The organism is Pseudomonas sp. Sample_11, from assembly GCF_004307505.1.
Lineage (GTDB): Bacteria > Pseudomonadota > Gammaproteobacteria > Pseudomonadales > Pseudomonadaceae > Aquipseudomonas > Aquipseudomonas atacamensis.
This window is the reverse complement of the sequence record NZ_RCOD01000046.1, coordinates 14912-58398: the sequence shown is the minus strand read 5'-3', so window position 1 is coordinate 58398 and position 43487 is coordinate 14912. Positions and strand designations below refer to the sequence as shown.

Below are 43487 nucleotides of genomic sequence, written 5' to 3'. Positions count from 1 at the left end.
CGCTGGTCAACTCCATCGTTGCCCTGCACGCCACCGGCGGCTCGACCAACCACACTCTGCACATGCCGGCCATCGCCATGGCCGCTGGCATTCAACTGACCTGGCAGGACATGGCCGACCTCTCCGAAGTCGTCCCGACCCTGAGCCACGTCTACCCGAACGGCAAAGCCGACATCAACCACTTCCAGGCAGCGGGCGGCATGTCGTTCCTGATCCGCGAACTGCTCGGCGCAGGCCTGCTGCATGAAGACGTCAACACCGTGCTCGGCCATGGCCTGAGCCAGTACACCAAGGAGCCGTTCCTCGATAACGGTGAGTTGGTCTGGCGCGAAGGGCCGACCGACAGCCTCGACGAAAACATCCTGCGTCCGGTGTCCCGTGCGTTCTCGCAGGAGGGCGGCTTGCGGGTGATGGAAGGCAACCTCGGTCGCGGCGTGATGAAGGTTTCCGCCGTTGCGCTGGAAAACCAGATCGTCGAAGCGCCGGCGATGGTGTTCCAGGATCAACAGGATCTGGCCGATGCGTTCAAGGCCGGTCTGCTGGAGAAGGATTTTGTTGCCGTGATGCGCTTCCAGGGCCCGCGCTCCAACGGCATGCCGGAGCTGCACAAGATGACGCCATTCCTCGGCGTATTGCAGGATCGCGGCTTCAAAGTGGCATTGGTGACTGACGGGCGCATGTCCGGCGCGTCGGGGAAAATCCCCGCAGCGATTCACGTCAGCCCGGAAGCTTATGTCGGTGGCGCTTTGGCACGCGTGCAAGAGGGCGATATCATCCGCGTCGATGGCGTCAAAGGCACCTTGGAACTGAAGGTCGACGCCGCCGAATTTGCAGCGCGCGAACCTGCCAAAGGCCTGTTGGGCAACAACATCGGCAGCGGCCGCGAGCTGTTTGGCTTCATGCGCATGGCCTTCAGCTCGGCGGAGCAGGGCGCCAGCGCCTTCACTTCTGCCCTGGAGACGCTTAATTGAAACTGGCTTTGGTCGGTGACATCGGAGGCACCAACGCGCGGTTCGCGTTGTGGCAAAACCAGCAACTGCAATCGGTTCAGGTGCTGGCCACGGCCGACTTTGCCAGCCCGGAAGAGGCAATCGCTCTGTACCTGAGCGGGCTCGGCCTGGCGCCGGGTTCGATCGGCTCAGTGTGCCTGTCGGTGGCAGGTCCGGTGAGTGGCGATGAATTCAAGTTCACCAACAACCACTGGCGGCTCAGCCGCAGCGCGTTTTGCAAGACCTTGCAGGTCGAGCAGTTGTTGCTGACCAACGACTTCTCGGCGATGGCGCTGGGCATGACCCGCTTGCAGCCGGGCGAATTCCGCGTGGTCTGCGAAGGCACGCCGGAGCCGTTGCGCCCGGCGGTGGTGATCGGCCCCGGCACTGGCCTGGGTGTCGGCACCTTGCTCGATCTCGGCGAAGGGCGCTTTGCCGCGTTGCCGGGCGAGGGCGGCCACGTCGACCTGCCGCTGAGCAGTCCACGCGAAACGCAACTGTGGCAACACATCTACAACGAAATCGGCCATGTCAGCGCGGAAACCGCGTTGAGCGGCGGCGGCCTGCCTCGACTGTACCGGGCGATCTGCGCGGTGGATGGTCATGAGCCTACGCTTGAAACGCCGGAAGCGATCACCGCCGCTGGCCTTGCCGGTGACCCGATCGCTTTGGAAGTGCTCGAGCAATTCTGCTGCTGGCTCGGCCGCGTTGCCGGCAACAACGTGCTCACCACCGGCGCGCGCGGCGGGGTGTTTATCGTTGGCGGGGTGATTCCACGCTTCGCCGATTTCTTCCTCGCCAGCGGCTTCGCCCGCTGCTTCGCCGACAAAGGCTGCATGAGCGATTACTTCAAAGGCATCCCGGTGTGGCTGGTGACCGCGCCGTATTCCGGCCTGGTCGGCGCCGGCGTGGCGCTGGATCAAGCAACACCTGTATAGAGATCGTTCCCACGCTCCGCGTGGGAATGCCTCAAGGGACGCTCCGCGTCCAGTGACGCGGAGCGTCACGGGCTGCATTCCCACGCAGAGCATGGGAACGATCAACAGGCGACAAATTTTCCAGGTTCATCAGGCATAATCCGCCCCAACTCCAACAACAAGGATGCCTTCGAAGTGAGCTCAGTCAACAAGTCGATATTGTTGGTCGATGACGACCAGGAAATACGCGAGTTGCTGGAAACCTACCTGACCCGCGCCGGGTTTCAGGTGAGGGCCACCGCCGATGGTGCCGGTTTTCGTCAGGCGCTCAACGAGGCGCCGAGCGATCTGGTGATCCTCGATGTCATGCTGCCCGACGAAGACGGTTTCAGCCTGTGCCGCTGGGTGCGCCAGCATCCGCGTCAGGCGCAGGTGCCGATCATCATGCTGACCGCCAGTTCCGACGAAGCCGACCGGGTGATCGGTCTGGAACTTGGCGCTGATGACTACCTCGGCAAACCGTTCAGCCCGCGCGAACTGCAAGCGCGGATCAAGGCCCTGCTGCGTCGCGCACAATTCGCCCACGAACGCAGCGGCAGCGAAGTGCTGGTCTTCGACGACTGGCGCCTGGACACGGTCAGTCATCGGCTGTTTCACACCGACGGCGAGGAAGTGATCCTCTCCGGTGCCGATTTCGCCCTGCTGAAACTGTTCCTCGACCACCCGCAGCAAATCCTCGACCGCGACACCATCGGCAACGCCACCCGTGGCCGCGATCTGATGCCGCTCGATCGCATCGTCGACATGGCCGTCAGCCGTTTGCGCCAACGCCTGCGCGACACCGAAAAACCGCCACGGCTGATCCGCACCGTACGTGGCAGCGGTTATCAGTTGGCAGCCAATGTGGTTGCCGGCAATGCTCACTGAGGCGCTGGGCAAATTCGCCAGTCGCATACCGGTGCCGCGCTCACTGCTCGGGCGGATGCTGCTGCTGACTCTGCTGGCGGTGCTGTTCGCGCAAACGCTGTCGAGCGTGATCTGGGTATCGCAGTTGCGCGCCACTCAACTCGAAGGCCTCGTCACCAGTGCCCGCAGCCTGGCGCATTCGATGACCGCCAGCGTCAGCTATTTCCGTTCCCTGCCGGTGGCCTACCGACCGCTGGTGCTCGATCAGTTGCGCAGCATGGGCGGCACCCGATTTGTCGTGACCCTCAACGACAAGCCGCTGGGCATGGACGTGCTGCCGGTGACGCCGCGCAAGGCTGCGGTGATGCAAGCGGTGGACGAAGTGCTGCGCCAGTCTCTGGGCCATGACACGGATATTTCCGTGACCTTCGTCAGCCCCGAAGACCTGCGGATTTTCAACGCCGGACTGAAACTTGATGAATTGCCGCGCTCCTGGGCGCATTACGCCCTGACCCTGGAGCCGGTGAATCCACCGGTGCTGGTCACGCAGATTCAAATGGCTCCGGGGGAGTGGCTGTACATCGCCTCGTTGCTGCCCGAGCCGTACACCAGTCTCGAAGAGCAAGGCCTGCCGGCGCAGCAGGTGTGGTTTATCGTCCTCACCAGCGGCTTTTTGCTGTTGTTCATCGGCCTGCTGGTGCACTGGCAGAGCCGGCCGCTCAAGCGTCTGGCGCGGGCAGCGCGGGATCTGTCGCTGGGTGCCGACGTCGAGCCGGTGGCGGAGGGCGGTGGCAGTGAAGTGGTCGAAGTCGGTCGCGCGTTCAACACCATGCGCGAACGCATCAGCCGCTACCTGACCGAACGCAGCCAGTTGTTCAGCGCGATTTCCCACGACCTGCGCACGCCAATCACCCGCCTGCGCTTGCGCGTCGAATTGCTCGAAGACGAACAGCTGCAAGCCAAATTCGGCCGCGATCTGGATGAGCTGGAGCTGCTGGTCAAAGGCGCACTGCAATGCGTGAAAGACACCGACATCCACGAGAACATCGAGCCGGTGGATCTCAATCATGTGCTCGATTGTCTGGTCGAGCCGTATCTGGCGCCGAACGGCAATGGCCGCGTCACCCAGCATGGCCGTGCGCTGTCGGCGTATCCAGGCAAGCCGCTGGCGCTCAAGCGCTGCATCGGCAATCTGATCGACAACGCCTTGAAGTATGGACAGAACGCGCATCTGCACATCGATGACGATGACAGCGCCTTTGTTCTGCATGTCGACGACGAAGGGCCGGGTGTGCCGCAGCAGCGGCTGGAGCAAGTGTTCGAACCGCACTTCCGTTTGGCGGGACAGCAGCAGGGCTACGGATTGGGACTGGGCATTGCGCGCAACATTGCTCATAGCCATGGCGGCGAGGTGACGTTGCAGAACCTGCGTGAGGGTGGGTTGCGGGTGACGTTGCAGTTGCCGCGGTCTGTGGATTGAGTCAAAGCTTTCCCTCACCCTAACCCTCTCCCGGGGGGAGAGGGGACTGATCGGGGGATGCTGCAGAGATAGGCCGACCTGACCGTACAACGCCGAATCCATAATCGACTCGGTATTTCAGGTCGGCGGAAAGCTCATTACAACTCGGTCAGCCCCCTCTCCCTCCGGGAGAGGGTTGGGGTGAGGGCTGCTCTTTGTCACGGACTGGTGACAAACCCCGTCCCCTTCGTTACAAGCCCGCCCCGGCCCGTTGTTTAGACTGCCCGCAGTCCTAACAACAAAAAAGGGTCACGCCATGGACACCTTTCACCCAGACTTCAGCAGTTGGCTGAACGCCCCTGCCCACCAGCAATGGCTAGCCGCCGAAGGCCTGCGTCTGCTGGACTTCGCCAAGGCTGCGAAGCTGCCCGAAGGTTTCGGCAACCTCGATGAGCGCGGCCGTTTGCCGGCGAACGCACGAGCCGAAACCATGAACACCGCGCGCATGACCCACAGCTTCGCCATGGCCCACATTCAGGGCCTGCCGGGGTTTGCCGAGCTGGTCGACCACGGTATCGCCGCGTTGCGCGGGCCACTGCGTGATGCGTTGCACGGCGGCTGGTTTGCGGTTGCCGGACACCGCGACGACAACACCGGCAAGAACGCCTATCTGCATGCCTTTGTCGCCCTCGCCGCCAGCTCCGCCGTGGTCGCACAACGGCCCGGTGCCCAGGCTTTGCTCGATGACGCGATCGACATCATCGACACTTATTTCTGGAGCGAAGAAGAGGGCGCCATGCGCGAATTCTTCAATCGCGACTGGAGCGAAGAAGAAGCCTATCGCGGCGCCAACAGCAACATGCACGCGACCGAAGCATTCCTCGCGCTGGCCGATGTCACCGAAGATCCGCGCTGGCTGGTACGCGCCCAGCGCATCGTCGAACGAGTGATCCATGGCCACGCTGCAGCCAACGATTACCTGGTCATCGAGCACTTCGATCGCGACTGGCAACCGCTGCGCGAATACAACCACGACAACCCCGCCGACGGTTTCCGTCCTTACGGCACCACGCCGGGCCACGGTTTCGAGTGGGCGCGCTTGCTCCTGCACCTTGAAGCCGCACGGGTACAGGCCGGCATGCTTACGCCGGGCTGGCTGGCGACTGATGCGCAAAAACTCTTCGAAAACAATTGCCGCCACGGCTGGAATGTCGATGGCGCGCCGGGCATCGTCTACACCCTCGACTGGAATAACCAGGCTGTCGTTCGCCATCGTCTGCACTGGACGCACGCCGAAGCCAGCGCCGCCGCCAGCGCCTTGCTCAAGCGCACCGGCGACGGGCAATACGAAACCTGGTACCGGCTGTTCTGGGAGTTCTGCGAGACGAATTTCATCGACCGCTGCAACGGCAGTTGGCACCACGAACTCAATCCTCAGAATGTGCCAAGTGCCGATATCTGGCCGGGCAAGCCCGATCTGTATCACGCCTGGCAGGCTGTGCTGATTCCGCGATTGCCGCTGGCGCCGAGCATGGCCACGGCTTTGGCGCAGCTATCCCGGCCTGTGCCTGTGTAACCATGTCGTGACATTTACGCGTCCCTTCGTTACCTGCGAAGCGAAACGCTCTGTTTAAACTCCGTGCAGCGCAAGCACCAGACTTGCAATGCATAACAACAAGAAAGGTACATCTCGAATGAATGCGATTTCTCGCCTCGCTACTGTCATTTCTGTCGCCTCCCTGTTCCCGCTCGCAATCCTGCCGCTCAGTGTCTCCGCTGCCGATTCCAAAGGTTCGGTGGAAGTCGTGCACTGGTGGACTTCCGGTGGCGAAAAAGCCGCTGTCGATGTGCTCAAGGCCCAAGTCGAAAAAGACGGTTTCACCTGGAAAGACGGCGCTGTCGCCGGTGGTGGCGGTGCGACTGCCATGACCGTGCTGAAAAGCCGTGCCGTCGCCGGCAACCCGCCAGGCGTAGCGCAGATCAAAGGCCCGGACATCCAGGAATGGGCGTCGACCGGCCTGCTCGACACCGACGTTTTGAAAGACGTCGCCAAGTCGGAAAAATGGGACAGCCTGCTCGACAAGAAAGTCTCCGATACCGTGAAGTACGACGGTGATTACGTGGCCGTGCCGGTGAACATTCACCGCGTGAACTGGCTGTGGATCAACCCGGAAGTCTTCAAGAAAGCCGGCATCACCAAGAATCCAACCACCCTCGAAGAGTTCTACGCAGCCGGCGACAAGCTGAAAGCGGCGGGCTTCATTCCGCTCGCCCACGGCGGTCAGCCTTGGCAGGACAGCACCGTGTTCGAAGCCGTGGTGCTCTCGGTCATGGGCGTGGATGGCTACAAGAAAGCCCTGGTCGATCTCGACAACAAAGCGCTGACCGGCCCGGAAATGGTCAAGGCGCTCACCGAGCTGAAGAAAGTCGCGACCTACATGGACGCGGACGGCAAAGGCCAGGACTGGAACCTGGAAGCGGCCAAGGTCATCAACGGCAAGGCCGGCATGCAGATCATGGGTGATTGGGCCAAGTCCGAATGGACCGCCGCCAAGAAAGTCGCCGGCAAGGACTACGAGTGCGTAGCGTTCCCGGGCACCGACAAGGCGTTCACCTACAACATCGACTCGCTGGCCGTGTTCAAGCAGAAGGACGCCGGCACTGCGGCCGGTCAGCAGGACATCGCCAAAGTCGTGCTGGGTGAGAACTTCCAGAAAGTCTTCAGCATCAACAAAGGCTCGATCCCGGTACGCAACGACATGTTGAACAACATGGACAAGCTCGGCTTCGACTCCTGCGCACAGACAGCTGCCAAAGACTTCCTCGCGGACGCCAAGTCCGGCGGCCTGCAACCAAGCATGGCGCACAACATGGCGACCACGCTGGCGGTGCAGGGCGCGTTCTTTGATGTCGTGACCAACTACATCAACGACCCGAAAGCCGACCCGGCCGATGCGGCGAAGAAACTCGGCGCGGCGGTTCAGTCGGCCAAATAGGCGCCTTGACGGCGAGCTGCAAGCTTCAAGCTTCAAGCTGCAAGTTAAAGGCTTGCGCGCTGCTGGTCTTGTAGCTTGCAGCTTGCAGCTGTTCTTCTCTTTCTTTTCTGGATTTGCTCATGAGTTCTGTTGCTGTGTTCAGCAAGGCCTCGCCGTTCGATGCATTGCAGCGCTGGCTACCGAAACTGGTGCTGGCGCCGAGCATGTTCATCGTGCTGGTGGGCTTCTATGGCTACATCCTGTGGACGTTCATTCTGTCGTTCACCACCTCGACCTTCCTGCCCAACTACAAGTGGGCCGGTCTGGCGCAATACGCGCGGTTGTTCGACAACGACCGCTGGTGGGTGGCGAGCAAGAACCTCGCCGTGTTCGGCGGCATGTTCATCGGCATTACCCTGGTGATCGGCGTGTTGCTGGCGGTGTTCCTCGACCAGCGCATCCGTCGCGAAGGCTTTATCCGCACCATTTACCTGTACCCGATGGCGCTCTCGATGATCGTCACTGGTACCGCGTGGAAATGGCTGCTCAACCCGGGCATGGGCCTGGACAAATTGTTGCGTGACTGGGGCTGGGAAGGTTTCCGTCTGGACTGGCTGATCGACCCTGATCGCGTGGTCTACTGCCTGGTGATCGCCGCTGTTTGGCAAGCCTCGGGCTTCATCATGGCGATGTTCCTCGCCGGCCTGCGTGGCGTCGATCAATCGATCATCCGTGCCGCGCAGATCGACGGCGCGAGCATGCCGCGCATCTACTGGAAAGTCGTGCTGCCAAGCCTGCGTCCGGTGTTCTTCAGTGCGGTGATGATCCTCGCGCACATCGCGATCAAGAGCTTCGACCTCGTTGCGGCAATGACCGCCGGCGGCCCGGGTTATTCCTCCGACCTGCCAGCGATGTTCATGTATTCCTTCACCTTCAGTCGCGGCCAGATGGGCATGGGCTCGGCCAGTGCGATTCTGATGCTCGGTGCGATCCTCGCGATCATCGTGCCTTACCTGTATTCCGAGCTGAGGACCAAGCGTCATGACTAGTCTTGCTGCCAAACCCGCTATCAGCTTGAGCCGCATCGCGATCTACGCGGTGCTGATCCTCGCAGTGTTCCTCTATCTGGTGCCGCTGGTAGTCATGTTGCTGACCAGCTTCAAGACCCCGGAAGACATCAGCACCGGCAACCTGTTGAGCTGGCCGACCGTGGTCAGCGGCATCGGCTGGGTCAAGGCCTGGGCCACGGTTGACGGCTACTTCTGGAACTCGATCAAGATCACCGTACCGGCGGTAATCATCTCGACCGCCATCGGTGCGTTGAACGGTTACGTGCTGTCGATGTGGCGCTTCCGTGGTTCGCAGTTGTTCTTCGGTCTGCTGCTGTTCGGCTGCTTCCTGCCGTTCCAGACCGTGCTGCTGCCGGCCTCGTTCACCCTCGGCAAGATGGGCCTGGCGAGCACCACCACCGGCCTGGTGTTCGTGCACGTGGTCTACGGTCTGGCGTTCACCACGCTGTTCTTCCGCAATTACTACGTGAGCATTCCCGATGCGCTGGTCAAGGCTGCGCGTCTGGATGGCGCGGGTTTCTTCACGATTTTCCGCCGCATCATTCTGCCGATGTCGACGCCGATCATCATGGTCTGCCTGATCTGGCAGTTCACCCAGATCTGGAACGACTTCCTGTTCGGGGTGGTGTTCTCCAGCGGTGATTCGCAACCCATCACCGTGGCGCTGAACAACCTGGTCAACACCAGCACCGGCGCCAAGGAATACAACGTGGATATGGCAGCGGCGATGATCGCCGGCCTGCCGACCCTGCTGGTCTATGTGGTCGCAGGCAAGTATTTCGTGCGCGGGCTGACGGCCGGCGCGGTCAAGGGGTAATCATGGCTACGCTTGAACTTCGCAACGTAAACAAGACCTACGGGGCCGGCCTGCCGGACACCCTGAAGAACATCGAACTGTCGATCAAGGACGGTGAATTCCTGATCCTCGTCGGCCCGTCGGGCTGCGGCAAATCGACCTTGATGAACTGCATCGCCGGCCTGGAAACCATCACCGGCGGCGCGATCATGATCGGTGATCAGGACGTCAGCGGCATGAGCCCCAAGGATCGCGACATCGCCATGGTGTTTCAGTCCTATGCGCTGTACCCGACCATGAGCGTGCGCGAGAACATCGAGTTCGGCCTGAAAATCCGCAAGATGCCGCAGGCAGCGATCGACGAAGAAGTCGCCCGCGTGGCCAAGCTGTTGCAGATCGAACACCTGCTCAATCGCAAGCCGGGCCAGCTCTCCGGTGGTCAGCAACAGCGTGTGGCGATGGGCCGTGCTCTGGCGCGGCGGCCGAAGATCTACCTGTTCGACGAACCGCTGTCGAACCTCGACGCCAAGCTGCGCGTCGAGATGCGCACCGAAATGAAACTGATGCACCAGCGCCTGAAAACTACCACCGTTTACGTGACCCACGACCAGATCGAAGCGATGACTCTGGGCGACAAGGTCGCGGTGATGAAGGACGGCATCATTCAGCAGTTCGGTACGCCGAAAGACATCTACAACAACCCGGCCAACCTGTTCGTGGCGAGCTTCATCGGTTCGCCGCCGATGAACTTCATTCCCCTGCGTTTGCAGCGCAAGGACGGTCGTCTGCTGGCGCTGCTCGACAGCGGCCAGGCGCGTTGCGAATTGCCGATGAGCATGCAGGACGCCGGGCTTGAAGACCGCGAAGTGATCCTCGGCCTGCGCCCGGAGCAGATCGTGCTGGCGAACGGCGAGGGCAATGGTCTGCCGAGCATCCGCGCCGAAGTGCAGGTCACCGAACCGACCGGTCCGGACACCTTGGTGTTCGTCAACTTGAACGACACCAAGGTCTGCTGCCGACTGGCGCCGGACGTGGCACCGCAGGTAGGCGAAAGCCTGACGCTGCAGTTCGATCCATCGAAAGTGTTGTTGTTCGATGCCAATACCGGTGAGCGTCTGGGCGTTGCGGGCCAGGTGCAGACAGAAACCCGGTCGGCGAATGTGGCGCAGTTCAAAGGCCGCTGAAAAACAATGCTGGAATGCGGTCCTGTGGGAGCTGGCTTGCCAGCGATGGCATCAAACCGGTTTGGCGACAGACCGAGTCGCTCGCATCGCTGGCAAGCCAGCTCCCACAAGGGCCGGTTCCACAAAAAGGAGCACGCGGTGAATGGCCTGTCATTCGTCGCAATTTATGTAACCCGCGTTAGATAAAAACAGTTAATAACAATAAAGACGAGGATGTAGGGATGAAAAAGAAACACGTCAATGCCCGGTTGATCTGCCAGGTTTCTGCGGCAGCTGCACTGGTGCTGGCCGGTAATGCAATGGCGGCGGATGCGTTCAGCTCCGACTCCAAGTGGATGACCGGCGACTGGGGCGGCGAGCGCACCAAGCTGATCGAGCAGGGTATCGACATCAAGGCCGACTACGTTGGTGAGATGGGCGCCAACCTGAACGGTGGCTACAACGACGACAAGACTGCGCGTTACGCCGACCAGTTCGGTCTGGGCGTGGCCCTCGACCTGCAGAAACTGTGGGGCTGGGACAACACCCAAGCGAAGATCCAGCTGACCAATCGTAACGGCTACAACATCTCCAACGACCGCGTTGGCGATCCGCGTGCCGGCACCCTCAGCTCCTCGCAGGAAGTCTACGGCCGTGGCCACATGGTCCGTCTGACCCAGTTGTGGATCCAGCACCAGTTCTTCGACAACAAGCTCGACGTCAAGGCCGGTTACTTCGGCGAAGGCGAAGACTTCAACACCTTCCCGTGCGACTTCCAGAACCTGGCGTTCTGCGGTTCGCAAGTGGGTAACTGGGCGACCAACATCTGGTACAACTGGCCCGTCAGCCAGGCCGCGATCCGTGTGAAGTACAACATCAACGACGAGCTCTACGCGCAAATCGGTGCGTACAACCAGAACCCGTCGCAGCTGGAACACGGCAACGGCTTCAAGCTCAGCGGCAGCGGCACCAAAGGTACCGTGCTGCCCGTTGAATTGGTCTGGTCGCCGAAGGTCAACAGCCTGCCGGGCGAATACCGCGTCGGTTACTACAAGAGCACGGCGGACGCCGACGACGTTCGCGAAGACGTCAACGGTTTCGACGCGGCAACTACCGGTGACGACTACAAGTCGCACAACAGCAAAAGCGGTTACTGGTTCGTTGCGCAACAGCAACTCACCAGCCACAACGGTGATGCCACTCGCGGTCTGAACATCGCTGCCAACGCGACTTTCCACGACAAGGACACCAACTTCATCGACAACTACCAGTCGGTGATGTTTGTCTACAAAGGCCCGTTCGACGCGCGTCCGAAGGATGACATCGGTATCGGCGCGGCGCGTATCCACGTCAACAAGGACGTCAAGCGCAACGCTGAACTGCTGAACGCCGCCAACGGTGTGTCCGACTACGACAACGCCGCGTTCTCGCCGATTCGTGAGACCGAGTACAACTACGAACTCAACTACGGCATCCATGTCACCAACTGGCTGACCGTGCGCCCCAACCTGCAATACATCACCCATCCGGGCGGTGTGGATGAAGTCGATAACGCTTTGGTCGCTGGCCTGAAAATTCAGTCAACGTTCTGACGCGTCTGCGATAAGCTCCTCTCTATGTGCGCATTTTGCGGACAGCCAAGGCTGTCCGCTTTTTTTTGCGAGACAGGTCTGACGTGTTGCTTGATGATTTTTTGTGGCTGGAGAATTTTTTGTGGCGAGGGGATTCATCCCCGCTGGGCTGCGAAGCGGCCCCAAATCCTATAAGCACAATCTGGCTGATACACCTCGGTGAATGGTTTTCAGGGCCGCTTCGCGACCCAGCGGGGATGAATCCCCTCGCCACAAAGTGCTATGCAAGGCTTTTGGATTGATAAGTACCCCATGATTTTCAGGACCGTAGCCAATGCATGAGCATCCGCTGCAACGCTTCTTCAAATCCCTGCGCGAGCGACCGGTGTTCGCCTGGGAACGCTATCAGATGCGCGACGTGTTGGTGATCGATCATCCGCTGTGTCAGGCGGTGTTCAGTCGTCAGGGCGCGCAGCTGCTGCACTTTCAACCGCGCGGGCAGAAGCCGTGGTTGTGGTGCGCGGCGAAGTGGCCGCATGTCGGCGCGATTCGCGGTGGCGTGCCGGTGTGCTGGCCGTGGTATGGCCGTCATCCGAGCGAAAACGCGTGGCCGTCCCATGGTTGGGCGCGACTGCTCGACTGGAAACTGCTCGACAGCAGCAGCGCCGAAGACGGCGTGCGCCTGCACTGGCAATTGCAGCTGTGCGACTGGCAGGTCGACCTGCACGCGCATCTGGGCGAGCGCATGGAATTACGCCTGAGCACCGAGCATCAGGACGACATGCCGTGCCAGTTGAGCCAGGCTTTGCACGCTTACTGGCGTATTGGTGATGTCGGTGAGATAGCGCTGTCTGGGCTCGAAGGCGCGCAAGGTTATGACCAGTTGAATCGCCAGGTTTGCCAGCAAGAAGGTGAGTTGCGCGTCGATGGCGGCTGTCAGCGGGTGTTCCAGCATGACGGCGAATTGCAGCTCAAGGATCACGCCTGGCAGCGCGAGTTGTGCATCGATACCGGTGACAGCGGCGACACCGTCGTCTGGCATCCCGGCGCGCGGCCGTTGCTGGGGGTGAGCTGGGACGAGGTATCGGAATTCGTTTGCGTAGAAGCAGCAGCGGGCGGCACCGACAGCCTGCATCTGGCGCCGGGGGAGAAGGCGCATTTGAGTTTGCAGGCGTGGGCGGCGGCCTGATCGTTCCCACGCTCTGCGTGGGAATGCAGCCCGGGACGCTCTGCGTCCCTTTCGGAACTGGAACGCGGAGCGTCCCTTGAGGCATTCCCACGCAGAGCGTGGGAACGATCAGCCTTCAGAGATCAATTGAACTCGTCACCCACCGGATACCGGCTGGCATTCAAGCTCTCTTTGATCTTGCGCAGATGCGGCTGGAAATCCACGCCACGGCGCAAGGTCATCCCCGTCGCCAGCACATCCAGCACGGTCAACTGAATGATCCGCGACGTCATCGGCATATAAATGTCGGTGTCTTCCGGCAACGGAATATTCAGGCTCAGGGTACTGGCCTTGGCCAGCGGTGAGTTCTCCGCCGTCAGGCCCAACACCGAAGCACCGTTCTCCCGGGCAATCCGCGCCACTTCCACCAGCTCACGGGTACGCCCGGTGTAGGAAATGATCACGAACAGCTCACCGGTGTGCGCCACCGAAGCAATCATTCGCTGCATCAACACATCGGCATGCGCGGTGACCGCAAGGTTGAAGCGGAAGAACTTGTGCTGCGCATCCAGCGCCACCGGGGCAGAGGCGCCGAGGCCGAAGAAATGGATCTGCCGGGCCTGGATCAACAGGTCGACGGCGCGGCTGATCAGGTTCGGGTCGAGCGCCTGACAAGCGCTGTCCAGGGAGGCGATGGCGCTGCCGAAAATCTTCTGCGTGTACGCCTCGGGATTGTCGTCGGCCTCGACCGCGCGGCTGACATACGCCGCGCCACTGGCCAGGCTCTGCGCCAATTGCAGCTTGAGCTCGGGATAGCCGCTGACACCGAACGAGCGGCAGAAGCGGTTGACCGTCGGTTCGCTCACCGAGGCGGCCTGGGCGAGGGCGGCGATGCTGAAGCGGGTGGCCTGCTGCGGGTTGAGCAGGATCACCTCGGCGACCTTACGTTCGGCCTTGTTCAGCTCTTCAAGGCGACTCTGGATCTGTTCCAGTAAATTTCGCACGCGGTCCATATGGAATTCCTGATTCACCGACGCAGAGTTGCGTCGGGCTATGCAAATTGGGCCTTTGATATGGCCCGTGACGGTGGCCTATCCTACTGATGCGTCCGGGCGACCACCACTCGGATTGAGTATTCTGCGAAAATGTTGTGGTTATTACTACATTTTCCCTTGAGTGATGCCTTGAAAAAAGGTATTTGTAGCTTAACTTGATAAAAGAACAAACATCATGCCTTCCATTACGGTTGAACCGTGCACCTTTGCCTTGTTCGGCGCGCTTGGCGATCTGGCCCTGCGCAAGCTGTTTCCTGCCCTGTATCACCTAGACGGTGCCGACCTGCTGCACGAGGACACGCGCATCATCGCGCTGGCCCGTGAGCCCGGCAGCGAGCAGCAGCACATGGCGTTCATCGCCGCCGAATTGCGCCGTTACGTCGGTAAAGAGCTGAACGAAACCGTAGCCGAGCGCTTTCTCGCGCGCCTGACCTACCTGCATGTCGACTTCCTCAAGGCTGAGGATTACGTGGCGCTGGCGGAACTGGCCGGCAGCAGCCAGCGCATGATTGCCTACTTCGCTACTCCGGCGGCGGTGTACGGCGCGATCTGCGAGAACCTCGAGAAAGTCGGTCTGGCCGAAAACACCCGTGTAGTGCTGGAAAAACCGATCGGCTCTGACCTGGAGTCGTCGCGCAAGGTCAACGACGCCGTCGCGCAGTTTTTCCCGGAAGACCGCACCTACCGCATCGACCACTACCTGGGCAAAGAGACCGTTCAGAACCTGATCGCCCTGCGTTTCGCCAACAGCCTGTTCGAAACCCAGTGGAACCAGAATTACATCTCCCACGTGGAAATCACCGTGGCCGAGAAGGTCGGCATCGAAGGCCGTTGGGGCTATTTCGACAAAGCCGGCCAGCTGCGCGACATGATCCAGAATCACCTGTTGCAGCTGCTCTGCCTGATTGCCATGGATCCGCCGGCCGACCTGTCCGCCGACAGCATCCGTGACGAGAAAGTGAAAGTGCTCAAGGCGCTCGCGCCGATCAGCCCGGAAGGCCTGACCACGCAAGTGGTGCGCGGCCAGTACATCGCCGGCCACAGCGAAGGCAAATCCGTTCCGGGTTACCTCGAAGAACCGAATTCCAACACCCAGAGCGACACCGAAACCTTTGTCGCCCTGCGTGCCGACATCCGCAACTGGCGCTGGGCCGGCGTGCCGTTCTACCTGCGTACCGGCAAGCGCATGCCGCAGAAGCTGTCGCAGATCGTCATCCACTTCAAGGAACCGTCGCACTACATTTTCGCCCCGGAGCAGCGTCTGCAGATCAGCAACAAACTGATCATCCGCCTGCAACCGGACGAAGGCATTTCCTTGCGCGTGATGACCAAAGAGCAGGGCCTGGACAAGGGTATGCAACTGCGCAGCGGGCCGCTGCAACTGAATTTCTCCGACACCTGGCGTAGCGCGCGGATCCCCGATGCCTACGAGCGGTTATTGCTGGAAGTGATGAACGGCAATCAGAACCTGTTTGTCCGTAAAGATGAAATCGAAGCCGCGTGGAAGTGGTGTGACCAGCTGATCGCCGGGTGGAAGAAATCCGGTGACGCGCCCAAGCCGTATGCGGCAGGGTCGTGGGGGCCGATGAGCTCCATTGCTTTGATCACGCGGGACGGGAGGTCGTGGTATGGCGATATCTGATGTGCAACTGCCGACGGGCGTGACTGCCCGCGAATTCAACAGCCCGGTGCTGCTCGCCGAAGGTCTGGCGCTGAACGTTGCCAAGCAACTGAGCGACGCCATTGCTGCACGCGGCAACGCGGTGCTGGTGGTGTCCGGCGGGCGCAGCCCGGTAGCGTTCTTCCAGCACCTGGCCAAGCAGGAGCTGGACTGGTCGAAGGTCGTCGTGACCCTGGCCGACGAACGCTGGGTGCCGGTGGAACATGCCGACAGCAATGCCGGCCTGCTCAAGCAGTATCTGCTCAACGGCCCGGCAGCCAAGGCACAGTTCCTCAGCCTCTACAGCGCGGCGGCCAACGTCGAGCAGGCTGCGGAACAGGCCGATCGTCTGCTCGGCGAACTGCCGCCGATCGACGTGCTGGTACTGGGCATGGGCGATGACGGTCACACCGCGTCGCTGTTCCCCGACAGCCCGAACCTCGCCGAAGCCCTGCAAGCCGATGGCACACGCCGTTGCTGGCCGATGCTGGCGCCCAGCGTGCCACGTCAGCGCCTGACCATGAGCCGCGCACTGCTGGCCTCGGCCCGGCACAAGATTCTGTCGATTTCCGGTCAATCGAAACTGACCACCCTGAATGCCGCGCTGGCATCCGATGACGTTGCGGCCATGCCGGTGCGCGCGTTTCTGCAACCTACGTTAGAGATTTACTGGTGCCCATGAGCCAAGGAACAGCCGCTATGACAACCCCATCCCCGACCGTTTCCATGGCGGACAAAGTTGCCCTGATCGACAGTCTCTGCGCCAAGGCGCGGATCCTGCCAGTGATCACCATCGCCCGCGAACAGGACGTGCTGCCACTGGCCGACGCCCTCGCCGCCGGTGGCCTGACCGCGCTGGAAGTGACCCTGCGTTCGCAGTTCGGCCTCAAGGCCATTCAGATCCTGCGTGAACAGCGTCCGGAACTGATGACCGGTGCCGGCACCGTGCTCGACCGCAACATGCTCGCAGCGGCGGAAGCGGCCGGTTCGCAATTCATCGTCACCCCGGGCATCACCCGTGACCTGCTCGAAGCCAGCGTCGACAGCCCGATTCCGCTGTTGCCGGGCATCAGCAACGCCTCGGGAATCATGGAAGGCTACGGTCTGGGCTATCGCCGCTTCAAGCTGTTCCCGGCGGAAGTCAGCGGTGGCGTGGCGGCAATCAAGGCGCTCGGCGGCCCGTTCGGCGAAGTGAAGTTCTGCCCGACTGGCGGCGTCGGCCCGGCCAATATCAAGAGCTACATGGCGCTGAAAAACGTCATGTGCGTGGGCGGTAGCTGGATGCTTGATCCGGAGTGGATCAAGAACGGCGACTGGGCGCGCATTCAGGAATGCACCGCCGAGGCCCTGGCGCTGCTGGACTGATCTTTACCCCTACACCTCGTTGTGTGCTTTACGGCTTTATGGTGCGCTTGGTCGGCGCACCTTTTTTTTGCGCTGAAAAAACTGCCGGTACATGCCGCGATACATAGTTACTGCACGCTGGCTTTTTCACGGGGTTAATCTGCGTCCATCTTATGGAAGAGAGAACGCCTCATGGACGACTGTCAGTCTCTGACCCTTACACCACAATCCCGTTATCAACCGCAGCAACTTCCCCTCGGCCGCCCCGCAGCTGAATCTCAAGTGCGCAATATCACCCAGGGGGTCGAAGGCCTGCCGCTGATCCTGCGTCTGTCGCTGGTCGATGCGATGACCAGCGAGCCAGTCATCGGCGCGCTGGTGCGCATTCAACAGCGTGTCGATGGCGACACCAGCCTGGGCGGCAGTCAATCGACTGATAGCCATGGCATCGTCCGTTTCACCAGTGTCTATCCGGATCGACCTGCGCACGGCGCTGCTTGCCTGAGGCTGAACGTATTCATTCCCGGCGACGAAGCAGGAGCCCAAGCTCACCACGAGGCCTGGGCCGGGACCTTGCACCTCTCAGGCCGCTGCGGCTGTGAAGGTGCCGCCGAGGACGCCTTGCAGTTGGTATTGCAGCCGATCGCCGGCGCCGATCTTGAAGACGGCGCCTTCGCCAGCCTGACCCTCGGCATCGACACCTTCGCCGTGTCGGCGCAGTTGGGTCTTGAAGGCTACGAAAAAAACTCCGGTGTGCCGTTCTAGCGCAGCTGGTTCAATGCGTGGACCAACTGCTCCATCTCGCCAGCCGTGGTGGTCAGCCCCGGGGTGATGCGAATGCACGGCCCGCACGCGGCGCCGGTGCGCACCACGGTGAACAGGTTGAATTCGTTGAGCAGACGCTCGGCCATGGCCTGTTGATCGGTATGCCGGGTGAAGCGCAGCGCGGTGATCCCGCAATACAGTTGCGGGTCGTCCGGCGTCAGCACCTCGATGCCCGGCAGGTGCCGGACCCGGCTGACCCACAAGTTGCGCAGGTAATTCAGGCGTGGGCTTTTGGCTGCGGCGCCACCGAGGGCGTCGTGCTCTTCGAACACCAGCGGCAAGGTCATCAGCGCCGGGATGTTCGGCGTGCTGTACGAGGTGCGCGCGCGAATATCGCTTACTGGGTAATGCATCTCGCCCATGTCCGGATCGATATCAGCCAGACGCTGCGGGGCGATATAGATGAAGCCAAGGGTCAGCGGTGCGCCGATCCATTTGTGCAGGTTGTAACCGGCGAAAGCGATGCCCAACGCTTGCAGGTCAAATTCAATCTGGCCGAGGGCGTGGGCACCGTCGAGGATGATGTCGACGCCGTGCTCTTTGGCCAGTGCGGCGATGGCCTGCACCGGCATGACCAGACCGGTGCGATGGGTGACATGGGTCAGCGCCATCAGTTTGAGCTTCGGGTGGCGGGTGAAAGCTTCGCGGTAGCTTTCCAGCAGGCTGTCGAAACTGGCGGGATGGTGGTGGGTAATCTCGATAACCTCGACGCCACGCTGTTTCGCCAGCCAGCGCATGGCGCCTTTGACCGTGTCGTACTCAAGGTCACAGATCAGCACCTGATCGCCCGGTTGCAGGCGATTGTAATTGCGGATCAGCGATTGCAGGCCTTCGGTGGCATTGCGCGTCAGCGCCACGCTTTGCGCGCGCACGCCGATCAGTTCGGCCAGTTGCGCGCGGATCTCAAGGTTGTCGTGCTGTTCAAAGCGCTGGCGCACATAAATCGAGTTGCTGGTGTTGATCAGCTCGATATTGCGCTGGTACTCCTCGATCACCGTGCGCGACATGCGCCCGAAGTAACCGTTTTCCAGGTTGACCGGGCCGGGCTGCACATCGTATCGGTCGGCGAATGTCTGCCAGAAGGCTTCGTCACGGGCGCGGCGGGTGTTGTCAGGCATGGTCGGCAAGGCTCAAGAGGGAAGGGCGCGTCAGTGGCGCGGGGCGGGTTTGCCGTGTTTGGCGCGCAGCGGTTCGAGCAGGTCGGACAGGCCGTTGTGGTCGATCTCCTGCATCAACGCCAACAGGCCACCGAGTTCACCGTGGGGAAAGCCTTCACGGGCGAACCAGTTCAGATAGGGGCCAGGCAAGTCGGCAATGATCCGCCCTTTGTATTTGCCGAAGGGCATCTCGCGGGTGATCAGCAGTTCGAGTTTTTCCGGATTCATCAGCACGCTTCATCGATTCACATGACAGCCTGGAAAATACAGGCATTCTGCATGCAGGCCAAATGACAGATCATGCAAAAAACCAGCATACAGATGGTTCAATCTTTCTTAAGTCGTTGAAAACAAAGATGTTTTTACCTGAAGCGAAGCTGGCACGCACACTGCAATATCCCTTGCATCTTCAACCCATCGCAAGGAATTGAAAAATGACCGACATGAATAAAGAAGCCATTTCTGTACTCAACGACCTGATTGAAACCTGCAAGGACGGTCAGGAAGGGTTCAAGACTTGCGCCGAAGACATCAAGCACCCAGAACTGAAAACCCTGTTCGTGCAGCGCTCCGCCGATTGCGCCACCGCAGCAGCCGAGCTGCAGGCTCAGGTACGTTCGCTGGGCGGTGATCCGGAAACTTCGACCAGTGTTGCCGGTGATCTGCACCGTCGCTGGGTCGACGTCAAATCCATGTTCACCGGTAAAGACGAAGAGGCTGTGCTGAACGAAGCCGAGCGTGGTGAAGACCATGCGCTGAAGGCTTATCGTGAAGCGATCGAGAAGATCAACAAGCACAATCTGGTTGGCATCAAGGATCTGGTTGAGCGTCAGTACCACGGCGTACAACGCAACCACGACCAAGTGAAAGCCCTGCGTAACCAGGCTCGTGCGAACTCGTAAGAGTTAGTCGGCTGAAAAAAAACGCCAGCTTGTCTGGCGTTTTTTGTGCGCGTCTGGAAAGCAAAGATCGCAGCCTGCGGCAGCTCCTACAGGGGAATGAATTCCAAAGTAGGAGCTGCCGCAGGCTGCGATCTTTTCGATCAACCGATACTGATCGCCGGCAATGTCGGCAACGTCACCGTCTGCTGTTTACGTGGCGCGAGAATCTCCGCCTCGCCATCCACCACCAATTCATCACGCTGATTGAATACGCGAGTAGCAATGCGCACGCGGAATTTCGGCAGTTTCTCCAGAATCTCCAGGCGCACCGTCAGCGTGTCGCCGATCTTCACCGGCTTCTGAAAGCTCATCTGCTGACCGATATAGATAGTGCCCGGCCCAGGCAATTCGCAGGCAACGGCGGCGCTGATCAGCGCACCGCTGAACATGCCGTGGGCGATGCGCTCCTTGAACATGCTGGCGGCGGCAAACTCGGCGTCCAGGTGCACCGGGTTGTGGTCGCCCGACATCGCGGCGAACAGCTGAATGTCGCGCTCTTCGACAGTCTTGCTGTAGCTGGCGGTCTGGCCGACTTCAAGGGCTTCGTAAGGGATGTTGGTAACCTGGGTCATCGGTTTCGATTCCTGTGACGGATTTCAGTCAATCCACAAAAAATTTATTCGCTGCGCTGTGGGCGCCGGTGGCTCAGGGCCTGGTCGATCCAGGCGAGTACATCGGTGGTCACTTCGTCGCGATTGCTTTCATTGAACAATTCGTGCCGGGCCTGCGGGTAGATCTTCAGTTGCAGATGCTGGCTGCCGGCCCTGCGCAAGGCATTGGCCAGATCTGTCAGACGCTTGCCCTCGCTCACCGGATCACATTCGCCGCCAATCACCAGCAACGGCAGGCCCGGATCGATCTGCGCGAGATTGGACGCTTTGCTGATTTGCTGCAAGCCGCCGAGCAGGTCGATCCACAGCTGATTGGTGCAGCGAAAGCCGCACAACGGGTCGGCGGCGTACTTGTCGACTTCGGCCGGATCGCGGCTCAGCCAGTCGAAACGGGTGCGCACCGGTTTGAATTTATTGTTGAACGAGCCGAACGACAGCCACTCGATCAACGCACTGCGGCCCTTGCCGCCCTGACGCAGTTTTTCCAGCCGGGCAATCTGCCGGGCGGCGCGATACAGCGCCACTGGCTGGTAATTCGAGCCACTGAGAATCGCCCCGTGCAGACTGGCACTGTGGTGCAACAAATAGCCTTGGGCGATGTAGCTGCCCATGCTGTGGCCGAGCAGGATGATCGGCACGCCGGGATGTTGCTGGCCGATATGCTGGTTGAGGCTGGCCAGATCGCCGACGACCTTGCGCCAACCGTCGTCATCGGCGAAATGGCCGAGGGTGCCGTTGTCGGCGGTGCGGCCATGGCCGCGCAGATCCGGGGCATACACGCCATAGTCTTTGTCGCAAAACGTGTCGGCGAGCCGCGCGTAGCGAGCGCTGTGTTCGGCCATGCCATGGGCCAGCAGAATCACCGCTTTCAATGGCGTGGCCGGCAGCCAGCGGTTGACGTACAGGCGGCTGCGGTCACTCGCGTCCAGCCAGAAAGTGTCGTGGGTCATGGCGATTCCTTTGCTCAGCATCGCCACAGTGTATAGCGCGTCTGATCAGCTCACGCCACGGCAGGAAGATTCACGGGATCAATGAGGGCTTGCGTCATATTTGCCTCAATGGCCATAGCTGCTAGTGTCCGTGAAGCTCCGCTTTGTGCTTTTCGCCTTCCATGGACGAAGCAGAAACGACAGAAAGCGGCTCCCGGATCGGCTCAGGTAAAGAGGACAAGAACAATGCAACCTGATTTCTGGAATGACAAACGCCCGGCCGGCGTACCGCTGGACATCGACATGGGCGAGTTCAAGTCGGTCATTGAAGTGTTTGAGCGTTCCTGCAAGAAGTTCGCTGACCGCCCGGCGTTCAGCAGCATGGGCATCACCCTGACCTACGCCGAACTCGAACGCCAGAGCGCGGCGTTCGCCGGTTACCTGCAGGCCCATACCGATCTGGTGCCGGGGGATCGCATCGCGGTGCAGATGCCCAACGTTCTGCATTATCCGATTGCCGTGTTCGGCGCGCTGCGCGCCGGGCTGATCGTGGTCAACACCAACCCGCTGTACACGCCACGGGAAATGCGCCACCAGTTCAAGGATTCCGGCGCACGCGCACTGGTCTACCTGAATCTGTTCGGGCAAAAAGTCCAGGAAGTGCTGCCCGACACCGACATCCAATATTTGATCGAAGCGAAGATGGGCGACCTGATGCCCACCGCTAAAGGCTGGCTGGTCAACACCGTGGTCAGCAAAGTGAAGAAACTGGTTCCCGAGTATTCGCTGCCGCAAGCGACCTCGTTCAAAAGCGCGCTGCGCATGGGCCGCGGCCTGGGCATCAAACCGCTGAACGTCGGCCTCGATGACATCGCCGTGCTGCAATACACCGGCGGCACCACCGGCCTGGCCAAGGGCGCGATGCTCACCCACGGCAATCTGGTGGCGAACATGCAGCAGGTGCGCGCCTGTCTGGCTCAGCTCGGCCCGGACGGTCAGCCACTGTTGCGCGAAGGCCAAGAGGTGATGATTGCGCCGCTGCCGCTGTACCACATCTATGCCTTCACTGCGAATTGCATGTGCATGATGGTGTCGGGCAACCACAACGTGTTGATCTCCAATCCGCGCGACATCGCCGGCTTCATCAAGGAACTGAAGAACTGGCGCTTCTCGGCGCTGCTGGGTTTGAACACCTTGTTTGTTGCGCTGATGGATCACCCTGATTTCAAGACCCTGGATTTCTCCAGCCTCAAGCTCACCAACTCCGGCGGTACAGCGCTGGTCAAGGCCACCGCCGAGCGCTGGGAGCAGATGACCGGTTGCCGTATCACCGAAGGCTACGGCCTGACCGAAACCTCGCCAGTGGCCTGCACCAACCCTTACGGCGATCAGTCGCGCCTGGGCACTGTGGGCCTGCCGGTGCCGGGTACGCTGGTGAAAATCATCAACGATGACGGCGTCGAGCAGCCGCTGGGCGAGCGCGGCGAGCTGTGCATCAAAGGCCCGCAGATCATGAAGGGCTACTGGAACAAACCCGAGGCCACCGCCGAAGTGCTCGATGCCGAGGGCTGGTTCAAGTCCGGCGACATCGCCGTGATCGACCCGGACGGTTTTGTGCGCATCGTCGATCGCAAGAAGGACATGATCATCGTCTCCGGTTTCAACGTGTACCCCAACGAAATCGAAGACGTGGTCATGGCCCACCCGAAAGTCGCCAACTGCGCGGTCATCGGCGTGCCGGACGAGCGTTCGGGAGAGGCGGTGAAGCTGTTTGTGGTAGCGCGCGAGAGCGGGGTCAGCCTGGAAGAGCTGAAGGCGTACTGCAAAGAGAATTTCACGGCCTACAAGGTGCCGAAACACATCGTGTTGCGTGAGTCGTTGCCGATGACGCCTGTAGGGAAAATTCTGCGGCGCGAGTTGCGGGATATCGCATAAAGGTTACAAGCGAAAAGATCGCAACCTTCGGCAGCTCCTACAGGAAACGCATTCCAAAATGCAGGAGCTGCCGAAGGCTGCGATCTTTTGCTTTTACACCCCATGACTACGGGGCTTTCACGGTTTAATAGGATTTTTGCTCTAAAATGACCGCTTGCAAGTCTTGAGTCATCAATATGACTGTAGGGGCCTCTTTTGGCTCTGGTCGACCCTTGGCAAAGCTGCTACTCTCGGCGCGCTTTGTGACTTCTCGGCCTGTAAAACGCCGGATTCACCAATACAAAACACACACCAATAATAATCGCATCAAATGCGGTGAAGAATTCGCGTTGCTGAGGAGTGGGCTTCCATGATCGAAGACTTTTGGAAGGATAAGTACCCGGCTGGAATCGCAGCCGAGATCAATCCAGACGAGTATCCGAACATTCAGGCAGTGTTGAAGCAATCCTGCCAACGCTTCGCCAACAAACCGGCTTTCAGCAACCTCGGCAAGACAATCACCTACGGTGAGCTGTACGAGCTGTCCGGTGCCTTTGCCGCGTATCTGCAACAGCATACCGACTTGCAGCCCGGCGATCGAATCGCCGTGCAACTGCCCAACGTCCTGCAATACCCGGTCGCGGTCTTCGGTGCCATTCGCGCCGGGCTGATCGTGGTCAACACCAACCCGCTGTACACCGCGCGGGAAATGGAACACCAATTCAATGACTCAGGCGCCAAAGCCCTGGTGTGCCTGGCGAACATGGCGCATCTGGCCGAAGCCGTGGTGCCGAAAACCGGCGTCAAGCACGTCATCGTCACCGAAGTTGCCGACCTGCTGCCGCCGATCAAGCGCCTGCTGATCAACAGCGTCATCAAGTACGTGAAGAAAATGGTCCCGGCCTATCACTTGCCCAAAGCCATCAAATTCAACGACGTCCTGAGCAAGGGCCACGGCCAGCCAGTGGCCGAAGCCAACCCGGACAGCGGCGATGTCGCGGTGCTGCAATACACCGGCGGCACCACCGGCGTAGCCAAGGGCGCGATGCTGACGCACCGCAACCTGGTCGCCAACATGCTGCAATGCAAGGCGCTGATGGGCTCCAACCTCAACGAAGGCTGCGAGATCCTGATCACGCCGCTGCCGCTGTATCACATCTATGCGTTCACCTTTCATTGCATGGCGATGATGCTGATCGGCAACCACAACATTCTGATCAGCAACCCGCGCGACCTGCCGGCGATGGTCAAGGAACTGTCGAAGTGGAAGTTCAGCGGTTTTGTCGGTCTGAACACGCTGTTCGTGGCGCTGTGCAACAACGAAGGTTTCCGCAAGCTGGATTTCTCCGCGCTGAAAGTCACCCTGTCCGGCGGCATGGCCCTGCAACTGGCGGCGGCCGAGCGCTGGAAAGCCGTGACCGGTTGCGCCATCTGCGAAGGCTACGGCATGACCGAAACCAGCCCGGTGGCCACGGTCAACCCGATCCAGCACATCCAGATCGGCACCATTGGCATTCCGGTACCGTCGACCCTGTGCAAAGTCATCGACGATGCCGGTGTCGAGCAGCCGCTGGGCGAGATCGGCGAACTGTGCGTCAAGGGCCCGCAAGTGATGAAGGGTTACTGGCAGCGTCAGGAAGCCACCGATGAAATGCTCGACAGCGACGGCTGGCTGAAAACCGGTGACATCGCGCTGATCCAGCCGGACGGCTACATGCGCATCGTTGATCGCAAGAAGGACATGATTCTGGTGTCTGGCTTCAACGTCTATCCGAACGAACTGGAAGACGTGCTGGCGACTTTGCCGGGCGTGTTGCAGTGTGCGGCGATCGGCGTGCCGGACGAGAAGTCGGGTGAGGCGATCAAGATTTTCATCGTCGCCAAACCGGGAGTGACCCTGACCAAAGAACAGGTCATGGACCACATGCGCGCCAACGTAACCGGCTACAAAGTGCCGCGTTCGGTGGAATTCCGCGATGCGCTGCCGACTACCAACGTCGGCAAGATCCTGCGCCGCGAATTGCGGGATGAAGAGCTGAAGAAGATCAAGGCCAAGTCTGCCGCGTAAATAAAAAGCCCCGCAGATGCGGGGCTTTTTGTTGGTGAACTGATCGTTCCCACGCTCTGCGTGGGAATGCCGCCCCGGACGCTCCGCGTCCAGCACTGCAGGGACGCAGAGCGTCCCGAGATGCATTCCCACGCAGAGCGTGGGAGCGATCAAGTGCAAATCCTACTGACGAAACGGCGCAAAATTCACATTGGTCCCCGCCGGTCGCATGTCCTGCAGATACGAATCCTTGTCCGCACTCAATTCCAGGCTCAGCGCTGCCTTGCGCTTGCCTTCGTTGCGAATCACCAGGCCTTCGAGCTTTTCGCGCAGGAACACCGTCGGCACTTTCAGGTGCAGCAACTCATCGGTGGCCGGGGTGTGCAGCAGCAAGTGAATCCACTCGTACTGACCGATGGCCAGACGCGACACCGGCAGGTCGAACCACCAGATGTTGCGGTTACGGTTCAGTTCGGCGAAGTGGCAGTTGTTGGTGCCGAGCACGGCGCCGCCCAGTTCCTGGTTGCGACGGGCGATGGCCTGGGTTTTATTGAGCTTCATGACATTCCTGCGAATCGGTGTGCCGGGCTCAGCGCCCGTAGGCTGAGCATTCTCGGGGCAACGCCGGCAAACATAAAGCGCAACCTGCATGCCACGACGAAATGCCTGCAAAATAAATGAAACTCGGCGCAAAGCGCACCGGTCAATCGTTACGTAATGACTTTTCTTCCCTTTATGCTTCACGGAGAAACACCATGAGTAGCACAGGCGATAAAGTAAAAGGCATGGCCAACGAAGCCGTCGGCAATATCAAGCAAGGCGTCGGCAAAGCTACTGATAACGACAAGATGCGCGCCGAAGGCAAGGTTCAAGAGAAAAAAGGTGAAGCCCAGCAAGCGGTCGGCAACGCCAAGGACGCTGTGAAAAAGGGCGTCGACAAGGCGTAAGCGAGCCTTGAACGAATCACACGAGCGGCCATCCAAGGATGGCCGTTTTTGTATCAGAACCCTGCGGTTATCCGCCGAAGGATCGCCAAGTAGGCTACCTTGAGGTAAAAAACGGCCCCTGAGTCGCCACGACTTCAACCTTTTGCGGCGCAAGGAGACGCGAATGATATTTCCGGACATGAAAGGTCTGCCCCTGCACCGGGTGATGGTGCGCACGGTCACTGAGTTCGTCGATGACGAAATGTCGACCTACGCCTCGGCATTGGCCTACCAGATGCTGTTCTCGCTCTTCCCGTTCATTCTTTTCCTGATCGCCCTGATCGGTTTCCTGCACCTGCCGGATTTCTTCTCCTGGCTGCGTCTGCAATCCGAACTGGTGCTGCCGCCGCAGGCGCTGGAGCAGGTCAACCCGGTGATCGACCAGTTGCAGCAATCCAAGGGTGGCCTGCTGTCGATCGGTATCGTGATTGCCCTGTACACCGCGTCTGCCGGCGTGCGCCTGATGATGAGCGCGATGAATGCCGCCTACGACGTAGTCGAAGGCCGGCCGATCTGGAAGCGTTTCCCGTTGTCGATCGTCTATACCGTCGGCATCGCCGGGATGCTGCTGATCGCCGCTGCGCTGATGGTGCTCGGGCCGCAGGTGATGGGCTGGATTGCCGCACAAGTGGGGCTGGAATACTTCATCGTCACGGTGTGGACGATCGCCCGCTGGCCAGTGATCGTGATTCTGATGATGGTCGCAGTGGCGCTGATCTATTACGTGATGCCCGACGTCAAACAGGAATTCCGTTTCATCACCCCAGGCTCGGTGTTGGCCGTGGTGGTGTGGATCCTTGCCTCGTTGGGGTTTGCCTTCTACGTGAAAACCTTCGCCAACTACAACGCGATGTATGGCAGCATCGGGGCGATCATCGTGCTCTTGCTGTATTTCTATATTTCCGCGGCGGTGCTGTTGCTCGGCGCGGAGATGAACGCGGTGATCGAGCACATGTCCGCCGAAGGCAAGGAAAAGGGCGAAAAAGCCCCTGGCGAGCCTGACGAATCCCCCAAACAACACGTCTCGGGCCTGGGCCGCGATCATTCGCTCAAGCCGGACACTGACGAAGCCCGAACATGATTCGTGAAATTCTGAAAATGGGTGATGAGCGCCTGCTGCGCATCGCCGCGCCGGTACCACCGGAAATGTTCAACAGCGCCGAGCTCTGGCAATTGATCGATGACATGTTCCAGACCATGGAAAGCGTCGGCGGCGTTGGCCTCGCGGCGCCGCAGATCGGCGTCGACCTGCAACTGGTGATCTTCGGCTTCGAACACAGCGAGCGTTACCCGGATGCTGAAGCAGTGCCGCAGACGATCCTGATCAATCCGCTGATCACGCCGTTGAATCCGCTGATGGAAGAGGGCTTCGAAGGCTGTCTTTCGGTGCCGGGCCTGCGCGGTGCGGTGGATCGCTATCAGCAGATTCGCTACGAAGGCTTTGATCCGAAGGGCGAGCCGATTGTGCGAGTGGCCTCGGGGTTTCATGCACGGGTGGTGCAGCATGAATGCGATCACCTGATCGGCCGGCTGTATCCGTCGCGGATTACCGATTTCAGCAAATTCGGCTTTACCGAAGTGCTGTTTCCGGACCTTGATCCCAACGTTGACGATTAACCAGAATCAAAAGATCGCAGCCTTCGGCAGCTCCTACAGGGATCGGTGTAGGAGCTGCCGAAGGCTGCGATCTTTTGATCTTCAAACTAGCCCCATCGCAATCATCGGCTTGCTCCGCGCATACCGGCTCAACCGCTCAGCCATCGCCTGCGGCAGCGGCGGATCGAAGCTGAAGCCACGCCGCTCATAAAACCCGCGCAGATCCGGATGGCAGAACAGCCACACCGGCTCGTCCACCTTAGCAACCGCCGCCGTGATCAGTTGCGCAGCAATTCCCTGCTCGCGACACCCCGGATCAACAAACAACCCCGTCAGCCAGTGCCCACCGGATACCGGCCGCAGACACAGCGCCGCAACGATCTCGCCGCGCCTTGCCACCCACAACTGCGCCTCACGCACGGCTTTCATCGAGGATTGGTGGCTGCGGTAGAACTTGTTCATCAGCGGCCACAACGATTCGTCGAGCTGGCTGTAGTGGATGTCGGACATGGTTCGGGCTGTCGCTGCGAAAAGCGCCGATTATAAAAGAACGCGCGCTTCGGGATAGGTGTATACCTGAACTCACACCCCTGTGAGTGGAGTACCGATCATGTCCAAAGGTATGGATTCAAAGAAAGCCGCGAAGAAGAAGCCGGCCAAGACCGCCATCGAAAAACGCGCAGAGAAGAAAGCCAAGAAGGTCGACATCTTCGGCCATTAAGCAATCCCTACGGGAGCCCGTTTCGCGGGCTTCCGCTTCGCTGGCGAAAACGCCCGTTTTCGCCACACTGTCTCCCGCGCTGAACCGTTTCTTGTGCAAAAAATGCCAGATACTGGCCGACTAGTGGCCTTGCGCCCGGCGTCGGGATGGCTATGCTTTGCAGGTAACTAACCATGTCGACCGTCATGCCAACAGGGCGGCGGTACCAGGTTGGTCCGTGATTCATGCTGCCAGAGTGCGCAATCCAAGGCACCGACACTGAACCAACAAGGAGCGTCATCTAAATGGAAGTTCTTCTACGCGTTAGGGCTGGCCCGCTTGCGGGCTATCAAGAAAAGGATGTCTTGATCAGAGCGTCGCTGCAGGGACCCTCCGATTGATCATCATTTATCACCTGACAACTTCCTCCCGTGGAGGAAGGCGTGTGCCTGTTCTGTGGAACGTAGTGATGGATCTTGCAAGACCTGAACTTTCATCAAATCAAAAGAACGCGCGGAAGGTGATACAACCATGTTCAACCTACATCACAAGGCTGACCTGCGGGAAATCGAGCGTTTCAGCTGTGCGCTGACCGAGGCCAACGCGAAAATAGAGGCAATCAGCCGCTCGATGGCGATGATCGAGTTCACCCCGGACGGCATCGTTCTCGACGCCAATGAGAACTTCTGCAAGACCATGGGCTACAGCGCCGAAGAAGTGCGCGGCAAACACCATCGGATCTTCTGCGAAGAAAGCTTTTATCGCAGCGAGGACTACGCGAAGTTGTGGCGTGACCTGGCCCGTGGTGAACCGTTCAGCGGCACTTTTCTGCGCCTGAACAAGAGCGGCCGGGAGATCTGGCTTGAAGCCAGCTACATGCCGGTGTTCGGGCCCGACAAACAGGTCAGAAGTGTGATCAAGGTCGCGGCGGACATCACCGCGCGCATCAACAAAGAACATGAAGAAGAAGCCATGCTGGCGGCGATCGGCCGTTCCATGGCGGTGATCGAGTTCACCCCCGAAGGCCATGTCATCCGCGCCAACGACAACTTTCTGCAGACCATGCAGTACGCGCACCCTGAAATTGTCGGCCAGCACCACAGCCTGTTCTGTCACCGCGCCGAAGCCGAATCTGCGCAGTACAAAGCGTTCTGGGCTTCGCTCAATCGCGGCGAATATCACTCGCACCGTTTCGAGCGCAAGAACAAGTCCGGGCAGATGGTTTATCTGGAAGCCTCGTACAACCCGCTGTTCGACGCCAAGGGCCGCTTGTACAAAGTGGTCAAGTTCGCCAGCGACATCACCAAGCAGATGACCACCCTGCAGAACGCTGCGGAATCGGCCCACAGCACCTCGGTACAAAACGACGCCTGCGCGCAAAAAGGCTCACAAGTCGTGCAGCAGACCGTGCAGATCATTCAGGACATTTCCCGCGATCTGAACGAAGCGGCGGTGAGCATCGATGCGGTCAGCAAACAGTCGGACATCATCGGCACCATCGTCCAGACCATTCGCGGCATTGCCGATCAGACCAACCTGCTGGCACTCAATGCCGCGATCGAAGCGGCGCGTGCCGGTGAGCATGGACGCGGTTTTGCCGTCGTCGCCGATGAGGTGCGCAGCCTCGCCGCGCGGACCAGTCAGGCCACTCTGGAAATTGTCGACGTGGTGCGCAAGAACCACGACCTGTCGCTGAGCGCAGTGTCGAGCATGCAGTCGAGCCTGAGCCGCACCGGGCTGGGCGTGGAGCTGGCGAACGAGGCGGGCGAGGTAATCCTCGAGATTCAGCAGGGCTCGCGGCATGTGGTGGATGCGATCAGTCAGTTCAATGAAACCCTGCAATTGAACTGAGCTGTTCAACGTCACCAATAGCCAATGTGGGAGCGAGCCTGCTCGCGAAAGCGTTATGTCAGCCAGCACATGTCTTTCTGATACGACGCCTTCGCGAGCAGGCTCGCTCCCACAGGTGAGTCCTGCGTTGGCCTTCAACGATGAGCAATATTCTCCAGCGCCAGATTACGCGTTCGTGGGCCGAACCAGCCGATGGTCAGCATCACGATCAGCATGCTGCTGACGATAAACGCCAGTACCCCCGGCGTGCCGAAATTATCCAGGAACATGCCGATCAGCAGACTGCTGAACACCGTCGACAAGCGACTGAACGAATAGCAGAACCCGACCGCGCGGGCGCGGATGTTGGTCGGGAACAGTTCGCTCTGGTAGGAGTGATAACTGAAGCTCAACCAGGCGTTGCAGAAGGTGATCATCACGCCGCAGAAAATCAGCCCGAACGCGCTGCTCTGCAGGGCGAACAGGGTGCCGAAGGTCATCGCGCCGAGGGCCGAGCCGACGATCTGCCATTTGTTTTCGAAGCGGTTGGCGAACTTCACAAACAGCAACGGCCCGAGCGGGTAGGCGAGGGTGATGATGAAGGCGTACATCAAACTGTGGGTGACGCTCACGCCTTGCCCCGAAAGCAGCGCCGGCAACCAGTTGCCGAAACCGAAGAAACCGATCGCCTGAAAGATGTGGAAGACGATCAACATCAATGCGCGGCGGCGGTAGGGCGGCTGCCAGATATCGGCGAAGCGGCCCTTGCCTTCGACATCGACGGGCACCGGTTCCGGCGCATCCAGCGCTTTGCCGTAATCCTTGGCGCAGCGCGCTTCGAGATGGTCGAGGATCCGGTTGGCCTCATCAAAGCGACCATGCTGCGCCAGCCAGCGCGGCGATTCCGGCAGACGCTTGCGCAGCCACCAGATAAACAGCGCAAAAACCGCGCTGGCCAACACCACCCAACGCCAGCCGGAAATGCCGAACGGCGCTTGCGGCACCAGCCACCACGACATCAAGGCCACCGCCGGCACCGAGAGGAACTGCACGAAAAACGCAAAGGCGAACGCCGAGCTGCGCATGCGTTTAGGAACCAGTTCCGAGAGGTAGGCATCGATCGTCACCAATTCGATACCCAAGCCGATGCCGACCAGAAAGCGCATGCCGATGATGCCCAGCGCCGAGGTCTGAATGCCCATCAGCACTGTCGCCACCGTGTACCAGATCAGCGCGAAGGTGAAGATCGCCCGGCGGCCGAAACGATCCGCCAGCGGACTAAGCAGGCTGGCGCCGAGGAATAGGCCGAGGAACGTCGCCGAGGCAAACGCCGCCTGATCGGAGAAACCGAACACCCCCTGATTGCCCGTGGCGAACAAGCCGTCGCGAATCAGCCCAGGACTGATGTAGGCGGTCTGGAACAGATCGTAGAGTTCGAAAAATCCGCCGATCGACAGCAGCGCCACCAGACGCCAGATGGTAGCAACGGCGGGCAGCCGATCGATGCGGGCGGAAATTTCGGCGGCGCGTACCGGGTCGATGCCATCACTGGGCGCGGCGGCGGGAGCGTGAGCAGTCATAGGCTGATCCATTTTTTATTGATGGAAAAGCTTAGCCTGCTATCGGTGTTAGCGGATTGTGAATGTCGGCGGTTTAACAGGTTGAACCGCTGATTTCTCGCAATATCTGCTTACGAATTAGCGATTTATGTCGCAGCGGCAGAATCCGGCAACGCCGAGCTCGGCAGGCCGAAGATCCGGTCGAACATCCAGTTGAACACGAAGGTGTAGCACGGGATGAAAATGATCAGTGCCAGATCCAGCAGGAACGCCTGCACCAGACTGATGTTCATCCACCACGCGATCAACGGAATCAGAAACACGATCAGCGTCAGTTGAAAGCCGACGGCGTGGGCGATACGTCGTTTGACCGTACGGGTGCGCGAGACCTGGCGACTTTCCCAGCGCTCGAACAACGAGGTGTAAATGAAATTCCAGGTCACGGCGATGCTGGTGATGATCACCGCCAGCGGCCCGGTGCTGCCCGGCGATGTGCCCGATAACAGTGCCAGACCAAGTGCCGAGAAGGTCATGCCGATCACTTCGTAGAGCGACACGTAGACCAGTTTGCGTTTCACGCCTTGCATGCAGATTTGCCTCTTTCTTGCCGAATGTTGGCCAGCAGGGCTGGCGAAGGCGGCGAAAGATAGCTTCAATAGACCTGACAGAAAAAGTCGGTAGCTTTCAGTTTTATTGATAGGGCAGGCATTTGAATTTCAGCAGCGACAGCATCGAATTATTTCTCGCGGTGATCGAACGCGGCTCGTTCTCCGCTGCCGCGCGGCAGTTGGGCAAGGTGCCCTCCGCGGTGAGCATGGGCATTGCCAATCTTGAAGCGGAACTCGGTTACCCGCTGTTCGACCGCAGTCATCGCGAGCCGCAACCCACGGCGATGGCGCAGTCGTTGGTGCCGCACGCGCGACTGATCGCCGAGCAGCTCAAGCAGCTGCAAGTGCACGCGGTGGAGCTGTCGTTGGGACTGGAAAGCAGGTTGTCGATCGGCGTGGTTGCGGACGTTGATCGGCGGCGCTTGCTGGCAGCGATCAAGGTGATTGCCGAGCGGCATCCGTTGCTCGACATCGAAGTGCTGACTGCGCCGCAGGATGATGTGCTGGCGATGTTGCACAGTGGCCGGGTCAGGGTGTGCCTGGCGTTCGCCGGTTTGAGCGTGAATGCGCTGGAGCGGTTCCAGTTTGTCGGCAGCGAACGGATGATCGCCACGCTGGCGGCGGACAGCCCGTTGTTGCAGGGGCGGGATGTGTTTCTTGAAGATCTGGTGCAGGTGCGGCAGATCATCGTCGCCAGCCGTGACTTGCCGATCAGCGAGACGCGGCCGTTGGTGGCTGAGTCTTACTGGCGTACGGACAATCTTGAGACGGCAATGGAAATGGTCGAAGCGGGGTTGGGCTGGGGTAATTTTCCGCTGTCGGTGGTACAGCCGTGGCTGGACACGGGACGCTTGAAGCGGCTGAATTTTCGCAACATCGAAAATGGCCTGGTGCTGCCGGTGCACGCGGTGTGGCTCAAGAGCCAGCCATTGCAGAAGGGCGCGCAGGCCCTGGTTGACCTGCTCAGCCATTGAACGCAACACAAAACCCCTGTAGGAGCTGCCGAAGGCTGCGATCTTTTGATCTTGTTCTTGAAAGCAAAATCAAAAGATCGCAGCCTTCGGCAGCTCCTACAGGGGATCGCGTGAGGGTCAGGTACTCTCGCGCACCTTCAGCTCAAACCCCATATCCTCCACCGGCCGCGCCACTTTGTTGCCCGCCATCAACGTGAGCATCTGCTCCGCTGCGCGCCGGCCGATCGCCTCGCGCGGGGTGTTGATGCTGCTCAGGCGCGGCACCATGTGTTCGGACATCGGCAAGTCGTTGAAACCGAGGATCGCCACTTGCTCGGGAATTTTGATGCCATTGCGCAACGCTTCCAGCAGCGCACCTTGGGCCAGGTCATCGTTGCCGAAGAAAATCGCATCTACATCCGGGTGCGCCGCCAGCAATTGCAAAAACAACTCGCCACCCAAGCCCACAGACGAAGCACGCGGTGTCAGCACTTCCAGATCCGGGTCGTAACGGCCCGCCTTCTGCAACGCCTTGCGGAAGCCTTCACCGCGCAACAACGTGCGCTGATCCAGCTGCGCACCAATGTAGGCCAAGCGCTTGCGTCCGCGAGACAGAAGGTGTTCGGCGGCAGTTTCCCCGGCGCTCAACTGCGAGAAACCCACGCAATTGACTCCGGCAGCACTGTCCAGCTCCATCATGTACACGCAAGGAATGTTGCTGGCCTCGATCATCCGCCGCGAACTTTCCGTGCGATCAAAACCGGTCAGCAGAAACCCGCGCGGCTGATAGGCCATGTAGTTGCGCAGCAGGTTTTCTTCTTCATCGCGCGAATAGTGGAAGTTGCCGATCAGCACTTCGAAGCCCTTGGGCGTCAGCACCCGATGAATGGCTTCCAGGGTGTCGATGAACAGCAGGTTGGACAGCGACGGCACCAGCACCACCACCGAATGGCTCTGCGCCGAGGCCAGTGCGCGGGCGGCGGGGTTGACCACGTAATTGAGTTCGAGCGCGGCTTTCTGCACTTTTTCCACCAGTTCGGTGGCTACCGTGCTCACCCCGCGCAAGGCGCGCGAGGCAGTGATCGGGCTGACGCCGGCCAGGCGGGCTACTTCATTAAGGGTCGGACGGCCGGTGGTGCGGGTATTTTTATCGTTCTTGGGGGAGGTCATCGGGCGGCTTGCCAAACAAAAATCAAGGCACTAAGGTAGCGCTGTCCTGATGCAGCTGCAAATGCGTGAGCGCGGTCCTGCCTGATCTGTGCTTTTTGGCGTCGGGAACAAACCTGCTGCAACCCAAAAAAACGACAAGAAGGCGTCGGCAACTTCTGCCTGTGCACTAGAGTCATAGCTAGCAAAGGTAGCGCTGTCTGCGCGCTGAGGTGTTATATGAGTCATCCCATCACCGCCCTGGTCATCATGGGCGTTGCCGGTTGCGGCAAGACGTGCGTCAGCCAGGCCCTGTGCCAATTGAGCGGCGCCACTGCCATTGAAGGCGATACTTTTCATCCGGCCGCGAACATCGAAAAGATGAGCGCGGGGATCCCCCTGAACGACGAAGACCGCGCTGGCTGGCTCGACAGCCTGTGCGATGAACTGCGTCGCGTCGATGCCCAAGGCCAGCGCCCGGTATTGACCTGCTCCGCCCTTAAACACAGCTATCGCGAACGTCTGCGCAGTGCCTTGCCGGGCCTGGGTTTCGTGTTTCTTGAATTGACCCCGGAAGTCGCCGCCGAGCGTGTATCGCACCGCCCGGGCCACTTCATGCCGGCGACGTTGATCGAAAGCCAGTTCGCCACCCTCGAATCGCCCAAGGGCGAGCCGCTGACTCTGCCGCTCAATGCCTCGATTCACAGCGTCGAAGAGCTGGCCCTGCAGGCTCACGTCTGGTGGCAGGCCAACGGTCTGAAACAGGCGGTATGAGTATGTTGAAAAAGACAGCGCTGTCCTCCCGACTTCTGTTCAACCCGCTTTAATAACAACAACAATCCAGGAGACACCCCCCATGTTTGGCATGTCCCACGAGACGTTCCTGCTGCTCGATGCGGTGGTCACGGTAATCGGCCTGATTATCCTGATCACCAAATTCAAGATTCACCCGTTCATTGCCCTGACCATCGCCGCCGCGTTCCTCGGCCTGACCTCGGGCATGCCGATCAACACCATCATCAAGGCGTTCCAGGACGGCTTCGGTGGCGTGCTCGGTTTCGTCGGCATCATCCTCGCCCTGGGCACCATGCTCGGCAAAATGATGGCCGAATCCGGCGGCGCCGATCAGATCGCCCAGACCCTGATCCGCGCCTTCGGCAAGGACAAAGTCCAGTGGGCAATGATGTTCGCCGCGTTCCTGGTGGGCATCCCGCTGTTCTTCGAAATCGGCTTCGTGCTGCTGATTCCGCTGGTGTTCATCGTTGCCCGTCGTACCGGTGTGTCGATCATCAAGATCGGTATCCCGCTGCTCGCCGGCCTCTCTGCGGTGCACGGGCTGGTACCGCCGCACCCGGGCCCGCTGCTGGCCATCGGCGTGTTTGGCGCTGACATCGGCAAGACCATTCTGTACGGTCTGATCGTCGCGCTGCCGACGGCAATCATTGCCGGTCCGATCTTTGGTACCTTCATCGCCAAGCACATCCCGGGTCACCCGAATCAGGAGCTGGTCGATCAACTGGCCCGTGAAAACGATTCGGCCAACCTGCCGAGCTTCAGCATTACTCTGGTCACCGTGCTGCTGCCGGTGTTCCTGATGCTGCTGAAAACCTTCGCGGACGTGGCGCTGCCGGACGGCAACTTCTTCCGTATCTGGATGGACATGATCGGCCACCCGATCTCCGCACTGCTGCTGGCGTTGCTGCTGTCGCTGTACACCTTCGGCTACAAGCAGGGCATCGGTTCCAACCAGATGCTCAAATGGCTCGACGCAAGCCTGGCGCCTACCGCTGCGATCATTCTGATCATCGGTGCCGGCGGTGGCTTCAAGCAGATGCTGGTGACCAGCGGCGTGGGTGACGTGATCGGCCACATGGCGGTCAGCGCGCAGATCTCGCCGATCCTGCTGGCGTGGCTGGTGGCGGCGGTAATCCGTATCGCCACCGGTTCGGCGACCGTGGCGACCATCACTGGCGCCGGCATTGTGGTGCCGGTTGTCGGCATGATTCCGGGCGTCAACCGTGAGCTGCTGGTGCTGGCCACCGGCGCCGGCTCGCTGATTCTGTCTCACGTCAACGACGCCGGTTTCTGGCTGGTCAAGCAGTACTTCAACATGACCGTGGCCGAAACCTTCAAGACCTGGACCGCGATGGAGACCATTCTGTCGGTAGTGGGCCTGGGCTTCATCCTGCTGTTGTCGCTGTTCGTATAAGCGGCAGTTTGCAGGCACAAAAAAACCGCAGTGATGCGGTTTTTTTGTGGGCGTGGACTTCCTGCTTGATCGTTCCCACGCCCCGCGTGGGAATGTAGCCCGGGACGCTCCGCGTCCCAAAGCGGACGCAGAGCGTCCATTGAGGCATTCCCACGCAGAGCGTGGGAACGATCAGAGGTGTGCCACTTATTTCGAGGCCAGGCCATCCGCGCGGAACATCCCGCGAATCCCGCGCACGGCCTGACGAATCCGATCCTGGTTTTCGATCAGGGCAAAGCGCACGTGATCATCGCCGTACTCACCAAAGCCAACCCCCGGCGAGACGCAGACCTTGGCCTCGGCCAGCAGTTTCTTGGCGAACTCCAGCGAACCCAGATGCGCATACGCCTCGGGAATCTTCGCCCACACATACATCGACGCCTTTGGATTCTCGACCATCCAGCCCAGCTCATGCAGGCCTTTGACCAGCACGTTGCGACGCTGACGATACTGCTCGGCGATGTCGCGCACGCATTGCTGATCACCTTCCAGCGCAGCAATCGCCGCCACTTGCAGCGGGGTGAAGGTGCCGTAGTCGTGGTAGCTCTTGATCCGCGCCAGGGCGCTGACCAGTTCCGGGTTGCCGACCATGAAACCAATGCGCCAGCCGGCCATGTTGTAGCTCTTGGACAGGGTGAAAAACTCCACCGCAATGTCCTTGGCCCCCGGCACCTGCATGATCGACGGGGCTTTCCAGCCGTCGTAGACGATGTCGGCATAAGCCAGGTCGTGGATGACCAACACGTCGTATTGCTTGGCCAGGGCGATCACCCGCTCGAAGAAATCCAGCTCCACGCATTGCGCGGTCGGGTTCGACGGGAAACCGAGGATCATCATTTTCGGCTTGGGGATCGAGCCGCGAATGGCCCGCTCCAGCTCATCGAAGAAATCCACCCCCGGCACCAGCGGCACCGAACGCACCTGGGCGCCGGCAATCACCGCACCGTAGATGTGAATCGGATAGCTCGGGTTCGGCACCAGCACGGTGTCGCCCTGGTCCAGGGTCGCCAGCATCAAATGCGCCAGGCCTTCCTTGGAACCGATGGTGACAATGGCTTCGCTTTCCGGGTCGATATCGACTTCGTAGCGCTGCTTGTACCAGTTGGAAATCGCCCGGCGCAGGCGCGGGATGCCCTTGGACGTCGAGTAACCGTGGGTGTCCTCACGTTGGGCGACCTGCACCAGTTTTTCGACAATGTGCGGCGGGGTGGCGCCGTCGGGATTGCCCATGCTCAGGTCGATGATGTCTTCACCACGGCGGCGAGCGGCCATTTTCAGCTCGGCGGTGATGTTGAAAACGTAAGGGGGGAGTCGATCTATGCGCGCAAAGCGGCGCGGCGAACCTTGTTCGGCCATTGTTGCCTCGGATAACGTAAGCGCCCGGAACCGTCCGAGCGACGCTGGTCACTGCGGTGACCTGTGGCGGAAGATAAGGGCAGTGATGGCATACTGTCCAGCGCGGTTGTAAACATTTTTTTCAAGGAAAATCGGTCAATGGAATTCACCAGCGGCTTCTTGCTGAGCCTTTCGCTGTGCCTGGATATCGGCGTAGCCAACATCGCGATGATCACCCTGGCCATGCAGCGCGGCTACTTTCAGGGCTTCGCTCTGGGCCTGGGCACCTGCGTCGGTGACCTGATCTATGCGGTGCTGGCCTTGGCCGGCATGACCGTTTTGCTGCAATACGAAACCGTGCGCTGGGTGCTATGGATCGGCGGTTCGGCGCTGCTGATCTACTTCGCGGCGAAGATGATTTATTCGGCGATTCACCACGAAGCGCTGCTGGCGGAAACCGCGGAAGTGGGGCAGAACTCCCATCGCAAGGAATTCTTTCGCGGCATCTTTCTCGCCATGTCGTCGCCGAGTGCGATTCTCTGGTTTGCTGCGGTCGGCGGCACGTTGATCGCCCGGTCCGGTGGCGGTGGTCCGTTGAGTTCGGCGCTGTTTCTCGGTGGTTTTCTCTGCGCCGGGCTGCTGTGGTCGGCCGGTCTGTGCTTCGCGGCAAGCCACGGCGGCAAGCTGCTGGGTGACAAGCTTCTGCGCTACTCCTATCTGGCATCGGCGGCGATCTTCTGTTATTTCGCGGTGTACGTGATCGTATCTGGCTACAACGAGTTTGTCGGCTCGGGCGCCGTCGAGCAGTTGCATTCGCTGTAAACGTGCGAAACGGGTCGGGCTTTCTATACTCCCAGCCGAATCCACTTTTCCGTTCTGAGGAGTCGCGTCATGGATGAACAACAACGCGTCGAGATAACCGAGCCTCGCTTCGAACACGGGCAATTTCTGCTGATTGCCGGTTTCGGCGGGCGATTCACTCAGGAGACCACCGAAGACATTCCCGCGTTGTGGGAAAAACTGATCCCGCACTTGGGAAAAATCCCCGCGCAAGTCAATGAAGTGACCTATGGCGTTTGCTGCAATGCGGATGGCGAGGGCGGTTTCGAATACATCGCCGGGGTGCAGATCGACAAGCTCGACGACCTGCCGGAAAAGTACCGCTGGGTTGAAATCCAGCCGCAGCAATATGCGGTGTTTGAGCACAAGGGGTCACTGGCGCAACTCCCTGACACCTTCCAGTACATCTGGAACACTTGGCTGCCGCAGTCCGGCCACGAAGCGGCGGACGCCCCGGAATTCGAGCGCTACAGCGAGGATTACAACCCGAAACTCAATACCGGCACGCTGGAAATCTGGCTGCCGATCAAGGCCTGAGCGGCGTAACAATCGAGGCGGAGCATGTCCACCACCGGTGGTTGTGCCTTATGCTGGCGGGCCTTGTTTCCACAGATTTTTGAGCTGCCATGAACACCGTGATCCGCAACGTCAGCGCCGCCGACCTGGACCGCTGCTACGCCATCGAAACCGTTGCCTACGAAGGCGACGAAGCCGCCACCCGCGAAAAGATCGCCACGCGCATCGCCACCTGGCCGGACGGCTTCATCGTCGCCGAGGTGGACGGCGTGGTCGCCGGTTTCATCAATTCCGGCGCGGCGTTCGACGTGCAGATGTCCGACGAAGCCTTCAAGGAACTGATCGGCCACGACCCGAAAGGCCCGAACGTGGTGATCATGTCGGTGGTGGTGCACCCGGATTACCAAGGGCAGGGCCTGGCCAAGCGCCTGCTCGCCGAATTCATCGAGCGCATGCGCGCCATGGACAAAGCGACAATTCATCTGATGTGCAAAGAGCAGCACATTGCGCTGTATGCCGGCTTTGGCTTTGCCTACATCAAGCCGTCCGAGTCCGACCACGGCGGCATGGCGTGGCACGAGATGATCCTGACCCTCTGAAGCCCACACCTATCGAAACTGCCTGATCGTTCCCACGCTCCGCGTGGTAATGCAGCCGGGGACGCTCCGCGTCCCAAAACCGTGACGCAGAGCGTCACAAAGAGGCGTTCCCACGCGGAGCGTGGGAACGATCAGGGGATACTCAGAAGAACAGCCCCATGCGCCGCTCGTAACCGATCCGGCCCTTGTACGCTTCGCCGCTGTCGACGTAGCCATGCCTGGCATACAGCGCAATTGCCGCCTCGTTATCAGCGTCCACCGACAATTCCAGCCCCTTGATTTCCGGCCACGCTTCACGGGCGACAGCGGGCAGCGCTTGCAGGCACGCCTTGCCGTAACCCTTGCCCTGCGCGCGCCGATCGACCTGCAGAGCATGCAACGTGGCGCTGTGTTCGTCGGCCCAGTCGGGCAACACCGGCGGGCGCTTGAGCAGCAGAAACGCTACCGGTACGTCGTCCGCCAGGAGGGCAAAACCCTTTACCCCGGGGCCGGGCTTCGACAGCAGGGTGTGCAGGGCACCGTGGATGTCGCCGGAGAACTTGATCTGCTCGGGGTGAATTTCAATCGACTCGACTTGCTCACGCTGCAATGGGCTGAGGCTGTCGTAAGGCACGAGTTGGGCTGACACGGGAATTTCCTTTTTCCTACAAGGATTGAAGCTCGGATTCTAGCGACATTGTCGTCAGTGAATTTTTTTTGTTTGCCCTGTCGATCTGCGCAAAGGGCAAACGACTAAGGGTGTCTTCACAACAAAAACCACGGAGAACACCATGAGCGTACAAAGCGAAATCCAGACTCTGATCAATACCTATCGCGAAGCGGTAATGGGCAAGGACGTCGAAAAAGTCATGGCCCTGTACGCCGACGACATCGTCTCGTTCGATGCGATCAAGGCCCTGCAATTCAAAGGCAAAGCGGCCTACCGCGCGCACTGGGTCGAGTGCATGGAAATGTGCCCCGGCCCGCACATCTTCGAGTTCCACGAAGTCGCCATCGAAAGCGCCGACAACATCGCTTTCGCCCACTGGGTGGCCAATTGCGGCGGCACCAACGACAAGGGCGAAACCCAGAGTTGCTGGATGCGTGTGACCGCCTGTTATCGGCAAGTCGGCGGGGCGTGGAAGATTGCCCATGAGCACTGGTCGGCACCGTTCGATCCGATGAGCGGCGCGACGCTGTTCGATGTAACCCCCTGATCTTCAGCCATAGTTGATCCGTTCGAATCAGGAGAGCGCCATGAAATACCTATGCCTGGTCTACAGCGATGAACGCCTGCTGCATACCTCGCCCGACAGCCCGGAGGACGCCGAATGCTGGGCCTACGCCGAGTCGATTCAGGGCAGCGGGCGGATGATCGCCGCCGAAGCGCTGGAATCGGTAGAGACCGCCACCACGGTACGCATGCGCAACGGCAAGTTGTCGATCACCGACGGGCCTTTCGCTGAAACCAAGGAGCAACTGGCCGGTTTCTACCTGATCGATGCCAAGGATCTCAACGAAGCGATTCAGGTCGCCGGCAATATTCCGGCAGCCCGGGTCGGCAGCGTTGAAGTGCGTCCGGTGCGGCAGTTGAATGTCTGACGTCAGGGCGCGGGTCGAGCAGGTCTACCGCGAGGATTCGCGGCGGATTCTGGCCACGCTGATCCGCCTGCTCGGTGATTTCGACCTCGCCGAAGAAGCCTTGCACGAGGCGTTCTTCGTCGCGGTCGAGCGCTGGCAACGCGACGGCGTGCCAGACAACCCGCGTACCTGGCTGGTCTCCACCGGACGTTTCAAAGCCATCGATGTGCTGCGCCGGCGCGCGCGGTTCAAGGCGTCGCAACCGTTGCTGATGGCGCAACTCGATGAGCTGGAACAGGCTGACTGGAGTGGCGAAGACGTGGAAGACGATCGCTTGCGGCTGATCTTCACCTGCTGCCACCCGGCCCTGGCGGCGGATGCGCAAGTACCGCTGACCTTGCGCGAAGTCTGCGACCTCACCACCGAGGAAATCGCCCGCGCTTTTCTCTCGGCGCCGGCGGCGATTGCCCAGCGCATCGTGCGCGCGAAAGCCAAGATCCGCGACGCGAAAATCCCCTATCAAGTACCCACGCTGAACGAATTGCCCGAGCGCCTCGACAGCGTATTGCGGGTGATTTATCTGGTGTTCAACGAAGGCTATTCGGCCTCGGTCGGTGCCGAGCTGACCCGCGAGGATCTGACGCGCGAAGCGATTCGGCTGGGGCGCTTGTTGATGGAGTTGCTGCCTGAGCCGGAAGTCATGGGTCTGCTGGCGCTGATGCTGCTGCATGAATCACGCCGGCCGGCACGAACCTCGCCGAGCGGTGAACTGGTGTTGCTCGACGATCAGGATCGCTCGTTGTGGGATGCCCGGTTGATGGCCGAAGGCTGCGCGCTGGTCGAGCACGCGCTGAGCACGCGACGCTTCGGGCCGTATTGCCTGCAAGCGGCGATTGCAGCGGTGCATGCGGAAGCGCCGTCGGCGGCGGAAACGGACTGGCAGCAGATTGTCGGTCTGTATGACGTGCTGCTGCGCGCGGTGCCGTCGCCAGTGATCGAGCTGAACCGCGCGGTGGCGGTGGCCAAACGGGATGGAGCGTTGGCCGGGTTGTTGTTGGTAGAAGGGATTTTGGCGGGTGGGGAGTTGCAGGATTACCACTTGGCGCATTCGGCGCGGGCGGAGTTTTGCCGGCAGTTGGGCCGGGTGGAGCAGGCGCGGGCCGCGTATCAGCGGGCGCTGGAGCTGACGCGGCAGGAGCCGGAGCGGCGGTTTATTCGAGGACGGATCATGGCGCTGGAAATGCTCTGACCTTGGCGCTCTGGCGATTGTGGGCAGTCTGTGGATTGCCCTCACCCTAACCCTCTCCCAAAGGGAGAGGGGACTGATCGGGGGATATTGGAGGGATTCACCGACTTGAACGAATTGTCTTGAATCCATAATCGATAAGGTTTTTCAGGTCGATGCATAACGCCAGACACCTCGGTCGGTCCCCTCTCCCAAAGGGAGAGGGGACCGATTGGGGGATATTGGAGGGATTCACCGACTTGAACGAATTGTCTTGAATCCATAATCG

43 protein-coding genes are annotated in these 43487 nt (G+C 60.2%); 31 read left to right on the top strand and 12 right to left on the bottom strand.

The features are described 5' to 3' along the window. The 11 genes from D8U60_RS11560 to D8U60_RS11510 all read left to right on the top strand — a co-directional run. A partial coding sequence (locus tag D8U60_RS11560; protein ID WP_177435463.1) for a dihydroxy-acid dehydratase occupies nt 1-971 on the top strand: 971 nt, incomplete at its 5' end. After that, nucleotides 968-1927 carry a glucokinase gene (locus D8U60_RS11555; protein ID WP_130900165.1) on the top strand — a complete coding sequence of 320 codons (960 nt, stop codon included), beginning with the start codon at nt 968-970 and terminating at the stop codon, nt 1925-1927. The genes D8U60_RS11560 and D8U60_RS11555, both read left to right, overlap by 4 nt. Nucleotides 1928-2101: 174 nt before the next feature. Beyond that, nucleotides 2102-2833 (top strand): response regulator transcription factor, encoded by a 732-nt coding sequence (locus D8U60_RS11550; protein WP_016773529.1) that lies wholly within the window; start codon nt 2102-2104, stop codon nt 2831-2833. Continuing rightward, nucleotides 2823-4292, top strand: a complete 1470-nt coding sequence (locus D8U60_RS11545) for an ATP-binding protein (RefSeq protein ID WP_071173345.1) — start codon at nt 2823-2825, stop codon at nt 4290-4292. Before D8U60_RS11550 ends, D8U60_RS11545 begins: the two co-directional genes overlap by 11 nt. Before the next feature lie 295 nt (nt 4293-4587). Further along, on the top strand, nt 4588-5847 hold the full coding sequence (locus tag D8U60_RS11540; protein WP_130900164.1) for an AGE family epimerase/isomerase: 1260 nt from the start codon (nt 4588-4590) through the stop codon (nt 5845-5847). Between the two features lie 118 nt (nt 5848-5965). Further along, nucleotides 5966-7267 carry an ABC transporter substrate-binding protein gene (locus tag D8U60_RS11535; RefSeq protein WP_024014061.1) on the top strand — a complete coding sequence of 434 codons (1302 nt, stop codon included), beginning with the start codon at nt 5966-5968 and terminating at the stop codon, nt 7265-7267. A gap of 119 nt (nt 7268-7386) precedes the next feature. Beyond that, nucleotides 7387-8295 carry a sugar ABC transporter permease gene (locus tag D8U60_RS11530; protein WP_016773533.1) on the top strand — a complete coding sequence of 303 codons (909 nt, stop codon included), beginning with the start codon at nt 7387-7389 and terminating at the stop codon, nt 8293-8295. Then, nucleotides 8288-9133, top strand: coding sequence for a carbohydrate ABC transporter permease (locus tag D8U60_RS11525; RefSeq protein WP_039758116.1), 846 nt, complete (start codon nt 8288-8290; stop codon nt 9131-9133). Before D8U60_RS11530 ends, D8U60_RS11525 begins: the two co-directional genes overlap by 8 nt. Nucleotides 9134-9135: 2 nt before the next feature. After that, a complete protein-coding gene (gene ugpC / locus D8U60_RS11520) occupies nt 9136-10296 on the top strand; it encodes a sn-glycerol-3-phosphate ABC transporter ATP-binding protein UgpC (RefSeq protein ID WP_073472036.1) in 1161 nt (386 codons plus the stop codon). Nucleotides 10297-10517: 221 nt separating this feature from the next. Beyond that, nucleotides 10518-11867 carry a carbohydrate porin gene (locus D8U60_RS11515; protein ID WP_076563920.1) on the top strand — a complete coding sequence of 450 codons (1350 nt, stop codon included), beginning with the start codon at nt 10518-10520 and terminating at the stop codon, nt 11865-11867. 313 nt (nt 11868-12180) lie between these two features. Beyond that, nucleotides 12181-13035: a D-hexose-6-phosphate mutarotase gene (locus tag D8U60_RS11510; protein ID WP_073472039.1), complete on the top strand. Its 855-nt coding sequence runs from the start codon at nt 12181-12183 to the stop codon at nt 13033-13035. Nucleotides 13036-13157: 122 nt separating this feature from the next. Here the strand turns inward: D8U60_RS11510 and D8U60_RS11505 are convergent, their stop codons facing one another. Continuing rightward, nucleotides 13158-14018, bottom strand: a complete 861-nt coding sequence (locus D8U60_RS11505; RefSeq protein WP_169842436.1) for a MurR/RpiR family transcriptional regulator — start codon at nt 14016-14018, stop codon at nt 13158-13160. Between the two features lie 226 nt (nt 14019-14244). Between D8U60_RS11505 and zwf the strand changes: the two genes are divergently transcribed. The 4 genes from zwf to D8U60_RS11485 all read left to right on the top strand — a co-directional run bounded on the left by zwf (nt 14245) and on the right by D8U60_RS11485 (nt 17838). Then, nucleotides 14245-15711 carry a glucose-6-phosphate dehydrogenase gene (zwf, locus tag D8U60_RS11500; protein ID WP_016773537.1) on the top strand — a complete coding sequence of 489 codons (1467 nt, stop codon included), beginning with the start codon at nt 14245-14247 and terminating at the stop codon, nt 15709-15711. Further along, nucleotides 15698-16411, top strand: a complete 714-nt coding sequence (gene pgl, locus D8U60_RS11495; RefSeq protein ID WP_130900163.1) for a 6-phosphogluconolactonase — start codon at nt 15698-15700, stop codon at nt 16409-16411. Before zwf ends, pgl begins: the two co-directional genes overlap by 14 nt. A 17-nt stretch (nt 16412-16428) precedes the next feature. Further along, on the top strand, nt 16429-17094 hold the full coding sequence (locus D8U60_RS11490) for a bifunctional 4-hydroxy-2-oxoglutarate aldolase/2-dehydro-3-deoxy-phosphogluconate aldolase (protein WP_016773539.1): 666 nt from the start codon (nt 16429-16431) through the stop codon (nt 17092-17094). A 171-nt stretch (nt 17095-17265) separates the two neighbouring features. Further along, nucleotides 17266-17838 carry a hypothetical protein gene (locus D8U60_RS11485; RefSeq protein WP_130900162.1) on the top strand — a complete coding sequence of 191 codons (573 nt, stop codon included), beginning with the start codon at nt 17266-17268 and terminating at the stop codon, nt 17836-17838. Here the strand turns inward: D8U60_RS11485 and D8U60_RS11480 are convergent. After that, nucleotides 17835-19016, bottom strand: coding sequence for an aminotransferase class V-fold PLP-dependent enzyme (locus D8U60_RS11480; protein WP_130900161.1), 1182 nt, complete (start codon nt 19014-19016; stop codon nt 17835-17837). The genes D8U60_RS11485 and D8U60_RS11480 overlap by 4 nt on opposite strands. A 30-nt stretch (nt 19017-19046) precedes the next feature. Continuing rightward, on the bottom strand, nt 19047-19283 hold the full coding sequence (locus tag D8U60_RS11475) for a DUF3820 family protein (RefSeq protein WP_003227425.1): 237 nt from the start codon (nt 19281-19283) through the stop codon (nt 19047-19049). A 206-nt stretch (nt 19284-19489) separates the two neighbouring features. Here D8U60_RS11475 and D8U60_RS11470 point away from each other — a divergent pair, with 206 nt between their 5' ends. Next, nucleotides 19490-19957 (top strand): PA2169 family four-helix-bundle protein, encoded by a 468-nt coding sequence (locus D8U60_RS11470; RefSeq protein ID WP_016773542.1) that lies wholly within the window; start codon nt 19490-19492, stop codon nt 19955-19957. Nucleotides 19958-20097: 140 nt separating this feature from the next. On the opposite strand, the gene D8U60_RS11465 is transcribed toward D8U60_RS11470, so the two are convergent. Beyond that, on the bottom strand, nt 20098-20568 hold the full coding sequence (locus D8U60_RS11465; protein ID WP_003227420.1) for a MaoC family dehydratase: 471 nt from the start codon (nt 20566-20568) through the stop codon (nt 20098-20100). A gap of 44 nt (nt 20569-20612) precedes the next feature. After that, nucleotides 20613-21557: an alpha/beta hydrolase gene (locus D8U60_RS11460; RefSeq protein WP_016773543.1), complete on the bottom strand. Its 945-nt coding sequence runs from the start codon at nt 21555-21557 to the stop codon at nt 20613-20615. A 225-nt stretch (nt 21558-21782) separates the two neighbouring features. Here D8U60_RS11460 and fadD2 point away from each other — a divergent pair, with 225 nt between their 5' ends. Then, complete coding sequence (fadD2, locus tag D8U60_RS11455; protein ID WP_024014054.1) at nt 21783-23471, top strand: long-chain-fatty-acid--CoA ligase FadD2; 1689 nt, start codon at nt 21783-21785, stop codon at nt 23469-23471. Nucleotides 23472-23820: 349 nt separating this feature from the next. Then, nucleotides 23821-25518, top strand: coding sequence for a long-chain-fatty-acid--CoA ligase FadD1 (gene fadD1 / locus D8U60_RS11450; RefSeq protein WP_024014053.1), 1698 nt, complete (start codon nt 23821-23823; stop codon nt 25516-25518). 162 nt (nt 25519-25680) lie between these two features. On the opposite strand, the gene D8U60_RS11445 is transcribed toward fadD1, so the two are convergent. Next, nucleotides 25681-26058 carry a hypothetical protein gene (locus tag D8U60_RS11445; protein ID WP_016775519.1) on the bottom strand — a complete coding sequence of 126 codons (378 nt, stop codon included), beginning with the start codon at nt 26056-26058 and terminating at the stop codon, nt 25681-25683. Between the two features lie 194 nt (nt 26059-26252). Between D8U60_RS11445 and D8U60_RS11440 the strand changes: the two genes are divergently transcribed. From D8U60_RS11440 to def, 3 genes are all read left to right on the top strand, one after another. After that, nucleotides 26253-26444, top strand: a complete 192-nt coding sequence (locus D8U60_RS11440; RefSeq protein WP_016775518.1) for a CsbD family protein — start codon at nt 26253-26255, stop codon at nt 26442-26444. 163 nt (nt 26445-26607) lie between these two features. Next, nucleotides 26608-27564 (top strand): YihY/virulence factor BrkB family protein, encoded by a 957-nt coding sequence (locus tag D8U60_RS11435; RefSeq protein WP_130900160.1) that lies wholly within the window; start codon nt 26608-26610, stop codon nt 27562-27564. Then, the gene (def, locus tag D8U60_RS11430; protein WP_016773546.1) at nt 27561-28100 is read left to right on the top strand and encodes a peptide deformylase; all 540 of its coding nucleotides are present in this window, start codon (nt 27561-27563) and stop codon (nt 28098-28100) included. The genes D8U60_RS11435 and def overlap by 4 nt, the downstream gene beginning before the upstream one ends. An 81-nt stretch (nt 28101-28181) precedes the next feature. On the opposite strand, the gene D8U60_RS11425 is transcribed toward def, so the two are convergent. Further along, nucleotides 28182-28589 carry a GNAT family N-acetyltransferase gene (locus tag D8U60_RS11425; RefSeq protein WP_122700277.1) on the bottom strand — a complete coding sequence of 136 codons (408 nt, stop codon included), beginning with the start codon at nt 28587-28589 and terminating at the stop codon, nt 28182-28184. A gap of 721 nt (nt 28590-29310) precedes the next feature. Between D8U60_RS11425 and D8U60_RS11415 the strand changes: the two genes are divergently transcribed. After that, a complete protein-coding gene (locus tag D8U60_RS11415; protein WP_130900159.1) occupies nt 29311-30630 on the top strand; it encodes a PAS domain-containing methyl-accepting chemotaxis protein in 1320 nt (439 codons plus the stop codon). A 134-nt stretch (nt 30631-30764) separates the two neighbouring features. On the opposite strand, the gene D8U60_RS11410 is transcribed toward D8U60_RS11415, so the two are convergent. Together D8U60_RS11410 and D8U60_RS11405 are read right to left on the bottom strand one after the other, a co-directional pair. Next, nucleotides 30765-32189 (bottom strand): MFS transporter, encoded by a 1425-nt coding sequence (locus D8U60_RS11410; RefSeq protein WP_130900158.1) that lies wholly within the window; start codon nt 32187-32189, stop codon nt 30765-30767. 125 nt (nt 32190-32314) lie between these two features. Next, nucleotides 32315-32755, bottom strand: a complete 441-nt coding sequence (locus D8U60_RS11405; protein WP_130900157.1) for a PACE efflux transporter — start codon at nt 32753-32755, stop codon at nt 32315-32317. Between the two features lie 122 nt (nt 32756-32877). Here D8U60_RS11405 and D8U60_RS11400 point away from each other — a divergent pair, with 122 nt between their 5' ends. Beyond that, on the top strand, nt 32878-33750 hold the full coding sequence (locus tag D8U60_RS11400) for a LysR family transcriptional regulator (RefSeq protein WP_110602469.1): 873 nt from the start codon (nt 32878-32880) through the stop codon (nt 33748-33750). Between the two features lie 117 nt (nt 33751-33867). On the opposite strand, the gene D8U60_RS11395 is transcribed toward D8U60_RS11400, so the two are convergent. After that, the gene (locus tag D8U60_RS11395) at nt 33868-34899 is read right to left on the bottom strand and encodes a LacI family DNA-binding transcriptional regulator (RefSeq protein WP_024014046.1); all 1032 of its coding nucleotides are present in this window, start codon (nt 34897-34899) and stop codon (nt 33868-33870) included. Nucleotides 34900-35115: 216 nt separating this feature from the next. Between D8U60_RS11395 and D8U60_RS11390 the strand changes: the two genes are divergently transcribed. Further along, nucleotides 35116-35649, top strand: coding sequence for a gluconokinase (locus D8U60_RS11390; RefSeq protein ID WP_016773550.1), 534 nt, complete (start codon nt 35116-35118; stop codon nt 35647-35649). 82 nt (nt 35650-35731) lie between these two features. Beyond that, the gene (locus D8U60_RS11385) at nt 35732-37084 is read left to right on the top strand and encodes a GntP family permease (RefSeq protein WP_016773551.1); all 1353 of its coding nucleotides are present in this window, start codon (nt 35732-35734) and stop codon (nt 37082-37084) included. A gap of 186 nt (nt 37085-37270) precedes the next feature. Here the strand turns inward: D8U60_RS11385 and alaC are convergent, their stop codons facing one another. After that, nucleotides 37271-38479, bottom strand: coding sequence for an alanine transaminase (gene alaC, locus D8U60_RS11380; RefSeq protein ID WP_071173329.1), 1209 nt, complete (start codon nt 38477-38479; stop codon nt 37271-37273). A 138-nt stretch (nt 38480-38617) separates the two neighbouring features. Here alaC and D8U60_RS11375 point away from each other — a divergent pair, with 138 nt between their 5' ends. The 3 genes from D8U60_RS11375 to D8U60_RS11365 all read left to right on the top strand — a co-directional run bounded on the left by D8U60_RS11375 (nt 38618) and on the right by D8U60_RS11365 (nt 40413). Continuing rightward, nucleotides 38618-39280, top strand: coding sequence for a LysE family translocator (locus D8U60_RS11375; RefSeq protein WP_016773553.1), 663 nt, complete (start codon nt 38618-38620; stop codon nt 39278-39280). Nucleotides 39281-39349: 69 nt separating this feature from the next. Beyond that, nucleotides 39350-39835: a GyrI-like domain-containing protein gene (locus D8U60_RS11370; RefSeq protein ID WP_073472062.1), complete on the top strand. Its 486-nt coding sequence runs from the start codon at nt 39350-39352 to the stop codon at nt 39833-39835. 89 nt (nt 39836-39924) lie between these two features. After that, nucleotides 39925-40413 carry an N-acetyltransferase gene (locus D8U60_RS11365; RefSeq protein WP_024014042.1) on the top strand — a complete coding sequence of 163 codons (489 nt, stop codon included), beginning with the start codon at nt 39925-39927 and terminating at the stop codon, nt 40411-40413. Between the two features lie 142 nt (nt 40414-40555). On the opposite strand, the gene D8U60_RS11360 is transcribed toward D8U60_RS11365, so the two are convergent. Beyond that, nucleotides 40556-41041, bottom strand: a complete 486-nt coding sequence (locus D8U60_RS11360) for a GNAT family N-acetyltransferase (RefSeq protein WP_024014041.1) — start codon at nt 41039-41041, stop codon at nt 40556-40558. A 142-nt stretch (nt 41042-41183) separates the two neighbouring features. Between D8U60_RS11360 and D8U60_RS11355 the strand changes: the two genes are divergently transcribed. From D8U60_RS11355 to D8U60_RS11345, 3 genes are read left to right on the top strand one after another with little or no spacing between them, the layout of a single operon-like run. Continuing rightward, nucleotides 41184-41609: a nuclear transport factor 2 family protein gene (locus D8U60_RS11355; protein ID WP_130900156.1), complete on the top strand. Its 426-nt coding sequence runs from the start codon at nt 41184-41186 to the stop codon at nt 41607-41609. 40 nt (nt 41610-41649) lie between these two features. After that, a complete protein-coding gene (locus tag D8U60_RS11350) occupies nt 41650-41994 on the top strand; it encodes a YciI family protein (RefSeq protein WP_024014039.1) in 345 nt (114 codons plus the stop codon). Then, nucleotides 41987-43222, top strand: coding sequence for an RNA polymerase sigma factor (locus tag D8U60_RS11345; RefSeq protein ID WP_130900155.1), 1236 nt, complete (start codon nt 41987-41989; stop codon nt 43220-43222). Before D8U60_RS11350 ends, D8U60_RS11345 begins: the two co-directional genes overlap by 8 nt. Nucleotides 43223-43487 lie beyond the last annotated feature (265 nt).

Bases quoted from the DNA above. Each gene is read 5' to 3' on its own strand.
- D8U60_RS11465 (WP_003227420.1), bottom strand. From the start codon at position 20,568: ATGACCCAGGTTACCAACATCCCTTACGAAGCCCTTGAAGTCGGCCAG.
- D8U60_RS11415 (WP_130900159.1), top strand. From the start codon at position 29,311: ATGTTCAACCTACATCACAAGGCTGACCTGCGGGAAATCGAGCGTTTC.
- D8U60_RS11350 (WP_024014039.1), top strand. From the start codon at position 41,650: ATGAAATACCTATGCCTGGTCTACAGCGATGAACGCCTGCTGCATACC.
- D8U60_RS11480 (WP_130900161.1), bottom strand. From the start codon at position 19,016: ATGCCTGACAACACCCGCCGCGCCCGTGACGAAGCCTTCTGGCAGACA.
- D8U60_RS11440 (WP_016775518.1), top strand. From the start codon at position 26,253: ATGAGTAGCACAGGCGATAAAGTAAAAGGCATGGCCAACGAAGCCGTC.
- D8U60_RS11345 (WP_130900155.1), top strand. From the start codon at position 41,987: ATGTCTGACGTCAGGGCGCGGGTCGAGCAGGTCTACCGCGAGGATTCG.
- fadD1 (WP_024014053.1), top strand. From the start codon at position 23,821: ATGATCGAAGACTTTTGGAAGGATAAGTACCCGGCTGGAATCGCAGCC.
- alaC (WP_071173329.1), bottom strand. From the start codon at position 38,479: ATGGCCGAACAAGGTTCGCCGCGCCGCTTTGCGCGCATAGATCGACTC.
- D8U60_RS11485 (WP_130900162.1), top strand. From the start codon at position 17,266: ATGGACGACTGTCAGTCTCTGACCCTTACACCACAATCCCGTTATCAA.
- fadD2 (WP_024014054.1), top strand. From the start codon at position 21,783: ATGCAACCTGATTTCTGGAATGACAAACGCCCGGCCGGCGTACCGCTG.
- D8U60_RS11390 (WP_016773550.1), top strand. From the start codon at position 35,116: ATGAGTCATCCCATCACCGCCCTGGTCATCATGGGCGTTGCCGGTTGC.
- D8U60_RS11535 (WP_024014061.1), top strand. From the start codon at position 5,966: ATGAATGCGATTTCTCGCCTCGCTACTGTCATTTCTGTCGCCTCCCTG.
- D8U60_RS11385 (WP_016773551.1), top strand. From the start codon at position 35,732: ATGTTTGGCATGTCCCACGAGACGTTCCTGCTGCTCGATGCGGTGGTC.
- D8U60_RS11425 (WP_122700277.1), bottom strand. From the start codon at position 28,589: ATGTCCGACATCCACTACAGCCAGCTCGACGAATCGTTGTGGCCGCTG.
- D8U60_RS11530 (WP_016773533.1), top strand. From the start codon at position 7,387: ATGAGTTCTGTTGCTGTGTTCAGCAAGGCCTCGCCGTTCGATGCATTG.
- D8U60_RS11370 (WP_073472062.1), top strand. From the start codon at position 39,350: ATGGATGAACAACAACGCGTCGAGATAACCGAGCCTCGCTTCGAACAC.
- D8U60_RS11435 (WP_130900160.1), top strand. From the start codon at position 26,608: ATGATATTTCCGGACATGAAAGGTCTGCCCCTGCACCGGGTGATGGTG.
- def (WP_016773546.1), top strand. From the start codon at position 27,561: ATGATTCGTGAAATTCTGAAAATGGGTGATGAGCGCCTGCTGCGCATC.
- D8U60_RS11475 (WP_003227425.1), bottom strand. From the start codon at position 19,283: ATGAATCCGGAAAAACTCGAACTGCTGATCACCCGCGAGATGCCCTTC.
- D8U60_RS11525 (WP_039758116.1), top strand. From the start codon at position 8,288: ATGACTAGTCTTGCTGCCAAACCCGCTATCAGCTTGAGCCGCATCGCG.
- D8U60_RS11510 (WP_073472039.1), top strand. From the start codon at position 12,181: ATGCATGAGCATCCGCTGCAACGCTTCTTCAAATCCCTGCGCGAGCGA.
- D8U60_RS11545 (WP_071173345.1), top strand. From the start codon at position 2,823: ATGCTCACTGAGGCGCTGGGCAAATTCGCCAGTCGCATACCGGTGCCG.
- D8U60_RS11470 (WP_016773542.1), top strand. From the start codon at position 19,490: ATGACCGACATGAATAAAGAAGCCATTTCTGTACTCAACGACCTGATT.
- pgl (WP_130900163.1), top strand. From the start codon at position 15,698: ATGGCGATATCTGATGTGCAACTGCCGACGGGCGTGACTGCCCGCGAA.
- D8U60_RS11490 (WP_016773539.1), top strand. From the start codon at position 16,429: ATGACAACCCCATCCCCGACCGTTTCCATGGCGGACAAAGTTGCCCTG.
- D8U60_RS11515 (WP_076563920.1), top strand. From the start codon at position 10,518: ATGAAAAAGAAACACGTCAATGCCCGGTTGATCTGCCAGGTTTCTGCG.
- zwf (WP_016773537.1), top strand. From the start codon at position 14,245: ATGCCTTCCATTACGGTTGAACCGTGCACCTTTGCCTTGTTCGGCGCG.
- D8U60_RS11375 (WP_016773553.1), top strand. From the start codon at position 38,618: ATGGAATTCACCAGCGGCTTCTTGCTGAGCCTTTCGCTGTGCCTGGAT.
- D8U60_RS11410 (WP_130900158.1), bottom strand. From the start codon at position 32,189: ATGACTGCTCACGCTCCCGCCGCCGCGCCCAGTGATGGCATCGACCCG.
- D8U60_RS11405 (WP_130900157.1), bottom strand. From the start codon at position 32,755: ATGCAAGGCGTGAAACGCAAACTGGTCTACGTGTCGCTCTACGAAGTG.
- D8U60_RS11445 (WP_016775519.1), bottom strand. From the start codon at position 26,058: ATGAAGCTCAATAAAACCCAGGCCATCGCCCGTCGCAACCAGGAACTG.
- ugpC (WP_073472036.1), top strand. From the start codon at position 9,136: ATGGCTACGCTTGAACTTCGCAACGTAAACAAGACCTACGGGGCCGGC.
- D8U60_RS11355 (WP_130900156.1), top strand. From the start codon at position 41,184: ATGAGCGTACAAAGCGAAATCCAGACTCTGATCAATACCTATCGCGAA.
- D8U60_RS11395 (WP_024014046.1), bottom strand. From the start codon at position 34,899: ATGACCTCCCCCAAGAACGATAAAAATACCCGCACCACCGGCCGTCCG.
- D8U60_RS11460 (WP_016773543.1), bottom strand. From the start codon at position 21,557: ATGACCCACGACACTTTCTGGCTGGACGCGAGTGACCGCAGCCGCCTG.
- D8U60_RS11540 (WP_130900164.1), top strand. From the start codon at position 4,588: ATGGACACCTTTCACCCAGACTTCAGCAGTTGGCTGAACGCCCCTGCC.
- D8U60_RS11365 (WP_024014042.1), top strand. From the start codon at position 39,925: ATGAACACCGTGATCCGCAACGTCAGCGCCGCCGACCTGGACCGCTGC.